46 protein-coding genes (1 of these 46 running past the window's edge) are annotated in these 57,671 nt (G+C 71.3%); 17 read left to right on the top strand and 29 right to left on the bottom strand.

The window, feature by feature from the left end:
• Together OJ997_RS16220 and pdhA are read right to left on the bottom strand one after the other, a co-directional pair.
• Nucleotides 1-233, bottom strand: the 5' end (the start) of a protein-coding gene (locus OJ997_RS16220; protein WP_270026210.1) for an alpha-ketoacid dehydrogenase subunit beta. The gene continues 745 nt to the left of window position 1, outside the view; 233 of the gene's 978 nt are visible here — the first part of the coding sequence; its start codon is at nucleotides 231-233; the stop codon falls past the left edge of the window.
• On the bottom strand, nucleotides 226-1,176 hold the full coding sequence (gene pdhA, locus OJ997_RS16215) for a pyruvate dehydrogenase (acetyl-transferring) E1 component subunit alpha (RefSeq protein WP_270026209.1): 951 nt from the start codon (nucleotides 1,174-1,176) through the stop codon (nucleotides 226-228). The genes OJ997_RS16220 and pdhA overlap by 8 nt, the downstream gene beginning before the upstream one ends.
• 79 nt (nucleotides 1,177-1,255) lie before the next feature.
• Between pdhA and OJ997_RS16210 the strand changes: the two genes are divergently transcribed.
• Genes OJ997_RS16210 through OJ997_RS16200 form a run of 3 tightly spaced genes read left to right on the top strand, consistent with a single transcriptional unit; the run spans nucleotide 1,256 to nucleotide 3,190 of the window.
• Nucleotides 1,256-2,299 (top strand): zinc-dependent alcohol dehydrogenase family protein, encoded by a 1,044-nt coding sequence (locus OJ997_RS16210; RefSeq protein ID WP_270026208.1) that lies wholly within the window; start codon nucleotides 1,256-1,258, stop codon nucleotides 2,297-2,299.
• Between the two features lie 19 nt (nucleotides 2,300-2,318).
• Nucleotides 2,319-2,702 carry an SRPBCC family protein gene (locus tag OJ997_RS16205; RefSeq protein WP_270026207.1) on the top strand — a complete coding sequence of 128 codons (384 nt, stop codon included), beginning with the start codon at nucleotides 2,319-2,321 and terminating at the stop codon, nucleotides 2,700-2,702.
• The gene (locus OJ997_RS16200; RefSeq protein WP_270026206.1) at nucleotides 2,699-3,190 is read left to right on the top strand and encodes a GNAT family N-acetyltransferase; all 492 of its coding nucleotides are present in this window, start codon (nucleotides 2,699-2,701) and stop codon (nucleotides 3,188-3,190) included. Before OJ997_RS16205 ends, OJ997_RS16200 begins: the two co-directional genes overlap by 4 nt.
• Here the strand turns inward: OJ997_RS16200 and OJ997_RS16195 are convergent.
• From OJ997_RS16195 to thiE, 7 genes are read right to left on the bottom strand one after another with little or no spacing between them, the layout of a single operon-like run.
• Complete coding sequence (locus OJ997_RS16195; protein ID WP_270026205.1) at nucleotides 3,187-3,420, bottom strand: hypothetical protein; 234 nt, start codon at nucleotides 3,418-3,420, stop codon at nucleotides 3,187-3,189. The two genes, OJ997_RS16200 and OJ997_RS16195, sit on opposite strands and share 4 nt — an antisense overlap.
• Nucleotides 3,420-3,998 (bottom strand): DsbA family protein, encoded by a 579-nt coding sequence (locus OJ997_RS16190; RefSeq protein WP_270026204.1) that lies wholly within the window; start codon nucleotides 3,996-3,998, stop codon nucleotides 3,420-3,422. The genes OJ997_RS16195 and OJ997_RS16190 overlap by 1 nt, the downstream gene beginning before the upstream one ends.
• Nucleotides 3,967-5,337 carry a dihydrolipoyl dehydrogenase gene (gene lpdA, locus OJ997_RS16185; RefSeq protein WP_270026203.1) on the bottom strand — a complete coding sequence of 457 codons (1,371 nt, stop codon included), beginning with the start codon at nucleotides 5,335-5,337 and terminating at the stop codon, nucleotides 3,967-3,969. The genes OJ997_RS16190 and lpdA overlap by 32 nt, the downstream gene beginning before the upstream one ends.
• Nucleotides 5,338-5,381: 44 nt before the next feature.
• A complete protein-coding gene (locus OJ997_RS16180) occupies nucleotides 5,382-10,001 on the bottom strand; it encodes a hypothetical protein (protein WP_270026202.1) in 4,620 nt (1,539 codons plus the stop codon).
• Between the two features lie 49 nt (nucleotides 10,002-10,050).
• The gene (locus OJ997_RS16175; protein WP_270026201.1) at nucleotides 10,051-10,785 is read right to left on the bottom strand and encodes a sulfite exporter TauE/SafE family protein; all 735 of its coding nucleotides are present in this window, start codon (nucleotides 10,783-10,785) and stop codon (nucleotides 10,051-10,053) included.
• Complete coding sequence (locus OJ997_RS16170; protein ID WP_270026200.1) at nucleotides 10,782-11,303, bottom strand: hypothetical protein; 522 nt, start codon at nucleotides 11,301-11,303, stop codon at nucleotides 10,782-10,784. The genes OJ997_RS16175 and OJ997_RS16170 overlap by 4 nt, the downstream gene beginning before the upstream one ends.
• Nucleotides 11,290-11,916 carry a thiamine phosphate synthase gene (thiE, locus tag OJ997_RS16165; protein ID WP_270026199.1) on the bottom strand — a complete coding sequence of 209 codons (627 nt, stop codon included), beginning with the start codon at nucleotides 11,914-11,916 and terminating at the stop codon, nucleotides 11,290-11,292. Before thiE ends, OJ997_RS16170 begins: the two co-directional genes overlap by 14 nt.
• Before the next feature lie 126 nt (nucleotides 11,917-12,042).
• Here thiE and thiO point away from each other — a divergent pair, with 126 nt between their 5' ends.
• From thiO to OJ997_RS16150, 3 genes are read left to right on the top strand one after another with little or no spacing between them, the layout of a single operon-like run.
• Nucleotides 12,043-13,146 (top strand): glycine oxidase ThiO, encoded by a 1,104-nt coding sequence (thiO, locus tag OJ997_RS16160; protein WP_270026198.1) that lies wholly within the window; start codon nucleotides 12,043-12,045, stop codon nucleotides 13,144-13,146.
• Nucleotides 13,143-13,349, top strand: a complete 207-nt coding sequence (gene thiS / locus OJ997_RS16155; protein WP_270026197.1) for a sulfur carrier protein ThiS — start codon at nucleotides 13,143-13,145, stop codon at nucleotides 13,347-13,349. Before thiO ends, thiS begins: the two co-directional genes overlap by 4 nt.
• A gap of 1 nt (nucleotide 13,350) precedes the next feature.
• A complete protein-coding gene (locus tag OJ997_RS16150) occupies nucleotides 13,351-14,139 on the top strand; it encodes a thiazole synthase (RefSeq protein ID WP_270026196.1) in 789 nt (262 codons plus the stop codon).
• Here OJ997_RS16150 and OJ997_RS16145 read toward each other — a convergent pair.
• From OJ997_RS16145 to OJ997_RS16120, 6 genes are all read right to left on the bottom strand, one after another.
• A complete protein-coding gene (locus OJ997_RS16145) occupies nucleotides 14,136-20,393 on the bottom strand; it encodes an Ig-like domain-containing protein (protein WP_270026195.1) in 6,258 nt (2,085 codons plus the stop codon). The two genes, OJ997_RS16150 and OJ997_RS16145, sit on opposite strands and share 4 nt — an antisense overlap.
• Before the next feature lie 58 nt (nucleotides 20,394-20,451).
• The gene (locus OJ997_RS16140; RefSeq protein ID WP_270026194.1) at nucleotides 20,452-23,430 is read right to left on the bottom strand and encodes a choice-of-anchor Q domain-containing protein; all 2,979 of its coding nucleotides are present in this window, start codon (nucleotides 23,428-23,430) and stop codon (nucleotides 20,452-20,454) included.
• A 72-nt stretch (nucleotides 23,431-23,502) separates the two neighbouring features.
• Nucleotides 23,503-25,218, bottom strand: a complete 1,716-nt coding sequence (locus tag OJ997_RS16135; protein WP_270026193.1) for a choice-of-anchor Q domain-containing protein — start codon at nucleotides 25,216-25,218, stop codon at nucleotides 23,503-23,505.
• Nucleotides 25,215-27,095, bottom strand: coding sequence for a choice-of-anchor Q domain-containing protein (locus tag OJ997_RS16130; RefSeq protein WP_270026192.1), 1,881 nt, complete (start codon nucleotides 27,093-27,095; stop codon nucleotides 25,215-25,217). Before OJ997_RS16130 ends, OJ997_RS16135 begins: the two co-directional genes overlap by 4 nt.
• Nucleotides 27,092-28,789, bottom strand: a complete 1,698-nt coding sequence (locus OJ997_RS16125; protein ID WP_270026191.1) for an autotransporter outer membrane beta-barrel domain-containing protein — start codon at nucleotides 28,787-28,789, stop codon at nucleotides 27,092-27,094. Before OJ997_RS16125 ends, OJ997_RS16130 begins: the two co-directional genes overlap by 4 nt.
• 26 nt (nucleotides 28,790-28,815) lie before the next feature.
• Complete coding sequence (locus OJ997_RS16120) at nucleotides 28,816-30,450, bottom strand: choice-of-anchor Q domain-containing protein (protein ID WP_270026190.1); 1,635 nt, start codon at nucleotides 30,448-30,450, stop codon at nucleotides 28,816-28,818.
• A 186-nt stretch (nucleotides 30,451-30,636) separates the two neighbouring features.
• Between OJ997_RS16120 and OJ997_RS16115 the strand changes: the two genes are divergently transcribed.
• On the top strand, nucleotides 30,637-31,401 hold the full coding sequence (locus tag OJ997_RS16115) for an ester cyclase (protein WP_270026189.1): 765 nt from the start codon (nucleotides 30,637-30,639) through the stop codon (nucleotides 31,399-31,401).
• Here OJ997_RS16115 and OJ997_RS16110 read toward each other — a convergent pair.
• Nucleotides 31,391-31,975, bottom strand: coding sequence for an endonuclease/exonuclease/phosphatase family protein (locus OJ997_RS16110; RefSeq protein WP_270026188.1), 585 nt, complete (start codon nucleotides 31,973-31,975; stop codon nucleotides 31,391-31,393). The two genes, OJ997_RS16115 and OJ997_RS16110, sit on opposite strands and share 11 nt — an antisense overlap.
• Nucleotides 31,976-32,025: 50 nt before the next feature.
• On the opposite strand from OJ997_RS16110, the gene argF reads away from it, so the two are divergent.
• Nucleotides 32,026-32,922 (top strand): ornithine carbamoyltransferase, encoded by an 897-nt coding sequence (argF, locus tag OJ997_RS16105; RefSeq protein ID WP_270026187.1) that lies wholly within the window; start codon nucleotides 32,026-32,028, stop codon nucleotides 32,920-32,922.
• A gap of 14 nt (nucleotides 32,923-32,936) precedes the next feature.
• Entirely contained in the window at nucleotides 32,937-33,305 is a 369-nt protein-coding gene (locus OJ997_RS16100) for a hypothetical protein (RefSeq protein WP_270026186.1), read from the top strand.
• Here OJ997_RS16100 and OJ997_RS16095 read toward each other — a convergent pair.
• Entirely contained in the window at nucleotides 33,299-34,228 is a 930-nt protein-coding gene (locus OJ997_RS16095; protein WP_270026185.1) for an aldo/keto reductase, read from the bottom strand. The genes OJ997_RS16100 and OJ997_RS16095 overlap by 7 nt on opposite strands.
• A complete protein-coding gene (gene map, locus OJ997_RS16090; RefSeq protein ID WP_270026184.1) occupies nucleotides 34,225-34,959 on the bottom strand; it encodes a type I methionyl aminopeptidase in 735 nt (244 codons plus the stop codon). Before map ends, OJ997_RS16095 begins: the two co-directional genes overlap by 4 nt.
• A gap of 60 nt (nucleotides 34,960-35,019) precedes the next feature.
• On the opposite strand from map, the gene rlmD reads away from it, so the two are divergent.
• The 4 genes from rlmD (at nucleotide 35,020) to OJ997_RS16070 (ending at nucleotide 43,941) form a co-directional block, all read left to right on the top strand.
• Complete coding sequence (gene rlmD, locus OJ997_RS16085; RefSeq protein ID WP_270026183.1) at nucleotides 35,020-36,360, top strand: 23S rRNA (uracil(1939)-C(5))-methyltransferase RlmD; 1,341 nt, start codon at nucleotides 35,020-35,022, stop codon at nucleotides 36,358-36,360.
• Between the two features lie 48 nt (nucleotides 36,361-36,408).
• Entirely contained in the window at nucleotides 36,409-37,359 is a 951-nt protein-coding gene (locus tag OJ997_RS16080) for a hypothetical protein (protein ID WP_270026182.1), read from the top strand.
• A gap of 266 nt (nucleotides 37,360-37,625) precedes the next feature.
• Nucleotides 37,626-42,836 carry a ThuA domain-containing protein gene (locus OJ997_RS16075; RefSeq protein ID WP_270026181.1) on the top strand — a complete coding sequence of 1,737 codons (5,211 nt, stop codon included), beginning with the start codon at nucleotides 37,626-37,628 and terminating at the stop codon, nucleotides 42,834-42,836.
• 106 nt (nucleotides 42,837-42,942) lie between these two features.
• On the top strand, nucleotides 42,943-43,941 hold the full coding sequence (locus OJ997_RS16070; RefSeq protein WP_270026180.1) for a hypothetical protein: 999 nt from the start codon (nucleotides 42,943-42,945) through the stop codon (nucleotides 43,939-43,941).
• Here OJ997_RS16070 and OJ997_RS16065 read toward each other — a convergent pair.
• Complete coding sequence (locus OJ997_RS16065; RefSeq protein WP_270026178.1) at nucleotides 43,938-44,153, bottom strand: hypothetical protein; 216 nt, start codon at nucleotides 44,151-44,153, stop codon at nucleotides 43,938-43,940. The two genes, OJ997_RS16070 and OJ997_RS16065, sit on opposite strands and share 4 nt — an antisense overlap.
• A 10-nt stretch (nucleotides 44,154-44,163) precedes the next feature.
• A complete protein-coding gene (locus tag OJ997_RS16060; RefSeq protein WP_270026177.1) occupies nucleotides 44,164-44,925 on the bottom strand; it encodes an esterase/lipase family protein in 762 nt (253 codons plus the stop codon).
• 75 nt (nucleotides 44,926-45,000) lie between these two features.
• On the opposite strand from OJ997_RS16060, the gene OJ997_RS16055 reads away from it, so the two are divergent.
• Entirely contained in the window at nucleotides 45,001-45,951 is a 951-nt protein-coding gene (locus tag OJ997_RS16055) for an alcohol dehydrogenase catalytic domain-containing protein (RefSeq protein WP_270026176.1), read from the top strand.
• Here OJ997_RS16055 and OJ997_RS16050 read toward each other — a convergent pair.
• Genes OJ997_RS16050 through OJ997_RS16035 form a run of 4 tightly spaced genes read right to left on the bottom strand, consistent with a single transcriptional unit; the run spans nucleotide 45,916 to nucleotide 50,167 of the window.
• Nucleotides 45,916-46,557, bottom strand: coding sequence for a TPR end-of-group domain-containing protein (locus tag OJ997_RS16050; RefSeq protein WP_270026175.1), 642 nt, complete (start codon nucleotides 46,555-46,557; stop codon nucleotides 45,916-45,918). The genes OJ997_RS16055 and OJ997_RS16050 overlap by 36 nt on opposite strands.
• Entirely contained in the window at nucleotides 46,533-47,138 is a 606-nt protein-coding gene (locus OJ997_RS16045) for a uracil-DNA glycosylase family protein (RefSeq protein WP_270026174.1), read from the bottom strand. The genes OJ997_RS16050 and OJ997_RS16045 overlap by 25 nt, the downstream gene beginning before the upstream one ends.
• 49 nt (nucleotides 47,139-47,187) lie before the next feature.
• The gene (locus OJ997_RS16040) at nucleotides 47,188-49,089 is read right to left on the bottom strand and encodes a PHP domain-containing protein (RefSeq protein WP_270026173.1); all 1,902 of its coding nucleotides are present in this window, start codon (nucleotides 49,087-49,089) and stop codon (nucleotides 47,188-47,190) included.
• Nucleotides 49,090-49,132: 43 nt separating this feature from the next.
• On the bottom strand, nucleotides 49,133-50,167 hold the full coding sequence (locus OJ997_RS16035) for a hypothetical protein (protein ID WP_270026172.1): 1,035 nt from the start codon (nucleotides 50,165-50,167) through the stop codon (nucleotides 49,133-49,135).
• A gap of 92 nt (nucleotides 50,168-50,259) precedes the next feature.
• Here OJ997_RS16035 and OJ997_RS16030 point away from each other — a divergent pair, with 92 nt between their 5' ends.
• Complete coding sequence (locus OJ997_RS16030; protein WP_270026171.1) at nucleotides 50,260-51,429, top strand: hypothetical protein; 1,170 nt, start codon at nucleotides 50,260-50,262, stop codon at nucleotides 51,427-51,429.
• A gap of 103 nt (nucleotides 51,430-51,532) precedes the next feature.
• On the opposite strand, the gene OJ997_RS16025 is transcribed toward OJ997_RS16030, so the two are convergent.
• The 5 genes from OJ997_RS16025 to OJ997_RS16005 form a co-directional block, all read right to left on the bottom strand.
• Complete coding sequence (locus OJ997_RS16025; protein WP_270026170.1) at nucleotides 51,533-52,723, bottom strand: inositol-3-phosphate synthase; 1,191 nt, start codon at nucleotides 52,721-52,723, stop codon at nucleotides 51,533-51,535.
• A gap of 46 nt (nucleotides 52,724-52,769) precedes the next feature.
• Nucleotides 52,770-53,375 (bottom strand): CDP-alcohol phosphatidyltransferase family protein, encoded by a 606-nt coding sequence (locus OJ997_RS16020; protein WP_270026169.1) that lies wholly within the window; start codon nucleotides 53,373-53,375, stop codon nucleotides 52,770-52,772.
• Nucleotides 53,376-53,388: 13 nt separating this feature from the next.
• Nucleotides 53,389-54,144 (bottom strand): phosphatase PAP2 family protein, encoded by a 756-nt coding sequence (locus tag OJ997_RS16015; RefSeq protein WP_270026168.1) that lies wholly within the window; start codon nucleotides 54,142-54,144, stop codon nucleotides 53,389-53,391.
• 25 nt (nucleotides 54,145-54,169) lie between these two features.
• Nucleotides 54,170-55,672: a hypothetical protein gene (locus OJ997_RS16010; RefSeq protein WP_270026167.1), complete on the bottom strand. Its 1,503-nt coding sequence runs from the start codon at nucleotides 55,670-55,672 to the stop codon at nucleotides 54,170-54,172.
• Nucleotides 55,673-55,771: 99 nt separating this feature from the next.
• Nucleotides 55,772-56,236, bottom strand: coding sequence for a CAP domain-containing protein (locus OJ997_RS16005; protein ID WP_270026166.1), 465 nt, complete (start codon nucleotides 56,234-56,236; stop codon nucleotides 55,772-55,774).
• 232 nt (nucleotides 56,237-56,468) lie between these two features.
• Here OJ997_RS16005 and OJ997_RS16000 point away from each other — a divergent pair, with 232 nt between their 5' ends.
• The gene (locus OJ997_RS16000) at nucleotides 56,469-57,137 is read left to right on the top strand and encodes an endonuclease III domain-containing protein (protein WP_270026165.1); all 669 of its coding nucleotides are present in this window, start codon (nucleotides 56,469-56,471) and stop codon (nucleotides 57,135-57,137) included.
• Between the two features lie 24 nt (nucleotides 57,138-57,161).
• Nucleotides 57,162-57,671, top strand: a 510-nt coding sequence (locus OJ997_RS15995) for an Hsp70 family protein (RefSeq protein ID WP_270026164.1), incomplete at its 3' end; no start/stop codon positions are given.

The raw sequence follows: 57,671 nt of genomic DNA, 5'->3' as shown, positions 1-57,671 counted from the left end.
ATCGGGCGCAGGCCGGTCATCGCGGCGCCCACGCCGAGGCCGACGATCGTGTTCTCGGAGATCGGCGTGTCGCGCACCCGCTTGTCGCCGAACGCCTCCAGCAGGCCGTCGGTGACCTTGAACGCGCCCTGGAAGACGCCGATGTCCTCGCCGAGGATGAAGACGCGCTCGTCGCGCTCCAGCTCCTCGCGCAGCGCCTGGTTGAGCGCCTCCCGGTAGCGCAGCTCAGCCATCGACGTAGAGGTGGTCGTAGATCGACTCGGGCGTGGGGAAGTCGGAGTCCTCGGCGAACTCGACGGCGGCGTCGATCCGCGCGCCGATCTCCTCGTCGAGCGCTTCGAGGTCCACGTCCTCGAGCTTCTCGGCGAAGTTCTTGATCGGATCGTGCTGCTCGCGCCACTCCTTGACGTCGTCCTTCTCGCGGTACTCCTCGGGGTCGGCCATCGAGTGGCCGGCGAAGCGGTAGGTGACGGCCTCGACGAGGATCGGCGTGCGGTCGGCGCGGACGCGCTCGATCGCCTCGCTCATGACCTCGTAGGTGTCGCCGACGTCCATCCCGTCCGCGCGCAGGCCGGGCACGCCGTAGCCCTCGCCGCGCTTGTGCAGGTCGGTCTGCGCGGAGTGGCGCTCGAGCGAGGTGCCCATGCCGAACTGGTTGTTGGTGACCATGAACACGACCGGAAGCTTCCACAGCGCGGCGAGGTTGAGCGTCTCGCCGAACGTGCCCTGGTTGGCGGCGCCGTCGCCGAACACGCAGACCGTGACCTCCTCGGTCTCGCGGTAGTCGCTGCTGAACGCGATCCCGGCCGCGAGCGGGAGGTTGCCGCCGACGATCCCGTAGCCGCCCATGAAGCGGCGCTCGCCGTCGAACATGTGCATCGAGCCGCCGCGTCCGCCCGACACGCCCGTCGCCTTGCCGAACAGCTCGGCCATGACGCGCTTGGGGTCGGTGCCGCGCGCGATCGCGTGGCCGTGCGAGCGGTAGGTCGAGATCAGGTAGTCCTCGTCGCGCATCGCCCGGACGGCGCCGACGATCGTCGCCTCCTCACCGATCGCCAGGTGCAGGAAGCCGCCGACCTTGTTCTTGGCGTACATCTGCCCCGCGCGCTCCTCGAAGCGCCGGATCAACAGCATCGTCGCGAGCCATTCGCGCGCCTCGTCGAGCCCATCGGCCATGCGGTGTCCATACCCATGCAGCGGCGCGGTAACGCGACCGCATGAACATCGGGGGCGGTCAACTTCAAGGGGGAGAGCGATGAAGGCGCTGGTGTTCGGCGGGCCCGGGCAACGATCCTGGGACGACGTCGACGACCCGGGCATCCAGGACCCGACGGACGTGATCGTCAAGGTCGACACGACGACGATCTGCGGCACCGACCTGCACATCCTCAAGGGCGACGTGCCCGCGGTGACCGAGGGGCGGATCCTCGGGCACGAGGCGGTGGGCACGGTCGTCGAGACGGGTGCCGCGGTGTCGTCTCTGAAGCAGGGCGACAAGGTGCTCGTGCCGGCGATCACCTCGTGTGGGCGCTGCGGGCCGTGCAAGGCCGGGATGGCCGCGCACTGCGACGCCGTGGGTGGGATCGGCTGGATCTTCGGCCACCTGATCGACGGCGTGCAGGCGCAGTACGCGCGCGTGCCCTACGCCGAGACGTCGGTCCATCTCGTGCCGGACGGGGTGTCGGACGAGCAGGTGCTGTTCCTCGCCGACATCCTCCCGACGGGCTACGAGATCGGCGTCCAGAACGGGCGCGTGCAGCCGGGGGACACGATCGCGGTGGTCGGCGCCGGGCCGGTCGGGCTCGCGGCGATGATGACGGCCAAGATCGCCGGTGCCGGCCGGATCATCGCCGTCGACATGGAGACCTCGCGGCTGCGGCACGCGGAGCGGTTCGGGGCGACGCACACGGTCCAGGGCGGCGAGAACGCCGAGCAGGAGATCCTCGCGGTGACGGACGGCGCGGGCGTGGACGTGGCGATGGAGGCCGTCGGCATCCCGGCGACCTTCGACCTGTGCACGCGAATCGTGCGCGCGGGCGGCACGGTGGCCAACATCGGCGTGCACGGCGCGCCGACGACGCTGCACCTCGAGGACCTGTGGATCAAGAACATCACGATCACCACCGGGCTCGTGAGCGGCACCACGATCCCGACGCTGCTCAAGCTCGCCCGCGACGGGCGGATGGAGGCCGAGAAGCTCGGCACCCACGAGTTCGCGCTCGACCAGATCGAGGAGGCCTACGACGTCTTCGCCGCCGCGGGCGAGCATGACGCGTTGAAGGTGGTCCTGCGCGCCTGAGCGGGGGTAGCCCAGACCTATGCGGACGTGGACAGCTCAGTCATCGGCTTCGGCCCCCGTCGCCTGGGCGCTGCTGGCGCGCCCCGGCGCCTGGTCGGCCTGGGCGCCCCACGTCCGCGGCGCCTGGGGCCTCGGCACGCCGGAGGTCCGCGCGGGCGCGGTCGGCGCCGCGCGGCTGCTCGGCGTGATCCCTGTGCCGGCCAAGATCACCAGCAAGTCCGAGCGCTCCTGGACGTGGCGCGTCGGGCCTGCGGTGATGACCCACCGGGTCGTCGGCCAGGGCTCCGGCAGCGTGGTCGCGGTCGACCTGCGCGCGCCCGGCCCGCTCGAAGGCGCGATTGCCGCCGCCTACGGCCCGATCATCCAGACGATGATCGACCGTCTCGCTCGCCTCGCCGAGTGACCGTCCGCCCCGCCCGCACCGGCGACGGCGCCGCGCTCGCGCGCGTCCACGCCGACCTGGCCGCCCACTACGCCGAGCTCGACCCGGAGCGCTTTCGCGTGCCCGACATGGACGGGTTCGCCGCCTGGCAGGACGCGGAGCTCGCGGACGCGGGCGGCGATGAGCTCGACCTCGTCCTCGAGCACGAGGGCGAGGTGGTCGGCAGCCTCTACGCGCGCTTGATCCGTCCGCCGGACGGCGCGCGCTGGGCGTCGCCCGTCGACGTGACCCGCCCGCGCCTGAGCATCGAGTACCTGGCGGTGCTGCGCGAGCACCGCCGCGCGGGCCTGGGCACCGCGCTGGTCGAAGCCGCCGAGGCGTGGGGCCGCGAGCGGGGCGCGGTGGTCGCGGAGACCACGACGTACCACCGTGGGCCGGTGTCCGTGCCGTTCTGGACCGAGCGCGCCGGCTACGAGCCGCGTTCGATCAACTTCCGCAAGCCGCTCTAGCTGAGCTCGTAGCGGCGCCAGCGCGCGAGGAACTCGTCCGCCTCGAGCTGGGCGAGGTCGGCGCGTAGGGCGCGGGCGAGCTTGCCGGTGTCGCGCGGGCGGGTGTCCCAGAACAGGATCGTCTCGCCCGTGTCGATGTCGACCACCTCGACCTGCTCGAGCTTGTCCGACGGGCGGAAGAAGCGTCCTTGGCGGTGGACGAGGAGCTCGTAGGCCCGGTTGGCGCGCATCACACCGGAATTGCGCGTTCGCCGGCCAATACCTGCCCGTCGACCCAGATCGCGGGGACGGTGTCGACGCCGTCGGCGGCCGCCCGTGCGTGCGCCTCCTCCAGCGCGCGGGCGGTGGAGCCCAGCTCGACGCCTTTGATCACCGCGTGCGGGTGCATCTCGCACGCGGCGGCGGCGAGCAGCACGTTGTCGCGCTCGCCGAGGTCGCGGCCGCCCGCGAACGCCTGACGCAGCGCGGCGAGCGAGAAGGCGACGCCGCGGCCGATCCACTTCGCGTAGGTCGCGGCGAGCGTCGCCCACCGCAGATCCTCGGACGGGAAGGGCTCGGGCCAGCGGATCGGCAGCACGCCGAGCGCCGACGCGCGGCGCTCGACGTCCTCACGGTAGGAGGCGATCTCCTCCGCGCACCGGAAGGCCGGCGAGCGCAGGCTCACCGGGATCCACTCCGGGACCTCGCCCACCGCGTGGAGCGCTCGTTCGGCGACGAGGTAGCTCTCGGGGGAGGCGAGGTCGTAATAGAAACGCGGCTGCTGCCGCCCGACAGGCTTATCCGTGGATGAGCCAGCCGTCTGCGGCACGCGCGGCCTCCATCACGCCTTCCGACAGCGTCGGATGGCCGTGGATGATGCGCGCCACTTCGGCGTAGCCGCCCTCGAGCGCCTTGGCGTTGACCAGCTCCTGGATCAGCTCGGTGGCCTTCGCGCCCACGATGTGGCCGCCGACCAGCTCGCCGTACTTCTTGTCGCCGATGATCTTGATGACGCCGCCGCGGTCGCCGTAGACCGTGCCGGCGCCGACGGCGCCGTACTGGACCTTGCCGACGACGACGTCGATGCCCTGCTCGCGCGCCTGCGCCTCGGTCAGCCCGAAGGAGGCGACGTTGGGCGTGCAGAACGTCGCGCGCGGGATGTCGATGTACTCGATCGGGTGCGTCTTCATCCCGTTCGCGTCCTCGACGGCGATGACGCCCTCGTCGGACGCCTTGTGCGCGAGCGCGGGCCCGGGGACGAGGTCACCGATGGCGTAGACCTTCTCGACCGACGTGCGCAGCGCGCCGTCGACCTCGATCAGGCCGCGGTCGGTGAGCTTGACGCCCGCCTTGTCGAGGCCGAGCGCCTCGACGTCCGGCCCGCGGCCGGCGGCGATGATCAGGTAGTCGGCCTCGTCGGTCTTGTCGCCGTAGGAGAACGTGACCTTGTCGTCGTGCGACTGGACGTTCTCGACGGGAACGCCGAGGCTGATCTTGATGTTCTGCTTGGCGAGGGTGCGGCCGGCGACCTTGGAGATGTCCGCGTCCTCGGTCGGGAGGACACGGTCCAGCATCTCGAAGAGCAGGACCTCGGTGCCGAGGCGACCATACGCCGACGCGATCTCCGAGCCGGAGGCCCCGGCGCCGAGCACGGCGATCTTCTTCGGCAGCTCGGGCAGCGCCCACGCTTCCTCGGTGCCGATCACGCGGCCGCCGAACTGCGTGCCGGGAACGGGCTTGGGGACGGAGCCGGTGGCGAGGATGATCGCCTTCGACGCCTGGTAGACGTCGTCGCCGACCTTCACGCCGCCGCCCTCGGCGAGGGAGCCCTCGCCCTCGATGACGTCGATCTTGTTCTTCTTGAACAGGCCGCTGACACCGCCGGTGAGGGTCTTGACGACCTTCTCGCGGCGGGCGGAGACCTTGGAGAAATCGACCTCGCGGCCGGAGACCTCGATGCCGAACTCGTCGGCGTCGTCGATCTCAGAGAGGATGTCGGCGACACGGAGGACGGCCTTGGCCGGAATGCAGGCGTAGTTCAAGCAACGCCCGCCGACCTTGTCCTTCTCCACCACGGCGGTCTTCATCCCGAGCTGGGCGGCACGGATCGCGGCGACATACCCACCCGGCCCGGAGCCGATGACGATGCAGTCATATTGCTCAGGCATAAGTGGCGGCCACGTTAGTACATGGCCGCCACTTTTCCCGCCCCTCAGCCCTTGCTGAGGACCAACGGCTTGCTGTACCGCTTCCCGCGCTTGATCTTGACCGTGACCCGGTAGCCCGACTTCGGCAGCTTGCGGCCCAACGAGATCCGGGTCCAACCCCGGCGGAGCGTCTGCTTCTTGGTCTTGAGCGTCGTGTAGCGGGCCTTCACGGGCTTGGCGCTGGACGACTGGCCGTAGGAGGTCACCTGGGCGACCTTGAACTCGACCCAGACCTTCTTGCTGACGACGAACGAGAGGGCGTTGTCCACGACCTTGAGCGCGAGCCGGACGTCGTTGTCGATCAGCGTCTTGACCTGCGGCGACAACCCCTTGATGGGGTCGTTGACCGCGCACGACACCTCGCCGGTCTTGGGCAGCAGCTTGGCCGGGAACACGTTGCTCGTGTCGGTGCGCACGAGCTTGCCGTCGATGTACCAGACATAGAACGAGCCGGCCGCGCCCTTCGGGCAGGTGAGCGGCGAGTTCGCGTCGATCAGGCCGCCGGCCGTCTCGTCGACGGTCGTCGCCTCCTCCTGGGTGACCTCGATCACGGTCCTGCCGATCTCGTTGACCGGGTCCGACGGGTGGAACGTGTCCAGGCGGACCTTGCCCGGCTTGGCCGGCAGCTTGATCAGCAGGCCCCAGGACAGGTCGCCGGAGCCGATCGGCACCACGGTGACACCGCTGACGTTGGCCTTGAACGTGTGCCCACGCAGGTCCTCCACCGACGGGATCGTGATCGTGCTGCCGGCGACGCCGCGCACCTTCACCGGGAGGATGCTGCCGACCTCGACGACCTCGAGGGTCCGCTTGTCCGAGCCCGTGCCGCCGTGGACGTCGGTGGCGGTCACCTCGAACACGTGCACGCCGCTGCGGGGCACGAGCAGGTCGGCGCCCGCGGCGCTGCACGAGACGGGCCGGCCGTCGAACGTGCAGGCCACCAGCGCCCCAGCGTCGACGCGGAACTTCAGCGCCAGGAGCCTGAACCGGGGGGCCCGGTTGAACTCCGGCCAGTTGGTGATCGCCACCGACGGGCCGGCGACCCGGGTGGCGAAGTTGACCGTGCGCGTCTCGTCCTCGCCGTACTCGTTGCGGAGGTTGATGACCAGCGCGTGGTCGGCCGTGCTCGCCAGCGAGTCCAGGGCGATCGGGCTGGCGCAGGACGCGAGCGCTGTGCCGTTGAGCGTGCAGCCGGTGACCGTGACGTCGGGCGCGAGCGTGTAGGCCACGCGCGCGCCGCGGGTCGTGATGACCGCCTCGGGCTGCTCGGTGATGGTGATCGGGGCGGCGGCCTTGACCGTCACCGGCGCGGAGCTCGCCGTGCGCTCGGCACCCAGCGTCGTCGCCGTCACCTTGCAGCGCAGCTCGGCGTTGCGGTCGGCGCGGACGAGCGTGTAGACGCTCGAGCCGGACGCGACGACGGTGTCGCCGCGCAGCCAGCGCACGAACAGGTCCGGGGTGCCGGCCCAGCTGCCGGTGGCGCACGTGAGCGCCTCACCGACGATGCCGGAGCCGCTGAGCGCCGGGGCCGCGGTGTTGTCCGGGTTCGGGAGGACCGCGACGCCGGTCGAGGCGACGGCCGCGCTCGGCACGCCGTTGGCGGTGCCGGTGACCTCGCACGTGAGCGTGGCGCCCGCGTCGGCGGCGACCGGGGTGTAGGTGCCAGTGGTCGCGACCGTCGTCGACCCACGCTTCCACGCGTAGTCGAGCGTCGGGCTGAGGGTCCACGTGCCCGCGTCGCAGGTCAGGGCCGTTCCGGGCAGCGACTTGGCCGCGGCGAGCGTCCCGGTAATCGACGGCGCCACGGTGTTCTCCGCCGTCTCGACGACGTCGACGCCCGTGGCCGTGACCGGCGTGCCGGTGAGGCCGTTGGCCGCGCCCGTGACGGTGCACGTGAGCTCGGTGTTCAGGTCGGCGCCGGCCGGCGTGTACGTGGCGGACGTCGCGCCGCCGATCGGCGTGCCGTCGCGCTCCCACGCGTAGGTGAACGCCGGGCCGTGCGTCCAGGTGCCCGGGGCGCAGGTGAGCGCCAGGCCGAGCCGCGTCTTGCCCGCGACGGGCGTGCCGGTGATCGCCGGGGCCGTCGTGTTCTCGGGCGCGGCGAAGATCGTCACGCCGGTGGACGCGGCCGGCGCGCTCGGGATGCCGTTGGCGTCGGCGGTGACGGCGCACGTGAGCGTCGCGCCGACGTCGGCGAGGACGGGCGTGTAGGTGCTCATGGTCGCGACCTCGGTGGTGCCGCGCTTCCACGAGAAGCTGTACGTCGCGCTCAGCGTCCAGGCGCCCGTGCCGCAGGTGAGCTGCTCGCCCGGGGTGCCCTTGCCGGTGGCGTGGGTGCCGGTGACGGCCGGCGGCGTCGTGTTCTCGGCGACCGCGACGACGTCGACGCCGGTCGTGGTCGCCAGGGTGGTGAGGCCGTTGGCCGTGGCGGAGACGACGCAGGTCAGCTCGGTGTTCAGGTCGGCGCCGGCCGGCGTGTAGGTGGCGGCCGTCGCGCCGCCGATCGGCGTGCCGTCGCGCTCCCACGCGTAGGTGAACGTCGGGCCGCCGGTCCACGTGCCCGGGGTGCAGCTCAGTGCCAGACCGAGCCGTGTCTTGCCGACGACGGGCGTGCCGGTGATCGCGGGCGCCGTCGTGTTCCCGGGCGTGGCGAAGATCGTGACGCCGGCCGTGGTCGCGGGCGCGCCGGCGATCGTGTTGACGGTCGCGGTCACCGTGCAGGTGAGCGTGGCGCCGACGTCGCCGCCGACGGGGGTGTAGGCGCTCGTCGTGGCGACTTCGGTCGCGCCGCGCTTCCACGAGTAGCCGTATGTCGGGCTGCCGGTCCAGGTGCCCGCCCCACAGGTGAGCGGCTCGCCCGGCGTGCCCTTGCCCGCGGCGTACGTGCCGGTGATCGCGGGGGCGACGGAGTTGGTGGGCGTGGCGACGACCGTCACCGCGGCGGAGTCGGCGCTGCCGCTCTCGCCGCTCGCGGTCACCGTCACGGCGCACTTGAGGTCCGTGCCGAGGTCGGCGACGACGACCGTGTACGTGGTGGCGGTCGCGCCGGCGATCGGCGTGCCGTTGCGCTTCCAGGCGTAGGCCTTCGCGCCGTCCGGGTTCCACACGCCCGGGTCGCAGGTGATCACGTCGCCCGTCGTGGCGCGGTTCGTCGGGGTGCGGGTGCTCGTCGCCGACGGCGGCGTGGTCGCGCTCGGGCCGCCGGCGACCGCCGCGGCCGTGATCGACTGCACCGGGGCCGAGCTCGCGAGGCCGTCGGTGGCCACGACCGAGCAGGTGACGTCGGTGTCGCCGTCGGCGCTCACCGTCGTGTAGGTCCGCGCCGTGGCGCCGCCGATCGTCACGCCGTCGCGCTCCCACGTGTAGGCGTAGCTCGGCGAGACCGCGGACCACAGGCCCTCGTCGCAGGTCAGGACGTCGCCGACCGCAGCGGTCGTCGGGGACACCTCGGGCTCGAGGATGTTGCCCGGCGCGACGTCGGCGTGGACCGCGTTGCTGGACTCCTCAGTGCCGGTGACGCCGTTGACGGTGACGGAGACCGTGCAGGTGATGTCGGTCGTGAGCTGGGCGCTCGTGACCTCGAACGTGCTTCCGGTCTCGCCGCTGATCTCGTTGCCGTCGGATGCCCAGGAATAGACCTTCGTGTCGTCCGGCGTCCACGTGCCCGGGTCGCAGGTGATCGTGTCGCCCTCCTCCGCGTGCCCGGGCAGGCTGCTGGACGAGGACACGGACGGCAGCGGGTTGGCCGCGGGGCGCGGGTTGCCGGAATAGGTCACGTACAGCGACTCGCCGGTGAGCGGACCGCCGAACGTGGTGCTGCCGGCGCTGCTGTAGATGAGGTCGGTCGCGTCACCGGCCGCGGCCGCGATCAGGTTCACGCGGTCGGTGTCCGCGGCGCCGCCGACGATGCCCGACCAGTCGACGGTCGTCTGGTGCATGCCGCTGACGGTGAGCGCGCCGACGTTGAGCATGGGCGCGCCGCCGATCCCCGTCACGGCGGTCGGCTCGAAGAACACGCCGCCCCAGCCGGTGAGCGTGAGCTGGCGCCCGTCAAGGTCGTTGACGCCGCGCACGGTGAGGTTGGCGTCGTTGAGCACCGGGTCCACCGCGCCGGCCAACCGGTGGCCGCTGAACGTCACCCCGCCGAAGTTCTGCGTGAAGGTCGAGTTCGTCCAGAACGACGACGCCTCCGTGTCACCGGGGAGCGGGCCGCTGAACTCGGTGTTGCCGCCGGCGGCGGTGATCGTCGCGTTCGAGATCGCGGTGTTCTGGATGAGCAGGTCGCCGGCGACGTCGAGCGGGCCGTCCGTCAGCCACGAGGTGGTGTAGGAGTCGCCGAGCAGGGAGACGTCGCCGCTGCTGGTCAGCCGCGAGCCATCGAGCGTGAGCATGGCGCCGCCGTTGACCGTGACCTCCGCGACCGTCACGTCGCCGGTCAGCGTGACCGCGTCGTCGACGACGACCGCGTCCGATGAGCCCGGGACGACGCCTCCGGCCCAGGTGGCTGGATCGTCCCAGTCACCGGAGGTCGTGGAGGTGATCGTCGCCGCGTGGGCGGCACTGGGAGCCAGGACGAGCGCGGCCGCACAGGCCAGCAAGACACGAAGGCGGCGGGTGAGGGTCATGCTCCACTCCTTCGGCGGGAATGGATCGAACTTGACTAAGTGATGGGAATCAGGTCACGAAGAGAATCACGGCGACGACGGTCGCGACGACCACCACGACCCAGCGGAGCACTTCGGAGGGGATGTGGCGTCCGTACTTCGCCGCGACCTGTGCGCCCACGATCGACCCGAGCGCGATCAGGCCCGCCGCCTCCCAGGCGACGTCGGCGACGGCGATGAAGAGGATCGCCGCGACGCCGTTCGCGACCGCCGTGCACACGATCTTGACCGCGTTCAGCCGCTGCAGGTCGTCCGGATAGCAGAGCCGCAGCAGCGACATCAGGATGATCCCCTGCGCCGCGCCGAAGTAGCCGCCGTAGATGCCGGTCGCGAACGAGGCGCTGATGCCGGCGGCGTTGCGCTCCGTGTCGGCGTGGGCCGCCGGCGTGCGCTTGATCGCCATCAACACGGCCGCGAGCAGGATCAGGAGCGGGACGACCGCGTCGAAGACCGACTCCGGCAGCTCGAGCAGCAGGATCCCGCCGAGCAGCGCGCCGAACGTCGTGCCGATGGCGAGGAACCCGACCCGCCGCCACTGGCCGCGGAGCTCGCGCCGGTAGCCGATCGCGCCGCTGATCCCGCCCGGCACGAGCCCGACCGAGTTCGACACGTTGGCGACGACCGACGGGTAGCCGACCGCGAGCAGCGTGGGGAACGTGATCAGCGAGCCGGAGCCGACGATCGTGTTCACGCCGCCCGCGGCGAACCCGGCCGCGGCGACCGCGATCGCCTCGGCCAGCGTCACTGCCTGGGCACCTGCAGGCGCGCCATCACGCGGATCAGCAGCCAGAACACCGGGGCGCTGATCACGACCACGGCGATGCAGGCGAGGGCGGCGAGCAGCGTGGTCGCGAGCATCAGCGCGAGGATGGCGAAGATGATCGCGAGGCCGAGCAGCGCCTCCACGAGCAGCACGACGGGGTAGATCCGCGCCCACAGGCCGGCCGCGAGCGCGATCCCGCCGACCGCGAACAGCGCCGCGTACAGGTAGTGCTCGTCCGTCGCGGCGATGATCGCGTTCGCGCCGCAGATGAGCAGCACGACGACGACCGCGAGCTTGAGCCCGAGCGGGCGCTCGCCGGGCGCGAGCGGCGTGAGCTGCGCGCGGATCGCGTCGTCACGGGCGCGCCCGCGGGCGTAGCCGCGCCGCATGCCCGCGTTGCGATCCCCGGCCTGGGCGCGGCCCGCCTCGGCTTGCTCGCGCGCGAAGTCCTGCCGTGCCGCCTCACGAGCCGCTGCGAGGTCGTCCTCAGCGTCCGGCACGCGCGGGCTCCTCCAGCGCGGCGCGGAGCTCGCGCGCCGCGGCCTCGGGGTCTTCGGCCTCGGTGATCGCGCGCACGACAACGATCCGCGTCGCGCCGCGCTCGACGACTTCGTGCACGTTGGTCGCGTCCAGCCCGCCGATCGCGAACCACGGCTTGCCGACGGTGCTCGCGGCGTGCGCGACGTAGTGCAGGCCCGCGGCCGGGCGGCCCGGCTTGGTCGGGGTCGCGTGCACGGGCCCGACGGCCACGTAGTCGACGTTCGGGTCTGCGTCGGCCTCGGCGGCCTGGGCCGGCTCGTGCGTCGAGCGGCCGACGATGCGGTCGGCGCCCACGTGCGCGCGGGCCTGCGCGGGCGTCATGTCGTCCTGGCCGACGTGGATGCCGTCGGCGCCGCACGCCTCGACGAGGTCGGGGCGGTCGTTGAGGACGAAGAGCGCGTCGTGGCCGACGAACGCGCGCGCGGCCTCGACCAGCCCGGCGTCGTCCAGGGCCTTGTCGCGCAGCTGGATCAGGTCGACGCCGCCGCGCACCGCCGCCGCGATCCACTCACGGTCGCGAGCGGGGCAGACGAGGTACAGGCGCGCGGAGGACAGACGCTCGCGTGGGGTCACCCACCAGGGGATACCATGAACCGCAGAACACGGGAGCCCGCAGACTCGGGCTGAGAGGGCGCCAGCGGGGCGCCGACCGTCGAACCTGATCCGGGTCGTGCCGGCGTAGGGAGGCGAGCAGTACCAGTGTCAGCGCAGTCAGAGAGCTTCGACGTCGCGGTCGTCGGCGGCGGGCCGATCGGTCTCGCCTGCGCGTGGCGTGCGGAGCAGCGCGGCGCGCGTGCGGTCGTCATCGACGCGGGTGAACCGGGCGCGTGGCACGTCGCCGCGGGGATGCTCGCGCCCGTCTCGGAGGCCGAGTTCGGCGAGGGCGACCTGCTCCAGCTCGGGCTGGAGAGCGCGAAGCGGTACGCGGCGTTCTGCGCGGAGCTCGAGGAGCCGGGCTACCGCGAGGTCGGGACGCTGGTCGTCGCACGCGACCGCGACGAGGCCGAGGCGCTCGACCGCCTGGCCGAGTTCCGCCGCGGGCTCGGGTTGCCCGTGGAGCGGCTGCGGCCGTCGCAGGCGCGCAAGCTGGAGCCCGCGCTCGCGCCGACCGTCCGGCTCGCGCTGCACATCGAGTCCGACCACTCCGTGGACCCGCGCAAGCTCGTCGCCGCGTTGAAGCGCAAGGTCACCGTCTACGACCACGCGCGGGCGACCGGCCTGCTGCTCGACGGCGACCGGGTGACCGGGGTGATCACCCCCGAGGGCACCGTGCGGGCGGACCAGGTCGTGATCGCCGCGGGCGTGGACGTCGCGAAGCTGGACATGCCCGCCTCCGCGCGCGTTCCGGTTCGCCCGGTCAAGGGCCAGGTGCTGCGCCTGCGCGACCCGAACGGCCCGGGGCTGGTCTCCCGCACGATCCGCGGCGAGCAGGCGTACTTCGTCCCGCGCGGCGACGGCCAGTACATCCTCGGCGCGACGATGGAGGAGCGCGGCTGGGACACGACCCCCACGGCGGGCGGCGTCTACGAGCTCCTGCGCGACCTGTCCGAGCTCGTCCCGGGCATCTTCGAGCTCGAGATCGAGGAGCTGATCGCCGGGCTGCGGCCCGCGACGCCGGACAACCTGCCCGCGATCGGGCCGGGCACGCTGGAAGGCCTCGTCTGGGCGACGGGCCACTTCCGCAACGGGATCCTGCTCACGCCGGTCACCGCCGACCTCGTCGCTTCCGTCCTCAACGGTGAGCCGCTGCCCGACTGGGCCGCGCCCGCCAACCCCCAACGCTTTGCCGGAGTCGCTGCATGAACGTCGTCCTGAACGGAGAACCCACGACGCTCGCGGACGGCGCGACGGTCGAGAGCGCGCTGGTCGCCCTCGACCTGCCGGGTGCGGGACGCGGCGTCGCGGTGGCCGTGGACGCCGAAGTCGTCCCGCGTGGGCAGTGGGCGAAGACCGAGCTGCACGAAGGAGCGCGGGTGGAGATCCTCCGCGCGATCCAGGGAGGCTGACATGGCCGTCACCGATACGAACACCGATGCACTGACCATCGCGGGCAAGACGCTGAGCTCGCGGCTGCTGCTGGGCACGGGCGGGTTCCGCTCACTCGACGCGCTGGCGGGGGCGCTGACCGTCTCGGGCTCCGAGCTCGTGACCGTCGCGCTGCGCCGGATCGACCCGGGCCAGCACGGCTCGATCGTCGACGTGCTCGACACCGCCGGCGTCCAGCTGCTCCCGAACACGGCGGGCTGTTTCACCGCCCGTGATGCCGTCCTCACGGCCAAGATGGCCCGCGAGGCGTTCGAGACGAACTGGGTCAAGCTCGAGGTGATCGGCGACGAGCGCACGCTGCTGCCCGACGCGGTCGCCCTGCTCGAGGCCGCCGAGGAGCTCGTCGACGACGGCTTCATCGTCCTCCCGTACACCAACGACGACCCGATCCTCGCCCGCCGCCTGGAGGACGTCGGCTGCGCCGCGGTCATGCCGCTTGGCTCGCCGATCGGCTCCGGCATGGGCCTGCTGAACACCTACAACCTGCGGCTCATCCGCGAGCGCGCGGGCGTCCCGGTGATCCTCGACGCGGGCGTGGGCACGGCGTCGGACGCCGCGCTGGCGATGGAGCTCGGCTTCGACGCGGTCCTGTGCGCGACCGCCGTCTCCCGCGCGGAGGAGCCCGAGACGATGGCGCGCGCCATCCGCCTCGGCGTCGAGGCGGGCCGCCTGGCCTACCGCGCCGGCCGCATCCCGCGCCGCCTGTACGCGCAGGCCTCCACGCCGGAAGAGGGCTTCCCCGAGTACTAGCGGCGCTTGGCCTTGGCCGTGTAGCGCTTGCCCTTCTTGACCAGGAGCTTCTTCTTGGTCACGAAGTCCTGGACCTGCACCACGCCCTGGGTGACGCGGGTCAGCGTCGTGGTGCAGGAGTCCTGGACGAGCCAGACGGTGCCGCGGACGGTGGCGGCGGAGTACTTGCCGGAGGTGCGGAACGCGCCCTTGCCGTCGCCCCAGAGCTTGCGGGTCTTCTTCTTGGCGGACGCGCTCGCGCGCTGGCCCTTCGGGCAGCCCGTCAGCGGCTCGCTCAGCTTGAGGTCGGTGATGCCGCCCTTCTGGGTGACGATGAACATGCCGCCGTAGAAGTCGGCGGTCTCGGGCGCCGCGCCGGGCTTCGGGATCGAGGTCAGGGTCACGCGGCCCTTGCGCACGTCGACCTCGGAGCCGAGCGGGATGCCTTTGGTCACGTCCAGCGGCTCGAACTTCGACGCGCCCTTGGGCTTGACCAGCACGGGGCCGCCTGGCTTGGGCGAGACGACGATCGTCTGGTTCGGCACCGGGGTCGGGGTGGGCGTCGGCGTCTGGGCGGGAGCGACGGTCGGCACCGGCGTCGGCTGCGCCTGCTGGACCTGCGTGACGGTGAACGCGCGCTGGGTCGTCGACTGGTTGCCGGCGGCGTCCGTGGTGCGCACGAAGAACACGTAGGCGCCGGGCGCGAGCGCGCTGAACGCCTTCGGCGACCCGCAGGCGCCGAACGCGCCCGGTCCGCCCGGGCCGTCGAGCCGGCACTCCACCGTGCTCTCGGCGGCGGTGAACGCGAACGCGGGGTTGGCGTCGGTGGTTGCGCCTGCGGGCCCGCTCGTCACGTCCGGCGGGGCGGGCTGCGTCGTGTCGACCGTGAAGGCCCGCGTGGCGGGCTCGCTCCCGTTCCCGGCGGTGTCGAAGACCCGCACCGTGAACGCGTGCGGCCCGTCCGCGAGCGGCTCCGGGGCGAACGGCGAGGCGCACGGGAACTCGACGCCGTCGAGCGTGCACTGGAACGTGGTCGTCTCGCCCGTGAACGTGAACGTCGGCGTGTTGTCGTTGGTTGGGCCGCTCGGGCCGGTCAGCAGCGGCGCCGCCGGCGGGCCGTCGTCGACAGTGATTGTCCGCTTGTCGGTAGCGTCGTTGCCGGCCGCGTCCATTGCGCGAACCTCGAAGGTGTGAGGGCCCTGGCTGAGCAGCGCGGTGGTGTGCGGCGAGGTGCAGGCCGCGAACGCGGCCGCGTCGACCCGGCAGGCGAGCACGGCGCCCGGCTCACCCGTGAACGTGAAGGTCGGCGTCGTGTCGCTGGTCGCGCCGTCCGGCCCGGCCGTGATGGTGATCGCCGGCGCGACGGTGTCGACCGTGAACGTGCGCGAGGCGGCCGCGCCCTGGTTGCCGGTCGTGTCCGTCGCGCGGACCTCGAACGTGTGTTGCCCGGGGGCGAGCGTTGCCGTCGTCAGCGGGGACAGGCAGGTCGCGAAGGTCGCGCCGTCCACCCGGCACTGGAACGTCGCGCCGGCCTCGGCGCTGAAGGAGAAGCTCGGCGTCGCGTCGTTCGTCGGCCCGTTCGGGCCGGCCGTGATCGTCGTGGTGGGCGCGACCGTGTCGACGACCACCGTGCGGGACGCCGAGGCGGCGCTCTGGTTGCCCGCGGCGTCGCGTGCCCGCGCGGTGTAGGTGTGCGAGCCGTCGCTCACACCGGCGAGCGAGTGGCCCCAGAAGCCGTTCGCGTTCACCGTGGTGGTGCCGCGCGAGGTCGCGCCCTCGAAGACCTCGACCGTGCTCCCGGCCTCGGCCGAGCCCGACAGCGACACGGTCGACTCTTCGACGGTCGGCGCTTCGAGCACCGGCGCGCTCGGCGCGGCGGTGTCGACCCGGAACGTGCGCGTGGCGGCCGTGCTCGTGTTCCCGGCCGTGTCGCGCGCGGTGGCCTCGTAGGTGTGCGTGCCGTCGACGACGGTGTTGACCGTGATCGACCAGTTCCCACCGGTCGCGGTCGTCGTCCCGCGCGTGAACTGGCCCTCGCGCAGCTCCACCGACGTGCCCGCCTCGGCCGTGCCGGTGACGGTGACGGTGGACGCGGTCAGCCACTGGTTCGCCGTGGGCTGCGCGACCACGGGCGGGTTCGGCGCCACCGTGTCGATCGTGAAGTTGATCCCGCCGGCCGTGCTCGGGTTGCCCGCCGCGTCGACCGCACGGACCTCGAACCGGTGGGCGCCGTCGGCGAGCTGCGCGGTCGTGAACGGCGTCGAGCAGGTCGCGAACGCGGCGCTGTCCACCCGGCACTGGAACGTCGCGCCGGCCTCGCCGGTGAAGGTGAACGTCGGCGTGTTGTCGGTGCCCGGCGTGGTCCAGCTGAGCGACGGCACCGGCGGCGCGGTCGTGTCGACCGTGAACGCGCGGGAGGCCGGCGTGCCGTCGGGGTTGCCGGCCGCGTCGATCGCCTGCACCTCGTAGGTGTGCGCGCCCGCGGCGAGCGTCCCCGGGGAGTGCGGCGACGCGCAGCTCGTGAACGGGTTGGCGTCCACCCGGCACTGGAACGTGCCGCCCGACTCGGTCGAGGTGAACGTGAAGGTCGGTGCGGCGACGTTCGTCGGGCCGGTCGGGCCGCCCGTGATCGTCGTGTTCGGCGCGGTGGTGTCGACGGTGAACGAGCGCGAGTCCGTCGCGGGGTTGCCGGCGACGTCGGTCGCCCGGACCTCGAACGTGTGCGCGCCCTCGGCCAGGGCCGCGGTCGTGTGCGGGCTCGAGCAGCTCGCGAACGCCGCGGTGTCCACGCGGCAGGCGAGGGTCGAGCCCGCCTCCGCGCTGAACCCGAACGTCGGCGTGGTGTCGTTCGTGGCGCCGGCGGGGCCAGAGAGGATCGTCACGCTCGGCGCCGAGGTGTCGACGGTGATCGTGACCGTCGCGGGCGTGTTGTCGCGGTTGCCGGCCGGATCGACGGCGCGGACGCTGAGCGTGTGCTGCCCGGCCGAGAGCGTCGGCGCGGTGTAGGGCGTCGGGCAGGCGGTGTGGGCGGCGCCGTCGAGCGCGCACTCGAAGGTGGAGCCCGCCTCGGTCGCGGTGAAGGTCCAGGTCGGCGTCGTGTCGCCGGTCGTGCCGGTCGGCCCGCTGGCGATCGTCGTGTTCGGCATCGTGGTGTCGATCCGGATCGTGCGCGTGACCGCGGTGCTCTGGTTGCCGGCGGCGTCGATCGTGCGCGCCGAGTACGTGTGCGTGCCGTCGGTGGGCGTGACGATCACGTTCCACAGGCCGGTGCCGCCGACGGGCGAGCTGCCCGCCGACTCCCCGTTCTCGAGCAGCTGGACGGTCGCGTTCGCCTCCGCGGTGCCGCGGAGGTCGACCGTGCCGACCGCGAGCAGCGCGTTCTCGGCCGGGGCCGTGAACACCGGCGGGGCGGGCGCGGCGGTGTCGACGGTGAGGCTGCGCGAGGCGGCGCTGCCGGCGTTGCCCGCGGCGTCGACGGCGCGCACCTGGAACGTGCGGGCGCCGTCGGCGAGCTGCGCGGTGGTGTGCGGCGAGCTGCAGGCGGCGAACGCGGCGGCGTCGACGCGGCACTCGAAGCTCGCGCTCGCCTCGCCCGTGAAGGTGAACGTCGGTGTGTTGTCGCCCGTGGCACCGGTCGGGCCGGAGACGGTGGGGGCCGCCGGGGCGGTGGTGTCGACGACGATCGTCCGGCTGGCCGCCGCGCCCTGGTTGCCGGCCGTGTCGATCGCGCGCACCTCGACGGTGTGGCTGCCCTCGGCCAGCGTGGCGGTCGTGTACGGCGAGGTGCAGAGGGCGAACGTGCCCGCGTCCGTCCGGCACTGGAAGGTGGCGCCGGCCTCGTTGGCGGTGAAGGTGAACGACGGCGTGGTGTCGTTCGTCCGCGGCGGAGACGCGTCGATCGTTGCCGTCGGGGCGACCGTGTCGACGATCCAGGTGCGGGACGCCGGGGTGGCGTCGAGGTTGCCGGCGGCGTCGACCGCCCGCGCCTGCAGCGTGTGCGCGCCCTGGGCGAGGCCCGTGTAGCCCGTCGGGCACGCGCTGAACGCCGCCCCGTCGAGCGCGCACTGGAAGTTCACGCCGCCCTCGTTGGAGGTGTACGTGAAGGTCGCGGAGGTGCTGGCGGTGGCGCCGGTCGGGCCGCCGACGAGGGTCGTGTCCGGCGCGACGGTGTCGACCGTCCAGTTCTGGACCGCGGGCGAGGCGTCGACGTTGCCGGCAGTGTCCACGGCGCGCACCTGGAACGTGTGCGCGCCCTGCGCCAGGCCCGTGTAGCTCACCGGGCAGGCCCCGAACGCCGCGCCGTCGAGCGCGCACTGGAAGTTCACGCCGCCCTCGTTGGACGTGAACGTGAAGGTCGCCGTGGTGCTGGCGGTGGCGCCGCTCGGCCCGCTCCCGATCGTCGTGTTCGGTGCGACGGTGTCAACCGTCCACGTGCGCGACGCGGGCGTGGCGTCGACGTTCCCGACCGCGTCGACGGCGCGCACCTGGAACGTGTGCGAGCCCTGCGCGAGCCCGGTGTAGCCCGTCGGGCAGGTGCTGAACGCGGCGCCGTCGAGCGCGCACTGGAACTGCGCGCCGGCCTCGGACGAGTAGGTGAACGTCGCGCTCGTGGACGCGACGGTGCCGGTCGGGCCGCCGCTGCCGAGCGTCGTCTCGGGCGCGACGGTGTCGACCGTGAACGCCTGGCCGGCCGGGCTGGCGTCCACGACACCCGCCGCGTCGATCGCGCGGACCTGGAACGTATGCGCGCCCTGGCTGAGCGCGGCGGTCGTGTGCGGTGAGGTGCAGGTGGCGAACGCGGCGGAGTCCACGCGGCACTGGAACGTCGACCCGACGGCCTCGCTCGAGGTGAACGTGAACGTCGGCGTGGTGTCGCCGACGGGCCCGCTCGGCCCGCCCGTGATGGTCGTGTTCGGCGCGCCGGCGGCGTTGACGACGAACGACCGCGTGCTCACCGGCGGGTTCGGGAACGCCGCGCTCACCGCCCGCACGGAGAACGTGTACGGCCCGTCCGCGAGGTCCGAGTACGGCTGCGCGTTCGACTTGTAGCACTCCTCGAAGCCCGCGGTCTGGCCCGGCCCGGTCAGGTCGCACTGCACCGTCACGCCGCTCTCGCTGGCCTGGAAGTTGAACTGCGTGCTCGTGGACGTGATCGTCCCGCTCGGGCCCTCCGTGATCAGCACGGTCGCGGCCTGGTCGATCTCGAACGCGCCCGCGTCGCAGGCCGTGCCCTGCGGCCGGGACAGGCCGCGCTGGTCGGTGCCCTCGCACGGCGTGTCGCCGAGTGGCATGCGATTGAAGGCGTCACTGCCCGTCGGGATCGTCAGCACGTCGAGCTGACCCCCCTGGTTGCTGAGCGCAGTCGCGAGCTGCGGCTTCATGCCGCCGGGCGCGAGGCCGCAGTCCTTGTCGTCCTCGACGTTGAAGTTGCCGTCGGTAGGCCGTCGGTCGGCGTCGCAGTTGACGAGCTCGCCGGCCATCAGATTGCGGGCGACGATGCTGCCGACGAGTTGGGTGCTTCCGCTCGGGATGATCCCGCCGGCGCCGCGCCCGCCTCCGGTGTTGTCGGCGATCGTCGAGCGCGAGATCGATACGAGCGCCCCGTTGCCCGTCGAGACGATTCCGCCCGCGCCGCCTGTCGCGCTGCTGTCGTTGGCGAACAAGGTGGCGTCGGTCAGGATCAGCATGCCCTGGAAGGCGGGGATCTCCGATCCGCCCACGTTGTGGATGCCCCCGCCCCCACCCGCGGCCGTGGCGACGTTGTGGTCCACGAGCAGGTTGTCCGCCGTGATCCGACCGAGGTTGTTGGCGATGCCGCCTCCGCGCGTGGCTCGGCTGGCGGTGATGCGCACGTCCTGCAGGCCGAGGACCCCGGCGTTGTAGATCCCGCCTCCCTCCAGGATGTCTCCACCGCCAGCGGCGCCGTTGCGGATCGTGAACCGGGAGAGCGTCAACACGCCGCTCGCGCTCGTCCGCAGGCGGTACTTCGCACCGCCGTCGATGATCGTCTTGCGCGCGTCGACGCCGTTGATCGTCATCTCCGACTGCACGACCAGGTCGTTGTTGATCTGGATCACGCCCTCAGGGACGTTGATCGTGTCGGCTTCGCTCTTGGTCGCCTCAGCGGCGGCGCTCGCGGCACGGAGGCTCGCGCAGCTCGTCCCGGTGCAACTGCCGCCCTCACCGGTGCCGGTGACGGTGAAGACGGCGCCGTAGGCCGCCGGCGCAGGGGCCAGCGCGGCTATCAGTGCGATGAACGCTGCACGCCACCCCATTCCGGAGCGACACTAACCGGAACGTCAGGTGGCGGACAACGTCCAAATGGGCAGCTCTTTAGTACGGCTTCGCCAGGAAGCGCTTGCCGGAGCGCACCAGGCGGTCCTTGCCGCGGTAGCGGACGGCCACGACGCCGCTCGTCACGCGCGTCAGCGTGCCGGAGCAGGTGTCCTGCACGAGCCACTTGGTGCCGCGGACGGTGGCGGCGGAGTACTTGCCGGAGGTGCGGAACGCGCCCTTGCCGTCGCCCCACAGCTTGCGGGACTTCTTCTTCTTGCTCTGCGCGGTGGACGCCTTGCCCTGCTTCTTCGGGCAGGCGGCGAGCGGCTCGGTCAGCTTGAGGTCGAGGATCTTGCCGACCTGGGTGACCTTGAAGATGCCGCCGTAGAACGTGCCGGTCTGGACCTTGCCCTTCTCGGTCTCGAACCGCAGCACGACACGCCCGTTCGTGGTGTCGATCTCCGAGCCGAGCGGGATGTCCTCGAGCGAGTTGACGGCGACGAACTGGTTGGTGCCGAGGATCTTGACCAGCACCTTGCCGGTCGGCCGGATCGTCACGTCCTCGTTGACCGTCGGGGCCGGCGCGGGCGTCGGGCTCGGGGTCGGGCTGGCCGTGGGGACCGGGGTCGGCTGCGCCGGCTGCGGTGCGGCGATCGTGAACGTGCGGACGGGCGCGTCGGCGAAGTTGCCGAGCGAGTCGGTCGAGCGCACGGTGAAGCGGTAGTCGCCGGCGGCGAGGTTCTCGTAGCGCAGCGGCGAGGCGCACGGCGCGAAGTCGGCGCCGCGTCCCGGGCCGTCCAGGCGGCAGGTGAGCGTGCGGCCGGCCTGCGCCGTCGAGAACGTGAACGTCGCCGCGATGCTGTCGGTCGCGGCCTCGGAGACCTCGGGCGCGGCGGTCGCCGCCGTGTCGACGACGAACGCGAAGCGATCGGGCGTCGCGCTGCGGTTCCCCGCGCGATCGACGGCGCTGACGCTGAACTCGTACGCCCCGTCGCCCAGGTCGAAGTAGGTCTTCCCGGTCGCCGGGCACGGCGCTTCCGCGGGGCCGCTGACCCCAGGCCCGGTCAGGCCGCAGATGAAGGTCCCGTCGGGCTCGTTGGAGGTGTACGTGAACGTGACGTCGTTGCTGCCCGTGTGGGCGGGCGGGCCGGAGGTGATGCCGACGGTGGGCGCCGTCCGGTCGACGACGAGGTTCTGCCGCGCCGGCGCCTCGCTGTGATTGCCGGCCCGGTCGATCGCGCGCACCTCGAAGCGGTACTCGCCGGGATCGACGTCGGTGTACGTCTTCCCGGTCGCCGGGCACTCCTGCGCATCCGGTTCCCAGCCCACGAGCTGGCACTCGAACGTGGCGGGCTCGTTGGCGCTGTAGGTGTACGTGATCTGCTCGCCGTTGGACACCGTCGGCCCGGCGTCGATCTGGGCCACCGGGAACGTCTGGTCGACCGTCACCCGCACGGGCGTCGGCGCGGAGTCGCCGACCGCGTCGGTCGCGACCACGTTCAGGTCGTGCTGGCCCGGCGACAGGTTCGTCACGCGCAGCCACGCGCCGGTGCCGTCCGCGTTGACCGAGTCGATCTCGGCTCCGGTCTCGTCGAGGATGCGGATGAACACGTTCGGCTCCGCGGTGCCCGAGAACGTCACCACGGTGTCGCGCTGGAAGCTGTTGTTGGCGGGGGTGGTGACCATGGGCGCGGGCGGGGCCTGCGTGTCGAGCACGAAGCTGCGTTCCGCGGTCCCCTGCGGCTGGCCGTTGAGGAGCGCCTCGACGTGGAGGGTGTAGTCGCCGGCGGGCAGCGCGGTCGTGACCACGTAGGGCGAGGTGCAGGGCGAGAAGGCGGCGTCGCGACCCTCGAGCCGGCAGCGGAAGCCGTCCGCGCCCTCGGTGGAGCCGAACGTGAACGTCGGCGTGGCGTTGCGCGTCCCGCCTTCAGGCCCACCCGTGATGGCGACCCAGTAGGCCGCCTCGAACGCGCCCGCGTCGCAGCCGGCGCCCTTGGGGCGGAGCGTGCCGCGCTGGTCGACGCCCGGGCAGGACTGCTGGGTGAGGAGGTCGATCGCCGGGCTGCCCGGGAGCAGGGCCATCGTCGGCGTCGGGCCGCCGTTGTTGTCGAGCGAGGTGGCGAGCTTGGCGTCGAGCACGCGCCGGTCGACCTCCTGGGTGAAGCCGCACTCGCCGTTGCTGGTCTCGACGTTCCAGCCGTTGGAGACGGCCTTGGTGCCGCCGCAGTTCGACGACGTCTGCTCGTGGAAGTTGTCGGCGACCAGCGTGAGTTGGGCGAACCAGCTGCCCTCGCCGATCTGCACGGCGCCGGTGCCGCGGTCGCCCGCGTGGTTCTGGGCGATCGTCACGCCCTCGGTCGTGACCGTGTTCTGCGGGCTGCCGTAGCTGATCAGCCCGCCCGCGAGCCGCGCGGTGTTGGACGCGATCGTCGAGTTGCGGATCGTCAGCGAGGCCGCGCTGCCGCCGTCACCGCCGAAGTTGATGATGCCGCCGCCGTCACCGCCGCCCTGCGTGGCGCTGTTGCGCTCGATCAGCGACCGGTTGATCGTCATCGTGCCGTTGCGGTTGGCGATGCCGCCGCCGCTCAGCGCGGAGCCGCCGTAGACGTGGATGCCGTCCAGCGTGACCGTGCTCGACTGGGCCATCAGCACGCCGCCGTGCGGGCCGTTGATGCCGAACAGCGCCTGGCCGCCCTGCAGCGTGAGGCCGGAGATCGCGGCGGTGGCGTTGGCGATCTCGAGCGCGCGGATCTCGACGCTCGGGTTCGCGGTGATCGTCGTCACGTTCGCGCCGGCGCCGGTGATCGTGACCGGGTTCGTCACCCGCAGCGCGAGGGTCTGCGTGAGCGAGTACTGACCCGCCGGGATGACGATCGTGTCTCCGTCGACGTTGGCGTTGGCGGCGGTGATCGCGCCACGGATCGAGCACGTGGCCGGGCAGTCGCCCGGTACGTCGTCCGTCGTGTTCACGTTGTAGGTCGCCGCCCACGCGCCGGGGGTGATCGCAAAGCACGCGACCACCGTCAGCAAGAACATCCGTGTAAACCGCATCGATCCTCCGGCCTCCTTGAAAGTGAGGCTAACCGTCCCCGCGCCAGTTTCCCTGTTCTAGCGGTTAGGTCGGGCCAGATAGCGCTTCCCGGCGCGTACGACAATCGTCCGCTTGCCGTGCGTGACGCGCACGGAGCCCTGGGCGACACGGGTCAGCGTGCCGGCGCAGGAGTCCTCGACGAGCCACTTCGTGCCGCGGACGGTGGCGGCGGAGTACTTGCCGCTGGTGCGGAACGCGCCCTTGCCGTCGCCCCACAGCTTGCGCTTCTTGGCCTTCTTCGCGGCGGCGCTCGCGCGGCCCTTCGGGCAGGCCGCGAGCGGCTCCACGAGCTGGAGGTCCGTGATCCCGCCCTTCTGCGTGACCTTGAACAGGCCGTCGTAGAAGAGCGCGGTCTGGGGCGGCGCGCCCGCCTTCGGGATCGACGTCAGGCGCACGCGGCCCTTGCGGGTGTCGACGGTCGAGCCGACCGGGATGCCCTTGGTGACGTCCAGCGGCGCGTACTGGCTCGCGCCCTTGAGCTTGACGAGCACGGTGCCGCCGCCGGGCGCGACGACGATCGTCTGGTTCACGACGGGCGTCGGGGCCGGTGGGGGAGTCGCGGTCGGCGTCTGGGTCGCAACGGCGGTCGGGACCGGTGTGGCCTGCGGCGGCGGAGGCGGCTCGGTGGCCTCGTAGGCGCCCGGGTCACAGCCAGCGCCTTGCGGTCGCGCGACGTCGCGCTGGTCGGTGCCGTCGCACCCGCCGGCGAAGTCGTGCACATCGCTCGTCCAGGGCAGCGCGAGTACGGGCGTCTGACCGCCACCGTCGGTGAGCGTGACGGCCAGTCCGCCGGTCGTGTTCTGGCGCTCGAAGCCGCAGTCCGCCCCTGACTCCACGTTCGCGCCCGCGCTGGTCGGGCGCGTCGGACCGCAGTTCGACGGGCCGATCAGCGACGCTGCCTGGCTGAAGTTGCCGGTGTTGCGCGCGAAGATCGACGCGCGGACCTCGACGCGCTGCTGGTCGGTGATCAGCAGTCCGCCGCCCGTGGTCACGCTTGCGGCGTTGTCGGCGACGGTCACGCGCTCGAGCCGCGACTGGTTGCCGTTCTGCTCGGTGGCCGTGATCCCCGCGCCGCGCGACGCGCGGTTGAACGCGATCGTCGTGTCCGCGACGAGCAGCGTCTGCGGGTTGTCGTTGGAGCGCATGAGGATGCCGCCGCCGTCACCGAGCGGCGACTGGCCGCCGGGCTGGGCGACGTTGTTGTCGATCAGGCTGTGGCGGATCTCGAGGCTGCCGCCGCCGCCCGTGGCGATGCCGCCGCCACGGAACGCCGTGCCGCCCGTGATGCGGACGTGGTCGAGCGCGAGATCGGCCCCGTGCGCCATCTCGACGTTCCCGCCGATCGTCTCGGAGCCGCTCGTCGCGGTGCCGCCGGTGATCGTCACGCCGGAGATCGCGTTCCCGCCACCCGAGGCGACGCTGAAGACGCGGAACCCACCCGGGCTCCGGATGGTCGTCTGCCCCGCGCCCGCGCCGAGCAGCGCCGCCTCACCCGAGATCGTCAGCTCGCCGAGCTGCGGGTTGAGCTCGTATGTGCCGGCGGGGAGCGTGATCGTGTCGGCCTCGCTGTTCTGCGCGGCTTGGCCCAGCGCCGTACGCAGCGTGCATTGCTGCTGGCGGATCGGCGGGCACGAGCCGCCGCTGTCGGTCGTGGTCGTCACCGTGAAGGTCGCCGCGGACGCGGGCGCGGCGAACGCCAGCGCGGCGGCGAGCGTGAGCAGCGCGCGTTTCATCGCGGCTTCGCCAGGTAGCGCCCACCGGCCCGCACGATGATGCGCTTCTTCCCGTGCTCGACGCGCACCGAGCCCTGGGTGACCCGCGTGAGCGTGCCCGCGCACGAGTCCTCGACGAGCCACTTGGTGCCGCGGACAGTGGCGGCGCTGTACTTGCCCTGGGTGCGGAACGCGCCCTTGCCGTCGCCCCAGAGCTTGCGCTTCTTGGCCTTCTTGGCGGCCGCGGAGGCCTTGCCCTTCGGGCAGCGGGCGAGCTGCTCGCTCAGCTTGAGCGTCGTGATGCCCTTCGACTGGGCGATCGTGAAGAGGCCGTCGTAGAACCGGGCCTTTTCGGGCGGGGCGCCGGCCTTCGGGACCGACGTCAGCTCGACCGTGCCCTTGCGCGTGTCGACGCTCGATCCGACGGGGATGCCCTCGGCCGCGTTGAGATCGACGTAGCGCTTGCTGCCCTTGCGCTTGATCTTCACGGTGCCCTTGACCTCCGCGACCACCACGGTGCGGTTCACGACCGGGGTCGGCGTGGGCGACGGCGTCACGGTCGGCGTGGCGGTCGGCGGCGGCTGGACCGTGAACGTGACGGTCTGCGGGTTCGGGTCGGGAACCCCCTGCGCGTCGACCGCCCGCACCGCGAGCGTGTGCGTCCCGGGCGCGGCGCCCGGGTTGTACGGCGAGGCGCAGGCGACGAACGGCCCGCCGTCGAGCGAGCACTCGAACGTCGACCCCGCCTCGCTGGAGCTGAACGTGAACGGCGGCGCGGCGCCGGCGACGGCGGTGGACGGCGGCGGGTTGTACTCGTACGCGCCGGCGTCGCACAACGCACCTTGCGGGCGAGGCGTGGAGCGCTGATCGAGCGTCCGGCCGGCGCAGGCGGCGAAGTCGACGGCCGGGCTGCCCGGAACCACGGCGAGGGCGGGCGGCTGCGAGCCGTCGAGCGCCGTCGCGAGCTGCGGCTCGGTGTTCTGGCGGCTCGCGGCGGTGGCCGCGCCGCACTGGTTGCTGTCCTCGATGTTGCCGCCCTGATCGGTGACGGCACCGTTGAACGAGCAGTTCTGCACCGCGTTGTTCGCGCCGCGGTTGCCGGCGAAGATCGAGCCCTGGATCGTCGCGGCCGTACTCGACGACTGGATGCCCCCCACCCCGGCGGTCGCGGTGTTGAACGCGACGGTCGCGCCACGCAGGGTGGGCGCCGAGTTGCTCGTGATCGAGATGCCCGCACCCGAGCCCGCGGCCGTGTTGAAGGCGATCGTGGAGTCCGTGATCGTGGCCGCGAACGGGAACGTCTGGCCAGGCATCGAGATACCGCCGCCGTTGCCGCCGCTGACACCGGTCGCCGCGTTCGTGTCGATCAGGCTGCGCGAGATCACCAGGCCGGTCGTCCCGGAGGCCCCGATCACGGAGAGCCCGCCGCCGGCGGTCGCGCGCCCGTCGGTGATCCGCACGTCTTCGAGCCCGAGCACGATGCTCGAGGCAGAGATGTTTCCGCCCGCCCCAGACGCCGGCCGTCCGCCCCGGACGGTCAAACCGCGCAGCACGAACTGCCCGGGATCGAAGCCGGTGCTCGACAAGGAGAAGACCCGCGTCGCGCCGGCCGGCTGCACGAACGTCGCATTGGCTCCGGCGCCGCTCACGGTGATGCGTCGCGCGTTGGCTCCGCTCACGCTCAACTCGGGCACCGCGTACGTGCCCGCCGGCAGGTTGATCACGTCGTCCTCCGCGACGCCGTTGGCGACCGCGGCGGCCAACGCTCCGCGCAGGGAGCAGGCGATCGCGTCGCAGCTCGCGGTGTCCAGCGCCGTGTTGACCTGGAACGTCTCCGCATGCGCCGGCGCCGCGCCGAGCAGCATCGCGCCGACCGTCGTCAGCAGGAGCCGCCTCACGGCTTCGCCCGCACCACGAGCGGCTTGCCGGGGCGGACGATGACCCGCTTGCCGCGGCGGTCGAGGCCGTAGACGGTGCCCTGCGTCACGCGAATGGTCGTGGACGTGCACGTGTCCTCCAGGACCCACTTGGTGCCGCGGACGGTGGCGGCGCTGTACTTGCCCTGGGTGCGGAAGGCGCCCTTGCCGTCACCCCAGAGCTTGCGCTTCTTCGGCTTTCTCTGAGCGAGCGACGCACGGCCCGGCCTGGGGCAGTCGAGCTCCTCGGTCAGCGTGAGCGTCGTCAGGCCGCCGGACTGGGTCACCTTGAACAACCCGTCATAGAACGTCGCCTTCTCGGGCGGGGCGCCCGGCTTCGGTACCGCCGTGAGCACGACGGCGCCTTTTCTCGTGTCGATCGTCGAACCCACCGGGACGCCGCGAGTTGCGTCGAGATCCACGAACGTCTTCGTGCCCGGCAGCTGCACCTTCACCGTGCCCCGCTGCTCCTCGACGACGATCTGCCGGTTGGCGACCGGCGTCGGCGTGGGTGTCACGGTCGGCGCGGGCGTCGGCGTCGGCTGGGCCGCGGGGATCGCGGGCGGAGGCGGCGGAGGGTCGGGAGTGGGCGTCGGCGTGGGGTCCGGATCGGGCCCAGGGCCGCCGCCCGGGTCGATCCCGTCGTGGTCGTAGGCGCCGGCGTCGCACGGCGCGCCGCCGCGGCTGAAGTTGCGCTGGTCGAGCTGGCTGAAGCAGGGCGTCACGGAGTTGGCCGCCGGGCTGGTCGCCGGGATCGTCAGCACGTCCGTGCTGAACTGGCCGCCCTGGTTGCTGAGCGTGAGGGCGAGCTGCGGGTCGGTGTTGAGCTGGTTGCCGGTCGGCGCGAGCCCGCAGGTGCTGCCGCTGTCGACGTTCAGGTTGCCGCTCAGCGTCCCGGTTCCCGTGCAGCTGCCCGTGCTGTTGCCGGCGAGGATCGAGCCCACGGCCAGCGTGTCCTGCTGCTCCTGGAACCAGATCCCCGAGCCGGTGTTGCGGGCGATCGTGGCGTGCAGCAGGTCGAAGGTGTTGAGGCCGCCGCGGGAGCTGATGCCGCCGCCCTCGGGCGCGGTGTTCCCGGCGATCGTCGAGTCGCCGACGATCACCTGGGCGCCGTCGTCGATGCCGTTGTTGTCGATGCCGCCGCCGATCGTCGTCGCGACGTTCCCGTCGATCGTGCTGAACGCGACGGTCAGCTCGCCCTGGTTGCTGATGCCCGCGCCCTGGGTGGCGGTGCCGTTGGTCACGCGCGCGAACGTCAGCCCGAGCGTCGCCGCCTGGTTGACCAGGATGTTGCCGCCCGGTCCGCTGCCGATCGACCCGTCGCGGATCGTCATCAACCCGATCGTCGCGTCGGCGTCCGCGCCGATCGTGAACACGCGGTCGCTCTGATTGGCGGACACCGTCGTCTGGCGCGGGCCGACGCCGGACACCGTCAAGCCGTCGCTGATCAGCAGGTCACCGGCCGTCAGGTCGTAGCGGCCCGCCCCGAGCGTGATCGCGTCGGCGCCCGCGCTCGTGTTCGACTGCGTCACGGCGGCGCGCAGCGTCGTGCACGCGAACGCCTCGAGGCCGGCGGGTTGGCACGAGCCGGTCAAGCTGTCGGTGAAGCCGGTCACGGTGTAGGTGGAAGCCGCGGCGGGACTCGCCGTGGCGAGGCTCGCCACGGCGGCGAGCATCGTCCCCCGGCGTCCCGCCCGCGCGTTCACTTCCTCGCCCGGAACACGCGTTTCTGGCCGGCGCGGACGGTGTACGACTTGCCCTGCCCGGTTGCACGGACCACGCCCTGCGTGACGCGGACGGTCGTGGTCGTGCACGTGTCCTCGACGAGCCACTTGGTGCCGCGCACCGTGGCGGCGCTGTACTTGCCCTGGGTGCGGAACGCGCCCTTGCCGTCACCCCAGAGCTTGCGCTTCTTGGCCTTCTTGGCGGCTAGCGACGCCTTCTTGCCCTTCGGGCAGTCGAGTACCTCGCTCAGCGTCAGCGTGGTCACCCCGCCCCGCTGATTGAGCTTGAACAGACCCTCGGAGAACGTCGCCTCCTCGGCCGGGGCGCCCGCCTTCGGCACCGCCTTGATCTTGATCGCGCCCTTGCGCGCGTCGATCTCCGTGTTGTTCGGCAGGCTCGTCACGTCGTTGAGGTCGACGAACCTGCTCGTGCCGGGCAGCTTGACCTTGACCGTGCCGCGCTCCTCGTCGCCGACGACGCTCCGGTTCGGGACCGGCGTCGGCTCGGCCGGCGGCGCGGGCGTCGGAGTCGGCTGCGGCGGAGCAGGGGTCGGCGTGGGCGTCGGCTGCGGGTCGACGACGAAGCCCGGGTCGACCGCGTCGCGATCGTACGCTCCGGCGTCGCAGGGCTGGTTCGCGGGCCGGTTGAAGGCCCGCTGGTCGATCAACAGGAAGCACGGCGACACGTAGTCGGCGGCCGGGCTGTTGGCGGGGATCGTCAGGACGTCGGTGAAGCCACCCTGGTTGCTGAGGCCGGCGGCCAGAAGCGGGTCGGAGACCACCCGGTTCGTTCCCGCGTCGAGCGCGCAGCTCGTCGTGCTCTCGACGTTGGAGGTCCCGTCCACCGTGCCGCCGGAACAGCTCACGCTGTTGTTGGCGATGATCGAGGCCTCCACGTTCGCGAGCTGTTGGCTGTCGAAGGCCAGGCCGGCTCCGGTGTTTCGCGCGATCGTCGAGTACAAGATGTCGACGTCGTTGGCGCTGTTGCCGATCGAGTTGATGCCGGCGCCGGTGTTGCCGGCGATCGTCGAGTCGCCCAGGGTCAGGATTGCCGGGCCGCCTCCGCCGACGTTTCTGATCCCGCCGCCGGGGTTGCCGTCGATCAGGCTGTAGGTGACGATGGCCTCGCCCTCGTTGAGGAGGCCGACTCCGCTCGTCGCGGCGGTCAGCCGCACGAACGCGAGGCTGACCTGGGAGCCGTCGAAGACGTCGACGTTCGCGTTCGTCCCACGCCGGACAGTCATGTTCGCGAGCGTGACGGTCGAGTTCCCGGTGATCCGGAACGCGGGCGCTCCGGCCCCGGTCGCGTCGATCGTCGTCTGACGAGCGCCCAGGCCCGCGATCGTCGCGTTGTCGGTGATGTCGATCTGCCCGACCGGGAGATTGACCGTCGGCGACGTGATCAGGATCTCGTCGTCCACCGTCGTCGATGCGTTCGCCGCGTTGACGGCTGCGCGCAGCATCGTGCACGTCCACGCCCCGGCTCCGGCCGGCGCACATCCAGCCGGGATCGAGTTGTCGGCACTCCCCGTCACCGTGTACGTGTCCGCCGCGGCGGGGCCCGCCACGGCGAGGCTCGCGGCTACGGCGAGCATCGCCACTCGAAGTCTCATCTACAGGCGACCCTAACCCGGCTGCGGAAGCGCACGCAAGCGCCAAACGTCCGTGATCGCGAGGCCCGGAAGGGCAAGAAAAAGGGCAATCGAGGCTTCGGGTTCGACGACTGACCACTGTCTTCACGCCTCGCCCAAGGTCGCTGGTCTGCGGCCTCGCTCCTGCGCGCGCTGCTCGCGCCCCTGTTGCTCGTCGCCGCGCTTGCCGTTCCCACGAGTGCGGCGGCCTCCGCCCTGCTGCTCGACGACATCAGCGGCGGCCTCGTGCGCGTGTTCCTCTCCGAGGTCGAGGTGTCCGGAACGACGGTGGTCAACGACGGCGACTGGCATCACTTCGCGGTCGTGTGGGAGCCGGGCGCGCGTCTGGACGTGTACGTCGACGGCGCCCGAGGGCCTGCACACCACCGACGCCACCCTCTTGAACGGCGCCGGCTGGACGTTCGGGCCGCCCGGGGTGTAAGTCAGCCATCATGGCGTCCGATGGAGGTGGACGAGCTCTTCGACGCGTGGGACCGCGCCTGGTCGGGCCGTGATGCGCGGGGGTTCGAATCCATCTGCAGCCCGGACGTCCACTACGAGGACCCGTTGACCGAGGAGCCGCTGATCGGCACGCGGCGGCTCGCTCGGCACGCGCGCCAGCTGTGGAAGGCGCTGCCCGACGCGCGGGTGAACTCGACCGGCGCGCGGCTGAGCAACGGCACGTTCGTCTCCGCGCCCTGCCGCATCCTCGGTACGCACCTGGGTGAGATCGGGCGCATCCACCCGACCAAGCGGCAGCTGGAGGTCCACGCCGTCGTCTACGCGGAGCTGGACGACGAGCAGCGCTTCCTGCGCGTCCGCGCCTTCTTCGACGTCTACAGCGCCGCGATGGACCTCGGCGTCGTCCCGAAGCCGGGCACGGCGGGCGAGCGGGCGATGTTGATGCTGCGCGGGTTCGGGCTCAGAGGCTGACCCGGACCCGGATCGGCGGGTGGTCGGACAACGGCCCGCGCTCGAGCACCTCGAAGCCAGAGCCCGCGGCGCCGCGCGCGAAGAAGTGGTCCACGTGGTTGCCGCCGAGCCACGTCATCCCGTCGATCGCCGGCCGGCGCAGGTTCAGGTCCCCGCCGAGCAGCAGCGGCGTGTCGAACGCCCACGCCTCCGCGGCCCGGGCCACGTCGCGCGCCGCCCACTCGTCCCGGTGGGTCGAAGCGTGCAAGTTCACGACCGTCAGCCCGTCGGCGAGCACGATCCCGTGCGCCCACCGCCGCTCCGGCCACCACGTCAGACGGACGACACGATGGTCCCCGACCGCTCCGCGAACGAGGATCGCGTTGCATCCACCGCCGTTCGCCTTGAGCAACTCCGGATTCCGGTCGGAAACGGCCCGCCGCAGCGCGAGCCCGAAGTTGCGCGACGTCAGCACCCAGCGCGCGGACGCGCCACAGCGCTCGCCGAGCACCGCAGGCCACCACGGCGGCACTTCCTGCAAGATGGCGACGTCCCATTCCCAGCCCGCCAAAGCTTCGGAAAACTCGTCGAGCAACGATCGCCGCACGGGATTTCGCGCGCGACCGTGGTAGAGGTTCCAGCTCAATGCCAGCACCCCAACACTTCATCACCGGCGCCGAGCTGGACGCGCCGCGGCTCTCACTCCTCCTGCATCGAGCGGCCGCGCTCAAGGAGGCTCCGCTGTCCTCGCGTGCACTCGAGGGCCGCACCGTCGCGCTGGTGTTCAACAAGCCGTCCACCCGCACGCGGACGTCGTTCGAGTCCGGCGTGTTCGAGCTGGGCGGGCACCCGATGATCCTGCGCCCGGACGAGATGCAGCTCACGCGCGGCGAGTCCGTGCGCGACACCGCGTACATCCTCTCCCGCCACAGCGAGATCATCGGCCTGCGCACGGGCAACGAGGACGAGCTGAACGGGCTGGCCGAGCACGCGACCGTCCCCGTGGTGAACATGCTGAGCCCGGGGCATCACCCGTGCCAGGCGATCGCCGACCTGCTCACGCTGAAGGAGACGTTCGGGGAGCTCAGCGGCCGCGTGATCACGTACGTCGGCGACGGCAACAACGTCGCGCGCTCGCTGGCCGTGGTCGGCGACATCGCCGGTATGGAGGTGCGGATCGCCGCGCCGGACGGCTACCAGATCACCGACACGCCGGCGAAGCTGTTCACCGACCCGGTCGAGGCGGTCAAGGGTGCCGACGCCGTCTACACCGACGTGTGGGTGAGCATGAGCGACGACGAGAGCTCCGCCGCCGCCCGCCGCGAGGCGCTCGCCGACTACGCGATCACCGACGCGCTGCTCGATCACGCCAACGACGGCGCGATCGCCTTGCACTGCCTTCCGGCGCATCCGGGCGAGGAGATCACCGAGTCCGTGCTCTACGGCGACCGCCAGCGGATCTGGGACCAGGCCGAGAACCGCCGCCACGCCCAGAAGGCGCTGCTCGAACTCCTCGTTTCGCCCCCGGCGGACGAGGGGTAGGCAGGATCGGCCCGATGTCCCCGCAGCTCAAGAACCCGCTCGACGTGATGGTGATCACGCGTGAGCGCCTGCAGGACACGCTCGACGACGCGGTCCGCCGCGGCCGGATGACCCGCGACGACGCGGCCGAGCTGATGTCGGAGATCGTGCGGCGCGCGATCTCGGCGCCCGCCGACCGGGTGCTGCAGGAGGTCAAGGCCGCGATCGGGGTCGGCGAGGACGAGTTCCCCATCGCCGACTACGACGACCTGACCGCGGCGCAGATCGTGTCCCAGCTCGACGCGCTCGAGACGGTGGACCTGCGCCGCGTGCGTGACTACGAGCGCCGCAACGCGAACCGCAAGACGGTGCTCAACGCCACCGACTCGCGGCTCGATCAGTAACGCGAGCCAACCGCCTCGGGGAGCTCGTCGAGCTCCGCGAGGTCCTCGGCGGTGAGCGTCACGCTCGCCGCCGCCGCGTTCTCCTCCAGGCGCGAGACCTTCTTCGTGCCGGGGATCGGGACGACGCACGAGCCCTGAGCCAGCAGCCACGCGAGCGCGACCTGCGCGGGGGTGACCTCACGCCGCTCCGCGACCTCGATCACCTTCGCCACCAGCGCCTGGTTGGCGTCCATCGCCTCAGGCTGGAAGCGCGGGTTGTTCTTGCGGAAGTCACCCGCCGGGAAGCTCTGCGGCTTCAGCGCGCCGGTCAGGAACCCGCGGCCGAGCGGGGCGAACGGCAGGAACGCGGCGTCGTTGGCGACGCACCACGGCACGACGGCCTCGAACGCGATCCGCGTCCACAGCGAGCCCTCCGACTGCACGGACGCCACCGGGTGGATCGCGTGCGCGCGCTCGATCTCCTCCACGCTCACCTCGGACAGCCCGAGCGCGCGGACCTTGCCCTCGGTGACGAGCGAGGCCATCGCGCCCCAGGTCTCCTCGAGCGGGACCTCCGGGTCGACGCGGTGCAGCTGGTAGAGGTCGATGTGGTCGATCCCGAGCCGCTGCAGCGAGCCGTCGACGGCCTCGCGCACGTGCTCGGGCCGCCCGTCCTTGGCGAGGACGTACTCGGCGGCGTCCTCGACCACGAGCCCGCACTTGGTGGCGACGAAGTAGTCGTCGCGGCGGCCGGCGATGGCCTTGCCCACCAGCGTCTCGTTCGTGAACGGCCCGTACATGTCGGCCGTGTCGAGCAGCGTCACGCCGAGCTCCGCGGCGCGGTGGATCACGCGGATCGACTCGGCGTCGTCGCGGTCCGCGGCGCCGTAGGCCCACGTCATGCCCATGCAGCCGAGGCCGAGCCTCCCGGGGACGACCGTCATGCCGTCAGGAGGATCGGGGCGGCTTCCGTGATCACGATCGTGTGCTCGAAGTGCGCGCACGAGGAGCCGTCGTAGGTCTTCACGGTCCAGCCGTCGTCGTGCATGTAGACCTCGCCGTCGCCGGCCGCGATGATCGGCTCGATCGTGATCACGAGGCCGTCGGTGAGCGTCGGGCCGTCCCAGTCGATGTTCGGGACGTCGGGCTCCTCGTGGATCTTGCGGCCGATGCCGTGGCCCGCGAGCTCCTCGATCACGCTGAACCCGCGGCGGCTGACCTCGTCGTTGACGGCCTTGCCGACGACGCCGACGTTCACGCCGGCCGTCGCCGCCTCGAGGCCGCGCTTCAAAGCGGACTGCGACGCCGCCATCAGGCGCTGCTCGCGCGGGCGCACGCGTCCGACGGGGACGGTGCGGCAGGCGTCGGCGTAGAAGCCGTCCAGCTCGGCGGTCACGTCGAGCTTGATCAGCTGCCCCTCGCGCAGTCGGCGCGGACCGGGGATGCCGTGCACGGCCTCGTCGTCGACGGAGAGGCACGTGACGCCGGGGAAGTCGTAGTCGAGCTGCGGGCCCGAGCGCGCGCCGTAGCGCTTGAAGACCTGCGCGGCGACGTCGTCGAGCTCGCCCGTGCTCACGCCGGGGCGGACGCGACGGGCCATCTCGCGGATCGCCTCGGCGACGACGCGGCCGGCGGCGCGCAGAGCGGCCAGCTCATCAGGGGAGTCGATGGACACCCTGTCATCCTCACACATCCCATGTCTTCGCCAACTTCGACTCGACCCTCGCGCGGCGACGTGCTTGAACTCACCATCGATTCCCTCGCCCACGGCGGGAACGGCGTCGCCCGCACCGAGGGCGGCTACGTGCTCTTCGTCGCCGGTGGGGTCCCGGGTGACCGGGTCAAGGCCGAGGTCGGCAAGGCCAAGCGCGCCTACGCCGAGGCTCGCGTGGTGGAGGTCGTGGAACCGTCCCCGGACCGGATCGCGCCGGTCGCCGACCATCCGGGCGCGCCGTGGCAGGTCATGCCGTACGCGAAGCAGCTCGAGGTCAAGGCCGAGCAGGTCGAGGACGCGCTGCGCCGGATCGGGAAGCTGGACGGGTTCGAGATCGAGCCGATCGTCCCCGCCGAGCAGGAGTGGCGGTACCGCAACAAGTTCGAGTTCTCGTTCGGCTCCGGCCCCGAGGGCGAGCTCGTGTGCGGCTTCCACGCGCCCGGCCGCTGGAACGACATCGTCCCGATGGACGACTGCATGCTCGCCTCCGAGAAGGTCAACGAGCTGCGCCGGCAGGTCCTGAAGTTCTGCAACGGCCTGATGCCGTGGGATCGCCGCGACCAGCGCGGCTTCCTGCGCAACCTCGTGATCCGCGAGGGCCGGATGACCGGGCAGACGCAGGTGCGCCTGATCACCTCGCCCGGCAAGCTCGACGTCGACGGCTTCATCGACGCGGTCGACTGCGACGGCCTCTGGTGGACGCAGACCGCCGACCTGGGCGAGACCACGACGGGCGGCGAGACGACACTGCTCGCCGGCGCGCCCCAGCTCGTCGACAAGATCAACACGCTGGACTTCCTGATCTCGCCCGAGGCGTTCTTCCAGACGAACACCGAGATGGCGCACAAGCTCTACGACGTCGCGCTCGAGTACGCCGGGCTGCGCGGCCACGAGAAGGTCTTCGACCTGTACTCGGGCATCGGCACGATCGCGCTGACGCTGGCCACCCGCGCCCGCCACGTGACCGGCCTGGAGATCGTCGCGCCCGCCGTCGCCGACGCGATCGCCAACGCGAAGCTCAACGACATCCAGAACGCGAACTTCTACGCCGGCGACGCGCGCCTCGCGCTGCGCGACCTGGTGGAGGCCGAGGGCAAGCCCGACCTCGCCGTGATCGACCCGCCGCGCGCGGGCCTCTCGGCCAAGATCGTGCGCCGGATCGTCGACGCCGCCCCGTCGCGGATCGTCTACGTCTCCTGCAACCCGACGACGCTCGCGCCCAACGCCGCGCAGCTCGTCGAGGCCGGGTACCAGCTCAAGAAGGTCCGCCCGGTCGACATGTTCCCGCAGACCCCGCACATCGAGTGCGTGGCGCTGCTGGAAGCGGGTCCGGACGGGGTCAAGAACCCCGATCGCGACTAGCCGACCGTTCGAGGTTCGAGAGTGGCGCGTCGGCGCTAGCTTGGCCGCATGCCTGGACGCGTGCTCCTCGCGGCGCTGCTCGTCGCCCTTGCCCTACCCGCCTCCGCTGACGCCGCCTGGCGGCTGACCGCCGACGGTCAGCCGCTGATCACGACGCACACCGGCAGCCAGGATCAGGTCTTCGTCTGCCCGCCCGGCGGCACGCCGTGCGTGGAGGGCGGCTGGAACACGAGCGAGCACGACCGCAGGGCCTTCGCGCCCGGTGAGACCGCGGTGGGCACGACGTTCGAGGTGCGGACGGCTGAGCTGGGGACCGATCGGAGCCCGGCGTGGCAGGGCCAGGTCACGGCGGCGACGCCGCCCGCGATCACCGGCCCGGCCGTGGCCCGTGCCCGGGCCGTGTGGACGGCCGGAACCTGGCAGGGCGGATGGGGCGACACCCGGAACGAGATCCGCGTGTTCGCCTGCCGGACGACGACCGCGACCGGCTGCCACTCGTTGCCCGCTTACCTCAGGGCGTGCGGCTCCGCCTGCGACACGATCACGGACCGCCGGTCCGACGGCCGTCCCATCCCGGATGCGCTCGCGGGCTTCTTCCTGTTCGTGAGCCAGGACCCGTCCCCCAGCGACCGGCGGGGGATCCCCGTTCCCGTGATCGCGAAGCCGGGGCCGTGGAACGACGACCGTCCGTGGGACTTCAAGCCCGAACCGCGAACGCAGCTGTCCGCGCCGCTCGGGCCGATCAAGCCCGCGTTCACGCTCACGCTGCGCGAGCGGCCGTTCCGCCTCGACGGCAAGCTCCGGCTCGGGAGCGTGACCTGCCCCGCCCGCTGCGAGGTCGCGGTGACCGTCGTCGGCGGCGGCAAGCGCAAGCACGAATCCGGCTTCCATGCCGAGGGCACGAAGGCGATCGCGGCTCCCTACCGCAGCGGCAAGCTGACCGTCCGCGTCTACGTCGACGGGCGCCTCGAACGCACGATCCGTGTCGTCGCACGCTGACGCGGAAAGCGTTTGCTTCCTACGTAAACGTGTAACCACGGCCGGACGCGCCACTTAAGTCAAGTCCTGGACGAACATTCGTCCAACCCTCGATAAAACCGTGATAATTTTGCGGACCTTCGCGTCCACAAGGATTCGTGGACGCGCAATCGAGGAGGAGAGTCTTCTTGCGTTCCAGAGGTGGAGCAGTCGTTGCACTGCTCGTTGCCATTCTCGCCTGCGCGTTCAGCGCGGCGCCCGCGCACGCGGCTGATCCGCTGTCCAAGGTGCTGGTCTTCTCGAAGACCGCCGGCTTCCGTCACGACTCGATCCCGCAGGGCATCGCGGCGATCCAGAAGCTCGGGACGGAAAACAACTTCACGGTCGACGCCAGCGAGGACGCGGCCGTCTTCACCGATGCGAACCTCGCCCAGTACGACGTCATCGTCTTCATGTCGACGACGGGCGACATCCTCAACAAGGACCAGCAGGACGCGTTCGAGCGCTACATGCACGCCGGTGGCGGCTGGGTCGGCGTCCACGCCGCCTCGGACACCGAGTACACGTGGCCCTACTACGGCCAGATGGTGGGCGCGTACTTCCGCAACCACCCGAACGGCACGCCGCAGGCGACGATCCGCATCGAGGACGGCGACGAGCCCTCCACGACGGGCATCCCGGCCGCCTGGACGCGCAATGACGAGTGGTACAACTTCCAGAAGCCGAACAACCCGGTGGTCAACGGCAACCAGCCGAACATCCCGGACTACTCGCCGCGCACGAGCGGCGTCCACGTTCTGGCGACGGTCGACGAGTCGACCTACGACGAGGTGGACGACTCCGCCGCGGCCGACGACCACCCGATCGCCTGGTGCACCAACTTCGACGGTGGCCGCGCCTGGTACACGGGCATCGGCCACACGCAGGCGACCTTCTCCGAGCCGGACGCGCTCAAGCACCTCCTCGGTGGCCTGAAGACCGCCGCCAAGAACGTCGACGCGGACTGCGGGCCGGAGCGCCAGCGCACCCCGTCCACGGACGACTTCGAGATCGCCACGCTGGCCAAGGGCGCCGACAAGATCGGCGAGCCGATCTCCCTCGACGTGCTGCCGGACCGCCGCGTCCTGCACACCGCCCGTGACGGCCGCGTCTTCATCACGACGCCGAACTCGGTCACCTCGCTGGCCGCGACGATCAACGTCTACTCGCACGACGAGGACGGCCTGCAGGGCGTCGCGGTCGACCCCAACTTCACGCAGAACAAGTGGGTCTACCTCTTCTACGCCCCGCGCCTGACCACGCCGCTGACCGACGCGCCGACCGACGGCAACGACGCCGCGTTCGCGCCGTACAAGGGCTACAACCAGGTCTCGCGCTTCAAGCTCGGTGACGACAACAAGCTCGACCTCGCGTCCGAGCAGAAGATCCTCCAGATCCCGACCGACCGCGGCCAGTGCTGCCACGTCGGCGGCGACATGGACTTCGACGCGCAGGGCAACCTGTACGTCGTCACGGGCGACGACTCCAACCCGTTCTCGTCCGACGGCTACGCGCCGCTCGACGACCGCGCGAACAAGAACCCCGCGTTCGACGCGCGCCGCACCGCCGGCAACACGAACGACCTCCGCGGCAAGGTGCTCCGGATCAAGGTCGCCGAGGACGGCACCTACACGATCCCGGCCGGCAACATGTTCACGCCCGGCACGATGGGCACCAAGCCCGAGATCTACGCCATGGGCTTCCGCAACCCGTTCCGCTTCTCGGTCGACAAGAAGACCGGCTACATCTACCTCGGCGAGTACGGCCCCGACGCCGGCGCCGCCAACGCGAACCGCGGCCCGGGCGGCCTGGTCGAGTTCAACCTGATCAAGCAGCCCGGCAACTACGGCTGGCCTTACTGCATCGGCAAGAACCAGGCCTACAACGACTACGACTTCGGCACGCAGACCGGCGGCAAGTTCAACTGCGCCGCGCTCAAGAACGAGTCGCGCTTCAACACCGGCCTCGTCGACATCCCCGCGGCCGTCCCGGCCTGGATCGACTACGACGGCGGCTCGATCCCCGAGTTCGGCTCGGGCTCGGAGTCCCCGATGGGCGGCCCGACCTACCAGTACAACGCCGCCAACCCGTCCACGACGAAGTTCCCCGCCTACTTCGACGGCAAGAACTTCGCCTACGAGTACGGCCGCGCGTGGATCAAGACGTTCACCGGCGGCACCGCCGACCTGACGTTCCCGACGGTCGAGACCTGGTTCCAGGGCTTCCCGATCAAGCAGCCGATCGACATGCAGTTCGGCCCGGACGGCGCGCTGTACGTGCTCGACTACGGCACGGGCGGCTTCTTCCAGGGCGACGCGAACTCGGCGGTCTACCGGATCGACTACGTCCAGGGCGCCCGCTCGCCGATCGTCAAGGCCACGGCCGACAAGACGTCCGGCCCGGCGCCGCTGACGGTCAAGTTCTCGGCCGAGGGCTCCCTCGACCCGGACGGCACGCCGCTCACGTACGCGTGGGACTTCGACGGCAACGGCACCACGGACTCGACGGCCATCAGCCCGACGTACACCTACACGACGGCGGGCAAGCGCACGGCGACCTTGACGATCAAGGACGCCACCGGCCAGGAGGCGTTCGACTCCTTCAACATCACCGCGGGCAACACCGCTCCGACGGTGAAGGTCAACCTGCCGGCGCAGGGCGCGTTCTTCGAGTACGGCGACAAGATCAAGTACACGGTCACGGTCACCGATCCCGAGGACGGGACGATCGACTGCTCGAAGGTCCTCGTCAACACCGCGCTCGGCCACAACGACCACTCGCACGGTGACCAGTCGCTGACCGGCTGCTCGGGCGAGTTCACGATCCCGGCGGCCTGGGAGGACAAGACCCAGCACGTCTGGTACATCGTCTCGGCCCAGTACACGGACAAGACGACCGGCCTGGAGCTGACCAGCTCCAACCAGGTCGAGCTCGAGTGGAAGACGCTCCAGGGCGAGCAGGCCGACGTCAACAGCGGCTTCACGCCGAACCTCGCCGCCAGCGGCGCGGGTGGCAACGGCCGCATGGGCTACACCGACGTGGGCGACTACCTGCGCTTCGACAAGATCAACATGGTCGGCATCGACAGCGTCACGTTCCGCACCAGCGGCACGGCCGCCGGCCGCATCGAGCTGCACGCGGACTCCCCGACCGGCCCGCTGGTCGCGAACGTCCCGGTCACCGCCTCCGGCGACTGGGAGCAGTACCTGGTGCAGGCGCCGGCCGCGATCACCGATCCGGGCGGCACGCGTGACCTCTACGTCGTCGCGGCCACGACCGGCTTCGACATCGACGAGCTCACGTTCAACGGTCCGGGCGCCAACGGCAACGCGGCTCCGAACCTGACCGCGACCGCCACGCCGCTCACCGGCGCGGCCCCGCTCAAGGTCGACTTCACCGCCAGCGCCGTCGACCCGGAGGGCAAGGCGGTCACGTACGCCTGGAACTTCGGCGTCCCGGGCGCGACGGCCACCACGGCCACCGCGTCCTACACGTACACCCAGCGCGGCCTCTACACCGCCACGGTGACCGCCACGGACGCCGACGGTCGCGCGACCTCGAAGTCCTTCCCGATCGAGGTCCTCGGCACCTGCCCGGGCACCGACACCTTCACGGGCTCGACGCTGGACCGCACGGTCTGGCCGACGATCACCCGCGAGGACGCGGCCAACTACAAGGTCGAGAACGGCGTCCTGAAGATCAACGCCGTCGCCGGTGACCTGTGGACCGGTGCCGTGACCGCCAAGAACGTCGTCTCCCGCCCGGCCCCGGCCGGCGTGTGGACGGCGACCACCAAGGTCAGCCTCGCCCAGGTCGCCAACGGCGAGCAGGCGGCGATCATCCTCAACCAGGGCACTGCCGAGATCTACAAGGCCGCCTTCATCCGCACCGCGGAGGGCCGCAACGTCGAGTTCGTCGGGCTGCGGTCGGGTGCGGACGCGTACGTGGCGCGCTCGGCGCTCTTCCCGACCAGCGCCGGCAACACCGTCTACCTGCGCATGCAGAGCGACGGCACGAACCTGACCGTGTGGTTCTCGCGTGACGGCGTGAACTTCACGCAGGTCGGCACGCCGCAGCCGCTGGACCGGATGACGAGCCCGCTGCTCGGCATCTCGGCCTTCAACGGCACGGCGGGCACGCCGGCGAGCTTCGAGTGGTTCAACCTCTCGACGGCGAGCGACGAGTTCGACGGCACCTCGGTCAGCGACTGCCGCTGGACCACGGTCCTGCGTCCGGTCGCGGGCGAGACCCGTGTCGTCGACGGCGAGCTGCAGATCGACGCCATCGACGGCGACCTCTACAACGGGGTCGACACCGCCAAGAACGTCCTCCTCCAGCCGGCCCCGCAGGCCGGCAAGTGGGAGGCCGTCACGAAGGTCAAGATCGCCCAGGGCGGCTCGTACGAGCAGGGGGGCCTGGTCCTGTACAAGGACCCGAAGAACTTCCTCAAGCTCATGCTCATGGACACGGAGGGCGACGGCTTCCGGATCGAGTTCGGTCAGGACATCAACGGGGCGACGACCAACGTCTCCAGCCGTGACCGCTCGGGCGCGCTGCCGGCGAACGCGAACACGACCGGCGTGTGGCTGAAGATGAGCAGCGACGGCACCAACGTCTCTGCCGCGTGGTCGATGGACGGCGTCACGTGGACGGCGTTCAGCATCGGCAAGCCGCTGGCTTCGCTGGCGGGCGCCAAGATCGGCATCGCCGGCTACCACGGCAACGGCCAGCCGGCGCGGTTCGACTTCTTCCGTCTCGGAAGCGGCGTTCCGGCCAACCGTGCCCCGGTGATCTCGGCCGCGACCGCCACGCCCAACACGGGCACGGCGCCGCTGAAGCCGCAGTACGACGTCACGGCCACCGATCCGGACGGGGACACGCTCACGTACGCGTGGGACCTCGACGGCAACGGCACGGTCGACTCGACGGTGAAGAACCCGACGACCACGTTCGCCACGGCCGGGACCTACACGGCCAAGGTGACGGTGTCCGACGGCAAGCTCACCGCCGAGAAGACGGTCGTCGTGACCGTCGAGGGCGCGGCGGTCACCGCGCCGTTCGAGCTCGGCAGCGACGTGCCGCCGACGCTCGGGCTCACGCTCGGCACGACGGCGACGTTCCCGACGTTCGTGCCCGGCGTCACCCGTGACTACACGGCCACCACCCAGGCGACGGTCGTCTCGACGGCCGGCGACGCGGCGCTGAGCGTGAACGATCCGGGTGCGGCGAAGACCGGCTACCTGACCAACGGCACCTACTCGCTGCCGAAGCCGCTGCAGGTCAAGGCGGGCACGGGTCAGTGGCAGGGCATCCCGTCCGCGCTCGTCAGCTGGACGGGCCCGGTCGGCAAGACCACCGTGGACCTCGCGTTCCAGCAGTCGATCGCCGAGAGCGACGCGCTGCGGTCGGGCCGCTACAGCACCACGCTGGTGTTCACCCTGAGCACCACCACCCCGTAGGACGCTGATCGTCCCGGGGGCGGCGAGCGATCGCCGCCCCCGGGCGCTTGCGAACTAGACGTTCGTTCGCGTCCACATTTGGCACGTCGCCACTAATGTGGCGCTCATGCTCCGTGTCGCCCTGCTCGCGGCGGCGGTCGCCGCCCTGCTTGTGCCCGCTGCCGCCCAGGCCCATTGGGACCTGGCCTCCGACGGAAATCCCAAGGTCCGGCTGGACTACCTGACCACACCCGGGCACCCGTACGAGGTGTTCGCGTGCCCGGCGGACGGCGGTCCCTGCACGTTCGCCGCGACCGGTCCGGCCGACTATGAACCGGGCGACACCCCGGCGGGGACGACGTTCGAGCTCCGCCGCGACGGCGCGGTGCTCGAGCGCAGCCCGACGTGGCGGGGGCAGGTGCAGCGCACGGCACCGCCGACCATCACCGGCCGGCTCTTCGCCACCGGTGACGCGCTCGCGGTCGACGGCACGTGGACGGGCGGCTGGCTCGACGACCTCAGCGCGCAGGTCCTGAGCGCGTGCCTGACGCCCGAGGGCACCGGCTGCCTGTACCTGCCGCAGATCCAGGGCTGCCCCGTGCCGTGCGTCGACGTCACCCCGGGCACGGCCATCAGCTATGGCGGTGTGGCCGGCATCCCCGCCGCCTTCGCGGGGCGCTACCTGTTCGTGACCGAGCAACGCGTGCCCAAGGACCGGCGCGGGCTGCCGATGCCGGTCCCGCTGCTGTGGGGCACGACGTACCCCCACGACCTCTCGGCGCCGTCGGCGTTGCGCGCCGTGTCGGCGCCCGTCGGCCCGCTCGGGACGCCGGTGACCGGGGTGCTGCTCGACAAGGTCGCTCCGCCCCTTCCCGCGCCCACGGTGACGCTGCGCCAACGCGCGCTGCGGGCCAAGGGCAAGCTCAGCCTCGGCCGGATCACCTGCGCGGCGCCGTGCAAGGTCGCGGTGAAGGTGTCCGGCGGCGGCAAGAAGGCGTTCACGACCACGTTCCTGGCCAAGGCCGGCACGACGGCGATCACGGCGCCGGTGCGGCGCGGCAACCTGACCGTCCGCGTGCACGCGGACGGCAAGCTCATCACGAGCGGGAAAGTGACTGCGCGCTAGACGGCGCCGCCGAACGGCGGGATGTTGCGATAGGCGGCGGGGCGCGGATCGTCCGGCGTGGGCGGGCGCTCCGCGGCCTCGGTGGTCGGCGTCGTCTCGCGCGGCTCCTCGACGGGCACGAAGCGTCCCGTGGCCGCGTCGAACCGCATGGTCACCTTCGGCGGCGGTGGCTCGCCGGCGTGCTGTCGGCCCGCGGGCTGGTGTCTGGCCATACCTACAACTCTAAGCGGCCTGCGCCCACATGTGCTCGTCCTTGAAGGACGCGAGCGCGTGGCCGACCTCGGCGAAGACCTCGGCGTTGAGGCCCATGCCCATGTGGGAGGCGCGGACCTCGACCTTGTCGGCGCACGGGTCCAGGCAGGCGCGCCAGTGCACGATCCCGTCCGTCTTGGAGTAGATCGCGGTGTAGCCGACCTCGGGCGGGACGTCGGCGCGGAACTCCTCGCGGAAGCGCTCGCAGCAGGCGCCGCGGAGGCAGCTGACGCGGAGCATGCCGGGTACTCGGCCCGTGCCGAGCGCGCCCAGCAGGGCGATGTTGGCGAGCACGACCGGGTGCGTGTGGAGCTGGTTGACCGTCGGCGAGCCGAGCGTGACGATCCCGCTCACGAGGTCCGGGCGGCGGACCGCGAGGTGGCGGGCGAAGATCCCGCCGCGGCTCTGGCCGACGAGCGCGACGCGCTCTCCGGCCTCCTCGGCGAAGCGCTCGAGCCGCTCCTCGATCCGCGTGCACGCCTCGGCGGAGCAGCCGACGTTCCAGCGGATCCCGGCCCGGCGCGTGTGGTAGCCGTTCTGACGCAGCCACTGGGTCATCGTCGCCAGTGACCCGTCGCCGGCCATGAAGCCGGGGATGAGCAGGACGGGGTGGCCCTCACCGTCCGGGACCCCGCCGCCGCGCCAGACGGAGCTGCGGCGGAGCGCCGCGGCCTCCACGCCGGCGAAGGACTCGCGCCACAGCGGGGGGAAGTGCGGAAGTGAAACGCCCACGTCCACATATTTACCCGAATTCTGTGCGGATCACCACAAACGAACGTCCAGCGCCAGCGGAGTACCGTTCGGATCATGCGTGCCGCCACCATCGTCGACGGCCAGATCGAGGTCGCCGACCGTCCCGATCCCGAGCCCCAGGACGGGCAGCTGCTCGTCCGCGTCCGCGCCGCCGGGCTCAACGGTGCCGACATCCTGCAGGTCGCCGGGCACTACCCACCGCCGCCGGGGGTCCCGGCCGACATCCCGGGGCTCGAGCTCGCGGGCGAAGTGGTCGCCTGCGGGCGCCGCGTCGGGCGCTTCGAGCCCGGCGACCGCGTCATGGCCGTGGTCTCGGGTGCCGGCCAGGCCGAGTACGCGGTCGTCCACGAGCGCACCGCGATGCCCGTGCCCGACGAGCTCGACTGGACCGCCGCGGGCGGCGTGCCGGAGGTCTTCACCACCGCCCACGACGCGCTCTTCACCCAGGCCGGGCTGACCGTCGGCGAGCGGCTGCTCGTGCACGGCGCGGCGGGCGGCGTCGGCATGGCCGCCGTCCAGCTCGGCGTGATGGCCGGCGCGCGGGTGACGGCTTCGGTGCGCGACCCGCACGCCCGCGAGCAGGTCGGCGCGCTCGGCGCCGTGAACGCGATCGCGCCCGAGGACTTCGTCGAGGCGGGCGAGTTCGACGTGATCCTCGAGCTCGTCGGCGCGATCAACCTGAGCGGCAACCTCGACGCGCTCGCGACCGGCGGACGGATCTGCGTCATCGGCGTGGGCGCGGGCGCCGTGACCGAGATCAACCTGATGAAGCTGATGCAGAAGCGGGGCCGCATCCACGGCTCCACGCTGCGCACACGGCCGATCGAGGAGAAGGCGGTCGCGGCGCGGCTCGTCGAGAAGATGGTCCTGCCGGGCTTCGCGTCCGGCGACCTCTCCGTGCCGGTGACCGCGAGCTTCCCGCTCGAGGACGCGCCCGCGGCCTACGAGCGGTTCGGCGCCGGCAAGAAGCTAGGCAAGGTCGTGCTCGATATCGGCACGGATTAGGTCCAGGTCGGCGTCGTCGCGAGCCCACTCGCGAGACTCGGGCCGCAGCTCGAACGCGGTCCTGATGTGGCGCAGGGCGTCCTCGCGGCGCCCGGCCAGCGCCGCGTAACACGCGAGGTTGTACTGCAGGCCGGGGTTGTCCGGGTAGTGCTGGAGGCCTTCGGAGGCGATCACGTAGGCCTTCTCGGGCTCGCCCGCCTCGGCGAGCGGGCCGGCGAAGTACCAGTACTCGAACGGCGAAGGCGGGCCCGCCGCGCCCGGCTTGCCGCCGATCACCAGCACCGTCGTGCCCGCCGCGTGCGCGGTCGCCCCGCGGCGCTGCTCGGGCTGGACGAACAGCAACGTGCCGGCGGGCGCGTCGTGCTCGGTGCCGTCGATCACGAACTTCGCGTGCCCGGTGGCGACGAAGTACAGCTCCTCGTGCTTGCCGGACCCCGAGCCGAGCTCGTCGTGCTCCTCGATCACGCGGCCTTCGTCCGCGCTGTAGGCGTTGATGCCGAACGCGGTCACACCCAGCGGCCGGCGGATCGGCCGGTACTCGATCCCCTCCGCCAGCGGGATCCGCGCGAGGTCGTCGAGGGCTAGTACGGCGGGAAGTCGCTCCACCAGGTCCCCAGCTCCCGGAACGCGCGCCAGAAGTCGCGCTTGGCGGTCTCCTCGTCGAGCGAGCGATCGATGTCGGGCACGTACAGCGCCTCGATCGACGGGGTCAGGCGTTGGATGTCCCCCGGGATCTCGAGGATCTCGCGGGCGAGGGGCAGCTGGAGGTCGTTCAGCACGTCGAGCGCTTCGGTGCCCATGACCACCACGATCTTGGGCTGCACGATCGCGATCTCCTCCACGAGCCGCGCGACGCACTCCGGCGCGGCGAGCGAGGGATCGGCGACCGGGCACTTCACGCACAGCGTGCCGTAGACGACCAGGGGGTCGATGTCGAGTCGCCGGAGCGACTTCATCATCGCGGTGCCCGCGCGGCCGTAGAAGGCAACGCCCTCCTCGACCTCCGCGGGGGTCGGCGCGTACTTGAGCATGAACACGTCCGCCTGCGGGTGGCCCGAGCCGAGCACCGGCATCAGATTGCCGCGTGCGCAGCGCTCGCAGCTCTGCAGGTCGTGGGTGAACGTGTTGAGCTCGCGGATGGCGCGCTCGAGGTACTTCTCGCGGATCTCGTCGTCGGTGGCGGGCATTCCGCCACCGAGGTTCACGCCGGGGCCGGGTTCTCCTTGCCCCTGCAAGTCACTGCCCGCCGCGACCCGCCACGGCCTTGGCCACCTTGCGCCGGCGAGTGGCTCGCCGAGCGGCCGGTGGGGTGGCCTTCGTCTGGAGGAACTTCAGGGCCTGAACTTGGGCGTAACGCAGGGAAGAAGGCTTGGCGGCGATGTCCGCGTCGCGCAGCGATTCGAGGAACTCCTCGGGCCCGTCGAAGTCCCGCATCGTGATCCGGACGGAGCCCAGGCCCTGTGCAACATGGCTGTCAGTTCCGGCGCCGCCGACGATCCGGTACTTGCCCGCGAAGCGCACGGCCTCCTCGTTGAAGGCCGGGATCGCGATCCGCGGGTTGAAGACCTCGATCGCGTCGATCTGGTTCACGACCTTGAGCATGTGCTCGTAGTCGGGCACCGCGTGCAGCCGGTCGAACGGGTGCGGCACGTAGACGATCCCGCCCTGGCGGCGGATCTCGGCGATCGTCTCCTCGAGCGTCATCCCGCGGGGGATCTTCTCGGTCAGGAACAGGCCGATGACCTCGCCCTGGTCGGCGGTCATGACCTCCTCGCCGATGATCACCTTCACGCCGTACTGCGCGGCCTTCTCCGCCGCCTCGTACGCGCCGGAGATCTCGTTGTGGTCGGTGACCGCGATCGCGCCCAGGCCGACGTCACGGGCCGTCGCGAGCAGCACGTCGACCGGCGTGGCGCAGTCGCTCGAGTGGTCGGTGTGCATGTGCAGGTCGACGTCGATGAGCGGGTTCTTCTTCACGCGGGCGCGCACTTCGGGCTTGGGGTCCGGGTCGTGCCGGAGCGCCGCGAGGCCGCGGTAGATCTCCTCGACCTGGTCGGCCACGCCCGACCAGGCGAGCTCCTGGCGCGCCTCGCCGCCGGCCTTCGCCAGCTTGGTGCGCAGGTCCGCGTCCCGGATCGCCCGCTCGAGCTGGGCCGCCAGCACGTCCACGTCGCCGACGTCGAAGTGCAGTCCGAGGTCTCCCTCGCGCAGCACCTCCTCGTAGACGGGCACCCGCGCCGCGAGCGGCACCGCGCCGACGCCGAGCGCCTTCACGAGCACGCCGGGAGCCGTCACCTGCCCGAGGCTCGCGGCCACGACGATGTCCGCCGCCGCGAACGCGGCGTCCTCGTCGGACACGACCGTCACGCGGTTGCGCAGGCTGGACCGCAGTGTCGGGATGCCGGTCTTGGTGTAGACGACGGCCTCCCACGGCAGCTCCTCCGGGAGGTGCCGGAGCGCGCGCAGGAACAGCCGCAGCGCGCCGCGCTCCTCGCGGTCCGAGAACGCGATCCGCAACGGACCGCCGGTCCGCGCCTCGCGCGGCTCGGGCGTCACGCCAGGGCGCAGCAGCCGGTACGAGGACGGGAAGAACGTGTTCATCAGCTCCGCCGTCGCCTCGTAGGACGCGGTGCGCGCGTCCATCCGGCCGAAGAACAGCTCGACGAACTTGCGCGCCACCTGCGTCGAGAGCACCCGCTCGGCCGGCGCGTGGAAGGAGCCCACGTTCAGCGCGCGGCTGTGGCGCAGCGCGACGGACCCGGCGCTCGGCGCCCACGGCTCGTGCACGTGCACGAAGTCCAGCGGCGCGACCGACAGCACCTCCTCGATCGTGCGCGCGATGTCCACCGGCGGCGCGGGGTTGATCCCCTTGCGGCTCGCGTTGAACAGCAGCTCGCCGACGCCGAGCACCCGGACCCCGCCCTCGGGGTCGAACAGGTCCTCGGGATGCTTGTGCGCGGCCCGGATGAGCCGGCGCGACTCACGCACGAGCTCGGGCGACCGACTCGGCGCGAGGAGCAGGACTTTGTGCCCCCGCGCAGCGAGTTCCTTCGAGACCTCGCCCGCGAACGTCCCCACCTCGTTCGCGTCTTCGAGCGGATGCGGCGCGACCTGGGCGATGGCGAACCGTTCAGCCACTCCGCGGGAGGATAGTCACCCGCGCACCTCCGGTGCCCGGGGGCTACGTCCGGACGCGCTCGTTTGCCTGCCCGCTGGCGGTGGCCGGCAGCGGCGTCTCGGGTTTTCCGCTCGACCGAATGCGCGACAGGCGTCCGAGCGCGTCGAACCAGAACGGCGCGCCGAGCGAGATCGCGAGGATCGTCAGCACCCAGCCCGGGACCGTCTTCCACCACGGGTACGCCTTCGCGTCCTCGCCCCAGCCGAGCGGGATGCCCAGCTTGACGACGGAGTCGACGTCGTCCGCGGCCCGCTTGAGCTGGTCCTGCGCGGCCGTCGCCTGCTCGGTGCCGGTCGGCGTCTCGAGCGCTGTGGCCTTGGCGACGACCGCGGACCGGACGGTGTCGTCCTTCCACATCCGCTCGCCCATGCGGATCGCGTTCGCGTTGATCCCGATCGCGAGCGCGGTGCCGATCACCAGCAGCATGATCTGCGACTTGCGCTTGTACCAGCCCGAGACGCGCGCCATGGTGTCGTCGTACCAGGCCTCGAGCCGGAGCCGCTCGCGCTCGACGTCGCTCTGGCTGTCCTTCACGACGGCCTGGAGACGCTCGCCCAAAGTGCCCGGGGCCTCGCTGGCGACCGCCGAGGCCTGGCCGAAGAGCTTCTCCGGGTCCAGCACCACGGTCGCGAACGCGCGCGGGGAGATGTAGGACGGCCCGCTGGTCGGGCCGAAGAACGAAACGGCCCGCTCGATGAAATTGCGCTGCGCCACGGCGGCGCGCCGCCCCTTGGGGTCGGGGTCGACCGCATTCTCGTCGGCAGCCACCGGAACGTCTCCGCCGGTGAGTACGGCGGGGCGGGCCGTCTTGTACAGCGTCTTGATCAGTGGGTGGTCGTAGAAGTTGTCGACGTACTTCCAGCCCACCTGCTCGTCCTCGAGCATGCTCCGCAAGCCCTGTTCGAGCGTGCGCGCCCGCAGCCCCAGGAACGACGCAATGAGCTCCTGGATCGTCGCGGCGAGCGTCGACAGCAGGAAGAAGACGAACGCCATGCCCAGCGCCAAGTCCAGCGCCGGGATTCCGGTGAGGTCGATCATTCAGCCACTCCAGAGCCGGTTTTGACGACCATACTGCTCAAGGGATCCTCGCGGTGAGAATCTTCGATCCCTCTCGCGGGTACGGGACGGGTGTGCTCCGGATCGTGCTCGTCCTGCTCGCGCTTCTGCTGCTGCCGGCGCCGGCGTACGCGCAGTGGGAGTGGTCGGTCCCGCGGGCGCCGGGCGGCTCCGGGCTGACGGTCGGGAACGTGGGCTGCACGAAGCAGCGGACGTGCTCGCTCGTCGCCGCCGACGCGCGGGGTACGTACGTCCTCTCCACGGCCGACCTCGCGGCCACCAGCCGCTGGAAGCGGGTCGAGACGCTCGGGCCGCCGGGGATCGCGACCGACATCGACTGCACGCGCGGCGACACGCCGTTCTGCGCCGTGGCGGGCGGGAACGGGCCGCTGACGCTGTGGCTGTCGAACGCCTGGGATCCGCTGTCCGTCCCGATCGAGCGGCGCGCCGCCGACCGCGTCCGGGTGGCGTGCGCGTCGGATCGCCTGTGCGCGGTCGGGGCCGACGGGCTCGCCGTCTGGACGCCGGACGCCTGGACCGTGATCGACCCCGACCCGGTCACGGCGCTCGCGTGCGCGTCCAGCGGCGTCTGCGCCGCGGCCGATGCGACCGGCGAGGTGCTGATCAGCACGCGCCCGTCCAGCCCCGCCAGTTGGCGGCGGTACCGCGTCGAGCGGCCATTCACGATCCTGGCGTGCACGTTCGTCGGCTGCGTCGGCGCCGACGGCACCCACACGTACGGCATCATCCAGTTCGAGCCGAGCACCTGGATCACCCGCACGGCGCCGCCCGGGCTGGCGACGATCGGCTGCGCACCGCGCGCCTTCTGCGTGGCCACGACCACGGACGGCGCGATCCTGCTCTCGCGCGGGCTCGGGAACTACGAGCCCTCACGCACCCCGAGCGGCCCGTTCCACGACGCCACGTGCGTCGTGTCGAGCCACCTGTGCGTGGCGACGACCCCGACCGCGGTCATGGTGGGCTCACGCGCGCCGCAGCTCGTCGTCGACTACGACTACGACCGCCACCGACGGGGCCGGCGCGCGATCGAGGTTCGGCTGTACAACGCGGTGCCCGGGAGCCGCGTGACCATCGACGGGCGGCGCTACCGCGCCGACGAGGACGGCGACGTGATCCTGTCGGGCTACAAGCTCGTGAGACCCGGGACGCGCGTCCGCGCCACCGCGCGGGCCACCGGTCTCGCGGGCATCGAGCACCGGCTCACGGACACGCTCACCGCGTAGCCCCGAGATAGTCGGTGGCCTGGAGTGAGAGCGTGGTCAGTCGAAGCACAGCGGTGAACACGGTATGAGCGCGCTCACCGCTGAGCGTTCGGAGATGCGTCCGCTACTCGGCCGCGGTCTTCTCGGAGGAGGCCTCGGCGGCCTTCTTCTCACGCGCGGCGCGGGAGACCTTCTCGGCACGCGTGTAGCGGGCGATGAAGTCCTCGGTCGCCGTGCGCGCCGCGTCGTCCGGGCGCTGCGTGTGCGGCGACTTCATCAGGTACGACGACGGGCCGTCGAGCTGGCCGCCGATGCCGTTGTTCATGGCGAGCTTGCAGCAGCGGGCGGCGTCGATGACGATGCCGGCCGAGTTCGGGGAGTCCCAGACCTCGAGCTTGAGCTCGGCGGTCAGCGGCACGTCGCCGAAGGCCGCGCCCTCGAGGCGGATATGCGCCCACTTGCGGTCCGTGAGCCACGGCACGTAGTCCGACGGGCCGACGTGGACGTCGTGCTCGGGCATCTCGTGGTCGACGATCGAGGTGACCGCGTTCGTCTTGGAGATCTTCTTCGACTCGAGGCGCTCGCGCTCGAGCATGTTGTAGAAGTCCATGTTGCCGCCCACGTTGAGCTGCGACGTGCGCTGCAGCTCGACGCCACGGTCGCCGAACAGGCGGGCCAGCTGGCGGTGGACGATGGTCGCGCCGACCTGGGACTTGATGTCGTCGCCGACGATCGGGAGGCCGGCCTTCTTGAAGCGGTTGTCCCAGTAGTCCTCGCGGGCGATGAACACCGGGATGCAGTTGACCATCGCGCAGCCGGCCTCGAGGATCTGCTCCACGTACCACTTGGTGGCCTGCTCGGAGCCGACCGGGAGGTAGGAGACGACGACGTCGGTCTTCGTGTCCTTCAGGACCTGGACGATGTCGACCGTCGAGCCCGGGGCCTTCGTGATCTTCTGCGAGAGGTACTTGCCAAGACCGTCATGGGTCATGCCGCGCTGAACCGGGACGTTCAGGTGCGGAACGTCCTCCTTGAGGAACTTGATCGTGTTGTTCTGGCCGGACCAGATCGCCTCGGAGAGGTCCTTGCCGACCTTCTCGGAGTCGATGTCGAACGCCGCGGAGAACTCGATGTCGCCCACGTGGTAGCCGCCGAGGTCGACGTGCATGAGGCCCGGGACGCGAGCGTTCGCATCAGCGTTCTTGTAGTAGTGCACGCCCTGCACGAAGGCGTTCGCGCAGTTGCCCACGCCGATGATCGCGACGCGGACCTTTTCGTTCTGGTAACGACCGTTGCCGTTCGTAGACGCCGTCAAGGCTATTTCCCCTTCGATGGTTGGTGACCGACGGTCAATAACACCACTAGACGGCGTCGGTTACAGGCTTAGTCAGCTCGGAGCGCACGTGGAAGATGCGCTGGAAGACGGTGATGACCGCCATGGCGGCCAGGAGGTACACGGCCGGCTCGATCGCCTGGACGAAGCCGAAGACGAGGCCGGCGGACAGCACCACGACGCGCACGGCGCGGTCCGCGATGCCGACCTTGCACTCGACGCCGAGCGCCTCGGCCCGGGCTCGCGTGTACGAGACCATCAGCGAGGCGAGGACGGCGAGGACCGTGACCCCGACGGCGACGTCGGCGCCGAAGATGAACGTCAGGTCGTCGTCGCGCACGAACTGGACGCCGACCGCGGCGAGGACGATGCCCTCTTCCAGGCGATCCAGCGTCGAGTCCAGGAACGCGCCGAACGGCGAGCCCTTGCCGGACATCCGCGAGTAGCGTCCGTCCAGCGTGTCGCAGACGGAGCCGACGATGAACGCGATGCCGCCCGCGATCCACCAGCCCTGCAGGATCAGCACGGCGGATACGACGCAGAGCACGAACCCGGTCAGCGAGATCGCGTTCGGTGTGAGCCGTGATTCGATGAGACGGTTGCGCATGACCGTCTGGTAGTCGCGAGTGGCCATTCGGCCGCGCAGCCTATCCGGCGCGAGCCGGCGCGGGTAGGGCCGGCTCCGGCTCCCACGCCCACTGAGCGGGTCGGACACGGGACAGGACCGTCTGCGCGGCGACGGCGGAGACGACCGCGACGAGCGCTCCGGTGACCGCGTCGAACACCCAGTGGTTGGCGGTCACGACCACCACGAACGACACCACGACGGGGTACAGCACCCACAGCGCTTTCAGCCACGTGTGGCGCGTCATCCGCACCATCGAGATCGCGAGCATCAGCGCGAAGCCGACGTGCATCGACGGCACGGCCGCGTACGGGTTGTAGAGCGCGTTGACGTCCGAGTCGCTCGAGACGCCGGTGAAGTCCGACACGGAGTCGATGAAGCCGAGCCCGGGCATCAGCCGCGGCGGCGCGGTCGGGAACAGGACGTAGCCGAGGAGCGCGAACCCCATCGCGACCATGAACATGTTCCGCACCCAGTAGAAGTGCTCGTTGCGGGCGAGGTAGATGAACGCGAGCGTGAACGTGGTGACCACGAAGTGCGTGTTCAGGTACATCCACGAGCCCACGCCCTCGACCCAGCCCGTGCTGATCGCCCAGCGCTGGATGTCGGGCTCGACGAAGACGTGCAGGGTCTGCTGCAGGTCGACGATCCAGCGGGCGTTCGCGAACGCCGCCGCCGACTGGTCGAACACCTGCCCGCGCACGAGCCGGTAGACCCAGTAGGCGCCGCAGAACAGGAGGATCTGCCAGAGGAGGTCTCGGGGACCGCGGGGGAGCACGCGGGACAGCAACGTCCCAGAAAGACTAATGGCAGGTCTTCGCGCGCCGACTGCGCTCGAGGCCGAAGCGCGCCTGGACCATCAGCACGCCGGGCTCCTCGGGCTCGACGCGCGTCCAACCACCCGGCGCCCGGCTCACGCACGCGTTCGTGGTCTGCCAGTACGGCGTGTAGCGGTAGCGGACGACGGTCGGCTTGGACGCGTTGACCATGAACCAGTTCGGCCCGGCGGCGAGCAGCGTGGCCCCGTTGGACGCGGGCGAGACCGGGTCACGCAGCTCCCAGATGCGCCAGCGCGGCGACTCGTAGACGAGCTCGAGGTAGTCGAGCCCGCCGGTTTCGAGCAGCACCGCCTCCGCGCGGGCCGAGTAGTCCAGCGGCGCGTTCGGCAAGGCGACGAAGCGCACCGCGTTCTCGCGCAGCCACTCGTGGTAGCGGACGGGCGTCAGCTGCTCGTCGTCGTAGAAGATCGGGTTGGCCTTCGCGTCGAGCTGGCGCTCCCAGCCGCGGGCGAGCGGGACGACCTTCGCGAGGTCCGCCGCCTCCCAGTGGTTCTTGGTCAGCGGCACCTCGACGCGCTCGCCGGGCTTGGCCATCTTCGTCAAGAAGTCACGCGCCTCGGCCTGGAACGCCAGCCGGGTCGACGGGTCGCCGTGGGCCTCGGCCACGGCGCGCACGGCCGGCAGCCACTGCAGGTACAGCAGCCCGGCGCCGATCACGACCACCGCGATCGCCGGCACCTTCTTGCGGTGCGCGAGCGCGAGCACGGACGGCCCGGCCAGCACGCCGAGCCGCAGCGCGTTCTGCCCGAACGGCGACGGCACGAAGAACGCGCCGACGAGCACGCCCAGGTACAGCAGCCCACCCGCCCAGATCGTCCGCCGGCCCGGGGCGAGCAGCGCGACGCCCGCGGCGCTGAGGACGAGCATCGGCCAGAACGCGGACGCGGTGAAGCGGTCGTTGCCGCCCTCGGGGAACAGCGCCCAGAGCGCGATCCCGCCGCTCAGCGTCGGGATGAAGATCCACAGGGCGGTCTTGAGCCCGGGGCGGCCGTCGGCGATGAGCTTCGCGCACGCGCCGAGCATCAGGAACACGCCCGCGACCGGGCTGGCGAGCATCGTGCACAGCCCGAGGAAGCCGCCGATCGCGCGCCGGCCGCGGCGGCCGACCGTCCACGCGGCGACGCCGAACGCGATCCCGAGCAGGAACGGCATCCGCCCGATCGCGACGTTCGAGAGCACGCCCGCGGTGAACAGCCACGAGGCGATCGCGCCGCTCGTACGCGACGGCGCGTGGGCCTGCGCGAGCCGCGGGAACAGCGCCGTGGCGACGATCGCCGAGACGACGCCGACGAGCGCGGGGCCGAGGACCAGCGCGAAGGGCGCGAACAGCAGCGAGTAGCCCAGCACGTGGTGGCCGCCGTACCACTGGGCGTTCCAGACGGTCAGGCCCTGGTGCTCGAACAGCCACGCGCGGTAGCTGTGCGCGGCCATGTCGGCGGTGGCCGGCTGAAGAATCAGGTAGGCCAAGCAGGCCAGCGCGCAACCAAGCGCCGGCGCGAGAGGGTGCTCGAACGCGCGCCGCATGTGCGGAAGAGAGCCTACCCGCTGCCCGGGCGGGCCCCGTGCTTACTTGGCGGTGCCGAAATCCGCGGTGACGAAGCAGACGTTCGAGGTCGCGCGGCGGGCGACGCCGACGCGGCGGAACGAGCGCGAGAGCATCACGTGGCGGTGGCTCGAGGACTTGGCCCACATGGCCACGACGGCGGACGGGCTGCAGCGGCTCATCCAGGCGAGCGTCTCGCCGACACGCTTGACGCGGCGGACGTAGCGCCGGACGCGCTTGCCGTACTGGTCGTGGGCCATCTTGTTCTCGCGCAGCATCTTCGCGGAGTGGACGTCCGCGGCACGCGCGAACCCGCGCTGCTGGTGCAGCTTCGGCAGGCCGTGCTGGGCGCGGTAGTCGTTCATCGCGCGGACGATGCCCGCCTCGAGGCGATCGGTGCGCACGGAAGCCTGCGCGACGGCGCTCGGCGATAACACGCAGATCATGAGCACGGCGAGCAGCGCTCGACGCAGCGTCTTGACGGACATGTGCCCCCTGGGACCGGCAGCCCGACCAAGGCCACCGGGGTTTTTGACCATTTCTCGGCGCAGTCCGTCGCCGTGCTTCGACCAGCGCGAATTCCGTCCGCGCGGCCCGCAACCTAGTAGGTCGCTCTGGGTGTCCGCAGCTCGGTCGCCCCGGATCCCGTCAGAAAATATACATAACCGGACTGAAAAGCGCCAATCCGGGGTAGTGGCGCGCGTCGATACGGTGGCCGCCGTGACCCCGCCCGATCGAGCCCGCGTCCGCCGCATCCGTGACCGTCTGCGGCTCGTCTACGGGCGCCCGTTCGCCCCGCCGCACGGCCAAGGGCTCGACGAGCTGATCCTGACCGTCCTGTCGCAGTCCACCAACGATCGCAACCGCGACATCGCGTATCTGTCGCTGCGCGAGCGCTTCCCGGATTGGGCCGCCGTACGCGACGCGCCGAACGCGGACGTGGAGCTGGCGATCCGCCGCGGCGGCATCTCGAAGGTCAAGTCGGCCCGGATTCAGGCCATCCTGCGGGCGATCGACATCGACACCTTCGACGCGGATCTCGTGACAATGAGCGTTGACGAGGGCCGCGACCTGCTCGTCTCGCTCCCGGGCGTCGGCCGCAAGACCGCGGCGTGCGTGCTCCTGTTCGCGTACGGCAAGCGCGACATCCCGGTCGACACGCACGTCTCCCGCGTGGGCACCCGCCTCGGCCTGTTCCGCGAGAAGGCGCCGTTCGAGGAGCTCCATGACGCGATGCTCGACCTCACGCCGCGCGGGCAGGAGCTCGAGCTGCACGTGAACCTGCTCCGGCACGGTCGCCGGACGTGTCATTCAAGGTCGCCTAAATGTGATGACTGCGCGCTTTTGAGGATGTGTCCGACCGGCTACAATCTGCGTCAAGCTGACTGAGATTTCTAAGAGGAGCTAAGACGCATGGCAAAGACCATCGGGATCGATCTCGGAACCACCAACTCCTGCATGGCAGTGCTGGAGGGCGGCGAGCCGACGGTCATCGAGAACAGCGAGGGTGGCCGCACCACCCCGTCGGTGGTCGCCTTCGCGCAGAGCGGCGAGCGCCTGGTCGGCACGGTCGCCAAGCGCCAGGCGGTCACCAACCCCACGAACACCGTGTTCTCCATCAAGCGCTTCATGGGCCGCAAAGAGGCCGAGGTGCGCGAGGAGGAGTCGATGGTGCCGTACAGCGTCGTCTCCGGCACCGGTGGGGAGGCGCGCGTCTCCGCGGGCGGCAAGGAGTACTCGCCGCCGGAGATCGCCGCGATGATCCTGCAGAAGCTGAAGGCCGACGCCGAGGCGTACCTGGGTGAGTCCGTGGACTCCGCGGTCATCACCGTCCCCGCCTACTTCAACGACGATCAGCGCCAGGCGACCAAGGACGCCGGCCGGATCGCGGGCCTGGACGTCAAGCGCATCATCAACGAGCCG

Origin of the sequence: Solirubrobacter phytolaccae (assembly GCF_027587195.1) — a bacterium.
Classification (GTDB): domain Bacteria; phylum Actinomycetota; class Thermoleophilia; order Solirubrobacterales; family Solirubrobacteraceae; genus Solirubrobacter; species Solirubrobacter phytolaccae.
This window is presented reverse-complemented; position numbering and strand designations above follow the sequence as displayed.

Excerpts from the sequence above, each read along its gene's own strand:
- argF (WP_270026187.1), top strand. The coding sequence starts at position 32,026 with ATGCCAGCACCCCAACACTTCATCACCGGCGCCGAGCTGGACGCGCCG.
- OJ997_RS16210 (WP_270026208.1), top strand. The coding sequence starts at position 1,256 with ATGAAGGCGCTGGTGTTCGGCGGGCCCGGGCAACGATCCTGGGACGAC.
- OJ997_RS16205 (WP_270026207.1), top strand. The coding sequence starts at position 2,319 with ATGCGGACGTGGACAGCTCAGTCATCGGCTTCGGCCCCCGTCGCCTGG.
- OJ997_RS16135 (WP_270026193.1), bottom strand. The coding sequence starts at position 25,218 with ATGAAACGCGCGCTGCTCACGCTCGCCGCCGCGCTGGCGTTCGCCGCG.
- lpdA (WP_270026203.1), bottom strand. The coding sequence starts at position 5,337 with ATGCCTGAGCAATATGACTGCATCGTCATCGGCTCCGGGCCGGGTGGG.
- pdhA (WP_270026209.1), bottom strand. The coding sequence starts at position 1,176 with ATGGCCGATGGGCTCGACGAGGCGCGCGAATGGCTCGCGACGATGCTG.
- OJ997_RS16020 (WP_270026169.1), bottom strand. The coding sequence starts at position 53,375 with ATGGCCACTCGCGACTACCAGACGGTCATGCGCAACCGTCTCATCGAA.
- OJ997_RS16145 (WP_270026195.1), bottom strand. The coding sequence starts at position 20,393 with ATGGGGTGGCGTGCAGCGTTCATCGCACTGATAGCCGCGCTGGCCCCT.
- OJ997_RS16125 (WP_270026191.1), bottom strand. The coding sequence starts at position 28,789 with ATGCTCGCCGCCGTGGCGAGCCTCGCCACGGCGAGTCCCGCCGCGGCT.
- OJ997_RS16005 (WP_270026166.1), bottom strand. The coding sequence starts at position 56,236 with ATGTCCGTCAAGACGCTGCGTCGAGCGCTGCTCGCCGTGCTCATGATC.
- OJ997_RS16070 (WP_270026180.1), top strand. The coding sequence starts at position 42,943 with ATGCTCCGTGTCGCCCTGCTCGCGGCGGCGGTCGCCGCCCTGCTTGTG.
- OJ997_RS16095 (WP_270026185.1), bottom strand. The coding sequence starts at position 34,228 with ATGACGGTCGTCCCCGGGAGGCTCGGCCTCGGCTGCATGGGCATGACG.
- OJ997_RS16055 (WP_270026176.1), top strand. The coding sequence starts at position 45,001 with ATGCGTGCCGCCACCATCGTCGACGGCCAGATCGAGGTCGCCGACCGT.
- OJ997_RS16180 (WP_270026202.1), bottom strand. The coding sequence starts at position 10,001 with ATGACCCTCACCCGCCGCCTTCGTGTCTTGCTGGCCTGTGCGGCCGCG.
- OJ997_RS16120 (WP_270026190.1), bottom strand. The coding sequence starts at position 30,450 with ATGAGACTTCGAGTGGCGATGCTCGCCGTAGCCGCGAGCCTCGCCGTG.
- thiS (WP_270026197.1), top strand. The coding sequence starts at position 13,143 with ATGAACGTCGTCCTGAACGGAGAACCCACGACGCTCGCGGACGGCGCG.
- OJ997_RS16140 (WP_270026194.1), bottom strand. The coding sequence starts at position 23,430 with ATGTTCTTGCTGACGGTGGTCGCGTGCTTTGCGATCACCCCCGGCGCG.
- OJ997_RS16065 (WP_270026178.1), bottom strand. The coding sequence starts at position 44,153 with ATGGCCAGACACCAGCCCGCGGGCCGACAGCACGCCGGCGAGCCACCG.
- OJ997_RS16150 (WP_270026196.1), top strand. The coding sequence starts at position 13,351 with ATGGCCGTCACCGATACGAACACCGATGCACTGACCATCGCGGGCAAG.
- OJ997_RS16195 (WP_270026205.1), bottom strand. The coding sequence starts at position 3,420 with ATGCGCGCCAACCGGGCCTACGAGCTCCTCGTCCACCGCCAAGGACGC.
- OJ997_RS16100 (WP_270026186.1), top strand. The coding sequence starts at position 32,937 with ATGTCCCCGCAGCTCAAGAACCCGCTCGACGTGATGGTGATCACGCGT.
- OJ997_RS16080 (WP_270026182.1), top strand. The coding sequence starts at position 36,409 with ATGCCTGGACGCGTGCTCCTCGCGGCGCTGCTCGTCGCCCTTGCCCTA.
- OJ997_RS16035 (WP_270026172.1), bottom strand. The coding sequence starts at position 50,167 with ATGATCGACCTCACCGGAATCCCGGCGCTGGACTTGGCGCTGGGCATG.
- OJ997_RS16045 (WP_270026174.1), bottom strand. The coding sequence starts at position 47,138 with ATGCCCGCCACCGACGACGAGATCCGCGAGAAGTACCTCGAGCGCGCC.